Raw genomic sequence first — 57,671 nt, 5'->3', positions numbered from 1 at the left:
GTGCCGGTCCACATCGCGCCACTGTTCGAAGCCGATACCGAGCTTGATGGTGGCCTGCGTTGCGGCCATGAAGGCTGCCTCGTCGATCTCCAGCAGACGGTGGAAGGTGACCAGGCTGGGGATGGTGGCTTCGCCCACGCCCACCGTGCCGATCTCGTCCGATTCCACCAGGGTGATCTGCAGTTGCCGGCCCAGCACCTTGGACAACGCCGCAGCAGCCATCCAACCGGCGGTGCCGCCACCGGCGATGACGACGCGGCGCACCGGGCGTTGTTGCGGATCGGAAGATGGGGTGTCGGGCATGGCGAGTGGTCCTCAGCGATTCAGGCGTTGCAGCAACCGTGCGCGCAGGCTGCGGGCACGGGTCTCGTCCATCGGCGCCAGCACGCCACGCGCCGCCTCGGGCACATGCGCGGCGGTGTGCGCGTCGGCATCGAACACGTAATGGTCGAAGACGTCCTGCCAGATGGCGCGTTGCTCCGCTGGCAGATCGCGGATGGTGAGCAGCGCCAGCATCAGTGCATTCATCGGCGAATCCATGTAGGCCGGGCTTTGCCGCCACCAGAAGTTCACCAGCACGTTGAAGGCGTCCAGCGCTTGGATGTGATGCCACCACATGCTGGGAATGAAAAGCGCATCGCCCGGTGCCAGCTCGGCCACCCGCGCGTGTTGCAGCGCTTGCGCATAGCGTGGAAAACGCTGCAGATCCGGCGCGGTGATATCGACCAGGCTGACCGGCTGCCCGGCCGGGGTGAGATCGATCGGGCCGATGTAGAGATTGGCCAATTGCGTGGGCGGAAACAGGGTGAAGCGGCGGCGCCCGGCGACCACGCAGGCCAGGTTGTCCGGCAGGTCCTGATGCGCGGCGATGCGGGTGCGGTTGCCAATCCAGATGCTGGCCAGCGGCTCAGCTTGCGGCAGCGCGATCGGGTTGTGTGCGCGCAGGCCGGGCAGGTAGGTGTCCAGCGTGGTGGAGCCGACATAGATTGCCGGCGGCTGTGGGTTATGCAGATCGCGCAGCAAGGTGTCCAGCACCACGCTCAGCGGCACGCGCTCGGGGCGGAAATTGAAGCCGCTCATGTCGGCGTTGTAGAAAAAGCGCCCACCGATCTCCGGCGGGCCGACCTGTGCCACCACCGCCTGGCCGCGATCGAAACCGCGCAGGTACGCGGCCGCTGCCTGGGCAGAGGTCGCGCCGGCCTGCGCCAGCGGCCAGTCGCGCACCAGCCCGCGCAACACCAGTGGCGTGGTGGAGCGCAGCACGGCCGGGTCCAGCTGCTGCGGGTCCAGCCCGTGCCGTTCTTCGATGGCGCGCGGCTCAGCCTGCATGGCGTCGCTGCATGCGGTCGAGCAGATGGCGCGGAACTGCGCGATCGAGGCCACCGCCATGTACAGCGGCTCCAGATCGCCAATGCCGGTGCAACTTGAGCAGCGCGGCATCGTCGAGTGCGCGCAGGCGCTCTTCGTGCACGGCGTATAGCCCGGTCAGACGGCAGTCCAGGCGGTTTTCCAGCGTGGCATCGAACACGAACGGTTCGAGCAGATCGTAATTGAGCAAGCGTCCGACGAAGGCTGCGCTCGCCGCCAGCCCATCGTGCAAGGTGCGCAACACCTGGCTGATGTGGTCGAGAAACTCGGTGGTGCCGCCGTGTTCGCGAAACAGCAACTCGCCGTCGGTGCTGCTGACGCGCGGGCTGTCCAGATCCAGATGTACCATCGGCCCGTCCGCTTGCTCGCCGATCAGAAACGGTTGGCGTTGAATCGCCAGCGGCACATACGGGGCATCCCAGCGCGCGCCATCCAGAAACAGGTTTTCGCCCAGGCGTAAGCCCAGCAACGCCAGCGGCTGAAAACTGCGCTCGCCGCTGCGATGGAACACGATCGGGTATTGCGCCTGGACTTGGCGAAATTCCTGCGGAAACGTCACAGCCGACATCACGTCGTCGCCGAAGGCGGCGCCATGGGCGGTGATCACACGCAGATCGCGGTGATCGAGATTGTTTAACAACACGGCATTGGTCATGGGGGAGTGGCACATCACGCGGGGCGCGTGGCCCATGCTTGGATAGTTGGCTTGGCGTGGCAAGTCCCGGATCCACTCCATCCGGAAAAGCGACAGGGCGGGGCCGTGCGAGCGGCCCCGGCAGATGGACTGCCTGGGCCGCTCAATCGATCAGCGCTGCCTCACCAGAACTTGTAGCGCACGCCCAACATGTAGCGCGGGCCGGTCTGGGTGGCGTAGACGATCTGGTTCGGGTGACGGCCGTGCTGACGCTGTGCCTCGTCGGTGAGGTTGATCGCCTCCAGGCTCAGCGACAGGTTCTCGGTCCATTGATAACCGATGCTAAGATCCAGCTGACCATAGGCTTCGGTATAGACCGGGTTGGGCTGGCCGCTGCCATCAAAACGTGCGGCCAGGAACTCGTCTCGCCAGTTGTAGGCCGCACGCACCTGCCACTTGTCGCGATCGTAAAAGCCGACCACGTTGGCCGAATCGCTCAAGCCTTCCAGCGCGAATTGCTCGCCGATCACGTCGTTGTCGTAGGTCAACCCGGAGTCGACCATGGTGTAGTTGGCCGACACACCGAAGCCGCTCTGCCCGAACATGTGCTGCAGATTGAATTCCCAGCCGTCCAGCGAGGCCGAGCGCTGATTGGCCGGCGCAGTGATGGCGAAGTTGGCCACCGGATCGCCCGGTTGCCCGCTGATCACGCCGGTGGCGTTGCCATTGGCATCGTCGGCCCCGCGCACCACGCCCGGCGCACCGCCGCGATTGCGGAAGATGTAGTTGCGGATGCAGGTCAGATCGGCCGAGGCGCAACCGTTGCCCAGCGCTTGGTTCCAGTACGCACCGCCCACTGGCGTGTTCAAGCCCAGCGAAGCATCGTCGCGCGTGGTCACGCCGATGTAGTTGTCGATGTTCTTGCGGAAGAAGCCCATCGAGGCGTAGCTGGCATCGCTGTAGTACCACTCCAGCGACAGGTCGAAGTTATGCGACAGCAGCGGCTTGAGGCCGGGGTTGCCTTCCTGGCCGGTGCCGCCTTCCAGGCGCGCGATCTGGTTGAGCGTCTGCCCGCCCTGGATATCGCCCCAGCCGGGGCGGCCGATGGTTTCGCCGTAGCTGCCGCGCAGCACCAGATTCTCGGTGAGCTTGAAGCTCAGATCCAGGCTGGGCAGCCAGTATTCGTATGTGCCGCTACCACTGGCGAACGCCGAGTCTGCCAGGCGGATCGGCAACTCGTTGTTGGCGACCCAGTCGATGCCCACCGCAACCGGCACCAGCGCCTGCGCGTCCACCTTGGTTTCTTCGTAACGCACGCCGGCGGCCAGGCTGATCGGCACGCGCAGATCGTCCCAGCTGTTGTTCCACTGCAGATAGGCGTTCTTGGACTTTTCGGTCACGCGGCGGTCGGTATTGAAGACCGGCGAGGTGCGGTACAGCGCATCATCGCCAGCCACCTGCGCGGCGGCCTGGCGTGCACGCTCGAAGTCGAACAGCAACAGCTGATTGAACTGCGCCGGGTTGCCGCTGCCATCGATCGCATCGAAGTACTGCGCAAACGCGCTGGGAATCCACAGATCATCCGGATAATCGGCTGCGGTGCCGTTGCCGCCCCAGGTGTCGCGCTGCACGTTGGAGAACGCCGAGCGGTTCTTGACCTCGGTGCTGCCGATACCGAACTTCAACTGCGAATAATTTTCGAAGGTGAAGTCGCCGTTGACCTGCGCCTGATTGATTTCCGACTTCATGTAGCTGTTGCGAAACGCCGAGCCGGTGACCAAGGTGCGCGACGGATCCAGCCCGGTCAGGCCGAAGCCCAACTGCTGCTGCAACACCGGAAAATCCTTGCTGAAATCCACCACCGAGGTGCCGCGATAAAAGCCCGACACACCCAGCGAATTGCTCGAGCCGTACGGGCTGTCCGCACCGGCTTCGGCGGTGGAGCGGTGGATGTCGACGTTGAGCTTGAACTGGTCGTTCACCGCCCAGTCCACGTTGAAGCCCAGCGACTTGTTCTGGTTGCGCGTGGCCGCATTGGAGCCGGCGGTGGCCAGATCGCTGGTGGCCGGATTGACGATTTCCGAATAGGTCACCGGCCCCGCCACCGGACCGTTGGTCCAGGCGCTGGCCGACGGGCCGTAGTTGAACCACACCGACATCTCGTTGCGCTGCTGCTGGATCTTGTTTTCGGAGTACGTGTAATCCAGCGTCGTGGTGATGTTGTCCAGCGGCCTGTACTGCAGCGTCAACTGACCATTGGTGCGTTGGCGCTCCACGCCGACCACGCGGTAATTGAGGTTCTGCGGGACCGAATAGATATCGTTCGGGCCGGGGCGGTTGACGATGTTTTCCGAGCCCGGCGTACCCGGCTGCGGGATGGTGCCGTAAGCAGTGGAATCGCCACGGAACGAACGCCAGCCGTTGGGCACACCGACCTGGCTATAGCCGAAGTCGCGTTCCTGGTAACTGCCGCTCAGCGACACGCCAAAGCGCCCGTCGGCCGAGGTATTGCTGAAGATGCCGGAGATTTCCGGGGTCAGCGCATCGCCCTGCAAACGCCCGGGCAGGTTCTCGTTGGACGCATCGTGCACGCCCTTGAGGCCGACATTGGCATGCAGGCCCGGGTTGTCCAGCGGCCGGCTGGTCTTGATGTTGATCGTCGCACCGATGCCGCCGGTAGGCGTGCTGGCGCGGCTGGTCTTGAACACCTCGATGCCGGAGATCGACTCGGACGCCAGATTGGCGAAGTCGAACGCACGCGAGTTGGAGGCATTGGATTCTTCGATGCTGGCACCCGGCATCTGCCGGCCGTTCAACAGCACCAGGTTGAAGTCCGGGCCGACGCCGCGCACGGTCACGCGCGAGCCTTCGCCCAGCGAGCGGTCGATCGACACGCCGCTGATGCGTTGCAGCGATTCGGCCAGATTGGTATCGGGGAACTTGCCGATGTCCTCGGCCACGATGCCGTCGGCGATGCCTTGCGCATCGCGTTTGACGTTCATCGACGAAGTGAGGCTGCCACGGATACCGGTGACCTGGACGGCATCGAGCGTGGCGGGATCGGCCTGGCTGGCGCTGGGGACGGTGGATGCCGACTGCGGCGCCGGCGCGGTTTGCGCAGCCAGCGGCGTCGACAATGCGAACAGCAAGGCAGACGTCAAGGGCCGCGTGCGCGGCGGGGTGCGTGGCTCTTTCACGATGATTCCTTACCCCCAAGCGAAAAAAGCCAGCCCCATGTGGGACGGGCAAAGGTCGATGAAACAAACGCTCATTTGTTAGCGCGGCCTTAACGAAGTCAACTTGCACTGCAGCATCGGCTGCGAGCAGACGCATCACACATTGTTCCAATCAGCGAGCTGTCGACGGTAAGCGCAGGCATTGGCTTGCCCGTACTATCGATCCTCGATGGCAAGCCGCCGCATGCCGCCCTTTACGCACTGGAGCACCCCATGATCGACCTGTACTACTGGCCCACCCCCAACGGCCACAAGGTCACCTTGTTTCTGGAAGAGGCCGGGCTGGACTACACGCTCAAGCCGGTCAACATCGGCAAAGGCGCGCAGTTCGAGCCGGCCTTTTTGCAGATTTCGCCTAATAACAAGATGCCGGCGATCGTTGATCACGCACCTGCCGATGGCGGCGCCCCGCAGAGCGTGTTCGAATCCGGCGCGATCCTGTTGTACCTATCAGAGAAGACCAGCCGCTTCCTGCCGCGCGATGCGCGCGGCCGCATCGCCGCGTTGGAATGGTTGTTCTGGCAGATGGGCGGGCTGGGGCCGATGAGCGGCCAGATGGGCCACTTCAACGTCTACGCGCCGGAAAAGATTCTCTACGCGATCGACCGCTACAACACCGAGGTACGCCGCCTGCATGGCGTCCTCGACAAGCGCCTGGCCGAGCCGCCTTTCTCGCCGGCGACGCGTACGGCATCGCCGACATGGCCAGCTACCCATGGATCGAGGTGTACGCCGACATCCGCCCCGATTACGCCGATTTCCCGCACCTCAAGCGCTGGCATGACACCATCGCCGCCCGCCCGGCCACGCAGCGTGCTTATGCGCTCAAGGACCAGCTCACCCCCAATGCCGGCAAGCCGCTGAGTGAGGAAGAGCGCAAGCATTTGTTCGGCAAGCGCTGACAACGCAGTGCGGCCGGGGGGCTGAGCGCTCCAAGGTCTGCAGTGCATGTGGGCGTTCTGCATTGCATTGCTTTACGCAGTAACGATGTCGAGCAACGCACGACTCAGCCACTCCAATCGCAAGGCTAGGCGTCGCCCGATCCTTGATCCGGCGCTACGCGCCACCTTCTCCCGGCGGGAGAAGGGCTAATCGGCGCACGCCCCATTGCGTCTTGGTGCGGCGACAGCGCTGGTGCGGCGGCACGGTTATCGGCGCGGGACTCTCACCATATTCACGCAAACAAAGTGCGGAATCAGCGGCGCTTTCGGCCTGGGCCGAGTTTGCGGGTGACGGTGTTGCGGCCCAGGCCCAAGCGTGCAGCGGCTTCGGCGCGGCGACCTTGGGTGAGTTGCAGGGCAGCTTCGAGCAGGGTCTTGTCGAGGCGTTCGCGGGCTTCGGCGTGCAGGCCCTGGGCGCCTTCGCTCAGACGCTGCGCGGCCCAGCTGGACAGCATCTCGTCCCATTGCCCATCGCTGCGACCGGTGCGTTGGCGGCGGCCGCCACGTGCCAGTGCGGCTTCCACGTCGACCACGTCGATGATGTCGGCGGTGGCCAATGCGGCCAGGCGCCAGCACACGTTCTCCAGCTCGCGCACGTTGCCGGGCCAGTCGTAATGACGCAGGCCTTCCAACGCCGCCGACGACAGCCGTTTGGGCAGCATGTCGAGTTTGCGGCCGGCCATGGCCAGGAAGTTTTCGGCCAGTTGCGCGATGTCGCCGCCGCGTTCGCGCAGCGGTGGTAATTGCAGACGCACCACGTCCAGGCGATGCAACAGATCGGCACGGAAACGTCCTTGTTCGACCAACGCTTCCAGGTCTTGATGCGTGGCGGCGATCACGCGTACATCGACGCGGATGAGTTCGCGCCCACCCACGCGGAAGAATTCGTTCTCTGCCAACACGCGTAGCAAACGGGTCTGCAAGGGCAGCGGCATATCGCCGATTTCGTCCAGAAACAGCGTGCCGCCATCGGCTTGCTCGAAGCGGCCGATATGCCGTTTGGTGGCGCCGGTGAAGGCGCCGGCTTCATGGCCAAACAACTCGCTTTCCAGCAGTTCCGCAGGGATGGCGGCGGTGTTGAGGGCGACGAAGGATTTGCGCGCGCGCGGCGATTCGTTGTGCAGCGCGCGTGCGACCAGTTCCTTGCCGGTGCCGGTTTCGCCGTTGATAAGCACCGACAGCGGCGCCTGCGCGAGTCGGCCAATCGCGCGGAACAACGCCTGCATCGCCGGGGTGTCGCCGATCAGTGCGGCCGGGCCTTGCGCCACCGGCACGCCGACCAATGCGTCGACACCGGCATCGGCATCCGGCAGCGCGCGCGCGGCCAAGGCCACCGCATCGTCCAGATCGAACGGTTTGGACAGAAACTCGTGCGCGCCGCCGCGAAACGCGCCGGCAGTGCTGGCCACATCGGTATAGGCCGACATCACAATAACCGGCAATTGCGGGTGCTTGGACTTGAGCTTGTCGAGCAGGGTCAGGCCGTCTTCGCCGGGCATGCGCACGTCGGTGAACAGCAGATCCGGCGTGGGCCGCATGGCCAGCGCTTGCAGCGCGGCGGCGGCGCTGTCGAAGCCATCCACCGCGTAGCCGGCATCGCGCAAAGCGGTGGACAGCACGAAGCGGACCGAACGGTCGTCGTCGACCACCCAGATATGGTGGGATGCGGCGGCGGCCTCAGCCATGCAGATGCGCCTTGTCGTGATCGCCGACCAACTCCGGCAACAGCAGGGTGAAAACGGTATGGCCCGCACGCGAGCGGTAGCTCAGCGTGCCGTGGTGTTCGCGCGAGACCTGCTGGGCCAGCGCCAGACCCAGACCGCTGCCTTCGGCGCGCCCACTGACCAGCGGCAGGAACAGATGCTCGGCCAGTTCTTCGGGCACGCCGCCGCCGTCGTCGACGATCTCCAGACGCAGCGACATCGCATGCACGCGGTCACGGATGCGCTGACCATGTTCAACGCGAGTGCGCAACGTCACCCGGGTGGCGCCGGCCTGAAACGCATTGCGCACCAGATTCCAGACCGCCTGGGTGAGGCGATCGACATCGCCCAGAATGTCGGGAATGCTGGGGTCGTAATCGCGTTGCACCTGCACCGACCAGCCACCCTCGGCTTCGGCCAGGCGCAGCACGCGCTCCAGCACGACGTGGATATTGAGGCGGTCGTGCGGGCGCGCCGATGTGGGCGAGAGCAGGCGTTCGAGCAAGGTGTTGAGGCGTTCGATTTCGGTGCCGATCAACTCGATCAGCTCGCGCTCGTCCTCGTCGCGCCCAGCCGAGCGGCGCGCCAGCAGCTGCGCGGCGCCCTTCAATCCGGCCAGCGGATTACGCAGTTCATGTGCCAGGCCCTTGAGCGCAGCACTCAGGGCATTGGGCAGCGCGTGGGTGGGATCGAGCGCGGGGAATTCGTCGACCGGGTGGGTTTCCAGTAGCCAACCGCCGTCGTCCAGCCGCGACAGCCAGCCTTCGGCAAAGCGCGGTGCGTCGTTGGTCAGGCCCAGGGCCAGCCGATGCAGGCGCAGCACATCGCGTTCGTCGTTGAGCAGGAAGCGGGCGAGCGCATCGCCCTGCACTTCCAGCGCGGCCAGCGGTTGATCGACCAGGCGCCGTGCACTGACCCCAAGCCAGCGCGCGAAGGCCGGGTTGACGCCCAACACGCGGCCTTCGCGGTCGGCCCAGGCCACCGGGGTGCCCAGGCTGTCCAGCGATGGCATCGAAGAGGAACTCACCATTGCACCAATTTAGTGCAAGCAGCATCGGCGTGCGCGCATGTCGCGCCAGACGAAGCGTGCAGTGAAAAATTAGGGGCCGGATCGCGGTGGCGCGCACCGATCCAGCGCACATCCGCGCCGACTGTGACAGGCGTGGGGCTGGTCATGCAGACACCTCGGCAGTTAACCAGCGCCAGCCAGCGCTGCGGGGGAAAAACGGACCCGGCAGGCAGTCCCGGCCGGGTCGTAGTGCCACCCGCAGCGGCATGGCTGCGGGTGTTCATGCTCAAGACTCGTAAGCGGCTTCGCCGTGCGAGGTGATGTCCAACCCCTCACGCTCTGCTTCTTCGGTGACGCGCAGGCCGAACACCAGCTTGGCGACCAGAAAGCCCACCACCGACACCACGCCGATCCACACCAGGGTGATGCCCACGCCCAGGGCCTGAATGCCGACCTGATGCGCGATGTCGTAGTCGCCACCCTTCTGGCCGCCCAGCGAGGCCGCCGAGAACACGCCGGTCAGGATCGCGCCGATGATGCCGCCCAGGCCATGCACGCCGAACACGTCCAGGCTGTCGTCGGCGCCCAGCAGGCGCTTGAGACCGGTGACGCCCCACACGCACAGCACGCCGGCGGCAAGACCAATCACGATCGCGCCGAACGGGCCCACCGTGCCGCAGGCCGGGGTGATGCCGACCAGACCGGCCACCATGCCCGAGGCCACACCCAGGGCGGACGACTTGCCCTTGATGATCTTCTCGGTCAACGACCAGCCCAGCACAGCCGCAGCAGTAGCCAGCAAGGTGTTGAGGAAAGCCAGCGCCGCGCCGGCATTGGCTTCCAGGTTGGAGCCGGCATTGAAGCCGAACCAGCCCACCCACAGCAGCGAGGCACCGACGAAGGTCAGGGTCACGTTGTGCGGCTTGATCGCCTCACGCCCGAGCCCGGCACGCTTGCCGACGAAGTAGGCGCCCACCAGACCGGCGACGCCAGCGTTGATGTGCACCACGGTGCCGCCGGCAAAATCCAGCGCGCCCAGCCCGAACAGATAGCCACCGGTGGCCCAGACCATGTGCGCCAGCGGCAGATAGCCGAAAGTGAACCAGATCACCGAGAACAGCAGCACCGCGGCGAACTTGGCGCGTTCGGCGAAGGCTCCGACGATCAGCGCGCCGGTGATGCCGGCAAAGGTCGCCTGGAATGCCACGAACACGTATTCCGGCAGGCTGACGCCCTTGGTGAAGGTGGCCGACAGCGTCTCGATGGTCACGCCCTTGAGCAGCGCCTTGTCCAGATTGCCGATCCACGGACCTTCACCGGAGAACGCCAGGCTATAGCCGTAGAGCACCCACAGCACCGTCAGCAACGAGAACACCACCGCCACCTGGATCAGCACCGACAGCACGTTCTTGGAGCGCACCATGCCGCCGTAGAACAGCGCCAGACCAGGCACCACCATCAGCAACACCAACAAGGTGGAGGTCAGCATCCAGGCGACGTCGCCCTTCTCGACCAAGGCTGCGGCTTGGGCAGCGGCCACAGGTGCGGCTTCCGGCTGCGCGGACGGTAGCGGTTCGGTGGTGACCGGCTCGGTCGGCAACGGGGTGACCTGCGGGGTGGACTGCGCATGCGCGCTGCCCATCCCGCCCACCACCAGCGCACTGAACAGCATCAGCATGCAGACGCTGTAGAACCAAGCTTTCCACCCGGCAAAAAGACCTGTCTTCATAAGGATTCCTGGGGAGGGGGATTCAGAGCGCATCGGCGCCGATCTCGCCGGTGCGGATGCGCACGACTTGCTCGATGGCGGTCACGAAGATCTTGCCGTCGCCGATCTTGCCGGTGCCAGCGGCGTTCTGGATCGCTTCGACCACTGCATCCAGCCGGTCGTCGGTCACCACCGTTTCGATCTTGATCTTGGGCAGGAAGTCGACGACGTACTCGGCGCCGCGGTACAGCTCGGTGTGACCTTTCTGGCGTCCGAAACCCTTGACCTCGGTCACGGTGATGCCCGACACGCCCGCTGCGGACAAGGCCTCACGGACCTCGTCGAGCTTGAACGGCCGGATGATGGCGGTGATCAATTTCATGCGCATACCCCGAATGGTGGAAAAAACCGGCCGGCATTGCGCCGCCCGGCGGTGTCATTCACCTGGATGCCAACCCAGGCATCCGCGCGTTCGCGATTACGCAGACCTCGGCCGATGCCATGCATCCGCCTCGTGGGAGAGGTCAGGCCCGCGCGTCGCGAACTGTGTGCTCTCTCAATACCCCTTCGATCCACGGACGATGCCGTGAACCGATCGAACATGGGCGGCGATGGCGGAGGTGGGAGGGGGGGCCTCCGCCATCACCGCGGTGGAACTCAGTTGCCGTAGTACAGCTGGTACTCCAGCGGATGCGTTGCCGCACGGAACTTGGTGACTTCCTGCATCTTCAGCGCGATGTAGCCGTCGATGAAGTCGTCGCTCATCACGCCGCCGGCCTTGAGGAACTCGCGGTCCTTGTCCAGCGCTTCCAGCGCCTGGTCCAGGCTGGAGCAGACCTGCGGAATCAGCTTCTCTTCTTCCGGCGGCAGGTCGTACAGATCCTTGTCGCTCGGTGCGCCCGGGTCGATCTGGTTCTTGATGCCGTCCAGGCCGGCCATCATCAGCGCGGTGAAGGTCAGGTAGCCGGACTGCAACGGATCGGGGAAGCGCATTTCGATACGGCGCGCCTTCGGGTTGGTGACCCACGGAATGCGGCATGAGGCCGAACGGTTGCGGGCCGAATAGGCCAGCATCACCGGCGCTTCGTAACCCGGGACCAGACGCTTGTAGCTGTTGGTGCCGGAGTTGGAGAAGGCGTTGATCGCACGGGCGTGCTTGAAGATGCCGCCGATGTACCACAGCGCCATCTGCGAAAGGCCGCCGTAGCCGTCGCCGGAGAACAGGTTGACCCCGCCCTTGGTCAGCGACTGGTGCACATGCATGCCCGAGCCGTTGTCGCCCACGATGGGCTTGGGCATGAAGGTCGCCGTCTTGCCGTTGCGGTAGGCGACGTTCTTGATGATGTACTTCATGGTCAGCAGTTCGTCGGCTTTTTGCACCAGCGAGCTGAATTTGGTGCCGATCTCGCACTGGCCGGCGGTGGCCACTTCGTGGTGATGCACTTCGGTCTCGATGCCGACCTGTTCCAGCGTCTTGATCATTTCCGCACGCAGATCGTGCAGCGTGTCGGTCGGCGGAACCGGGAAGTAGCCGCCCTTCACGCCGGGACGGTAGCCGCTGTTGCCGCCGTCGTACTTGGCGCCGGTGTTCCAGGCAGCCTCTTCCGAACCGACCTGGAAGAAGGTGTGGCCCATGTCGTTGGCGAAGCGGACCGAATCGAAGATGAAAAATTCCGGCTCCGGGCCGAAGAACGCTTGGTCGGCGGTGCCCGACGACTTCAGGTAGGCCTCTGCCCGCTTGGCGATGCCGCGCGGATCGCGCTCGTAGCTCTGCATGGTGGCCGGGTCGAGGATGTCGCAGGTCAGCACGATGGTCGGATCGGCGAAGAACGGATCCAGATACGCGGTTCCTGCGTCCGGGAGCAGCACCATGTCCGACTCGTTGATGCCCTTCCAACCCGCGATGGAGCTGCCATCGAACATCTTGCCTTCTTCGAACAGCGCCGGCTCGATGATATTGGCCGGAAAGGTGATGTGCTGCTGTACACCACGCATATCGACGAAGCGCAGGTCGACGAACTCGACCTTGTTGTCCTTGATCAGCTTTTCAACATTTTCCACGGACATCGGAAGAAACCTCAGGGGAAGTTAAGTGGCTCGTGGGCGGTACTACAGCAGGGACCGTGCCAAGCGTCGGACTTTCACAAGTCGTTGATTTTGCTTGCCTCGCTTGAGGTCGCTCAGCCTTCGATAGCACTATAATGGTGCCAAATAATCGCATTACGCACCGATATGGTGCATGCCGCAATGCACTATCCTGACGCCTCCCCCGCCCACCTCCTCAGTCCGATGTCCGATCTGATTTCCGCCCTGCTGTTGGGCATTCTCGAAGGCCTTACCGAATTCCTGCCGATCTCCAGCACCGGCCACCTGCTGATCGCCGAAGAGACCCTCGGGCTCGGACGCCGTTCTGACTTCTTCAATATCGTCATCCAGGCCGGCGCCATCCTGGCGATCTGCCTGGCGCTGCGGCAGAAGCTGTGGAGCCTGGCCACCGGCCTGGGCCAACGCGACAATCGCGACTACGTGCTCAAGATCGGCGTGGCCTTCATGGTCACCGCGGTAGTCGGCCTGATCGTGCGCAAGGCAGGCTGGCAGTTGCCGGAAACCGTGCAGCCGGTGGCCTGGGCATTGCTGATCGGCGGTGTGTGGATGCTGGTGGCCGAGCACTTTGCCGGCAAACTGCCCGAGCGCGACGTGGTCACCTGGAAAGTGGCCATCGCGGTCGGTCTGGCGCAGGTGGTGGCGGGCGTGTTTCCCGGCACCTCGCGCTCGGCCTCAGCGATCTTCCTGGCCATGCTGCTGGGCCTGAGCAAGCGCTCTGCAGCGGCGGATTTCGTGTTCATGGTGGGCATTCCGACCATGTTCGCGGCCAGCGGTTACGCGCTGCTGGAGATGTACAAGGAAGGCGGCGTCGGCAGCGAGAACTGGGCCGATGTGGCGGTGGCCTTCGTGGCGGCGACCATCACCGGTTTTGTGGTGGTGAAGTGGCTGCTGGGCTACATCAAGAAGCATCGCTTCACGGTGTTTGCGGTCTATCGCATCGTGCTTGGCGCCGCCTTGCTGCTATGGCTGCCGGCTGCGGCCTGAGCACGCAACGGCAGGCGCGTTTCAAGCCCTTTGAGGCGAGAGCGACATGCACGGCACGCGCCCAGGCAGTGACGTCCGTCATTGCCCTGACCGCGCGCTGGCGGTATCACTGACGCTTCGATCACCGGGAGCCGCCCATGCGTGCCGTGTTCTTCGCCCCTGCACTGCTGGCGGCGGGCGTAACGGCCTGCGGGTCGAGCGCGCCACCGGAGTCGCCCGGATCGAGTGCCGACGCTGCCGCTGAGTCGGCGGCGATCACCGCGCCTGCTGCCGACAACGCGCCACTGCGGGCAGCCTTGCAGGCACAGCACTGGCAGTTGCAGCAGGCCAGCGATGCGCGCGGCACCGCATTGCGCAGCCTGTTCGTCGACGGCACCGCGCCACTGCAACTGGATTTCAGCGATGAGCGCATCCAAATCAGCAAGACCTGCAATGCGCTGGGCGCCAACTACAGCGTGGCCGATGCGCAGTTGCAGATCGGCCGCGTGGTATCGAGCAAACGCCTGTGTGCCGAATCACGACGGATGGCGCAGGAACACGCCGCCAGCGACCTGCTGTCCGGCAGTTTCGCAGTGGCGCTGAACACCGCGCAAACCACGCCGCGGCTGACCCTGACCCGCAGCGATGGCACCCGCCTGGTCTTCAGCGGCGCCCCCACAGCAGACACCCGCTACGGCGGCCCCGGCCAGACATTGTTGATCGAAGTGGCCGCCGAGACGGTGCCGTGCGCCTCGGACCCTTCGCGCCAATGCCTGCAGCTACGCGAGCAGGATGCGGCGGGGCAGCCGGTCACCCAGACCTGGCAAACCTTCGAGGGCAAGATTGACGGCTTCGAGCACCAGACCGGCATCCGCACTTTGCTGCGGGTAACGCGTTATCCCGCCGCTGCTGCAAGCGCAGACGGCGCGCCGCTGTATGTGCTCGATCAGATGATCGAAGCCAACGGTTGACGTGTGTCATGCGTTTGGAGATGTGCGGCAAAGGCGCGCTGCACCGCGCGCGCGCGTCCTGCCATTCCGGCTACCACGCGCGCTTGCGTCGAGGCCGATCTCAGCGCAGCGACGGATTCAACGTGTAAGTGCCATGCAACGCGGCTTCAGCCAGGACATGGCCTTGAATCGCCGACAACACATCGGCCGCGGTGAAGATCTCCGGCAGCCTGAGGTTTGCCACATCCAGCGCGAACACGCGGAAGAAATAGCGGTGCATGCGCAAATCGTTGAACGGCGGGTAAGGGCCGTCGTAGCCCAGATAGTTGCCGGCCATGTCGGCATTGCCGGCGAACCATTGGGTGTACGAATTCAGGCCCTGACGCGCACCGGCCGGGCCAGTCGGCTGCGATTTGCCCTTGGGCACGAAGCCGTCGCTGCAGCTGCCCGCCGCGATCTCATGCACGTCGGCGGGGATGTCGGCCATGGCCCAATGCACAAAATCGGTGCGTGGCTGATCGACCGGAATCTGCACGTCGTCTCGGCCCACGGTCTGCGGCACGGTCGGTACATCGGGGTCCAGGCACAGCAGCGCGAACGAACGCGTGCCTTCGGGCACCTCGCTCCAGCCCAGATGCGGATTGCGGTTGGGCGCAAAGCCCTCCGGCGTGCCGGCGGCAAATTCCACCGCGATGGGCTTGCCGTTCTCGATGCTGTTGCTGGTCAGGCGCATGCGGTGTCTCCGTGGGAATCGATGCAGATCAGGGTGCCCGCATCCGCGCTGCAGAGGAAGCCATCGCCATGGAACCCTATGGTGCGCGCGGTCTGGTTTACTGCTGCCGGTTCAACGCGGACGACAAGGTTGCGGAGGCGAGAGTGTGCGCCAGCGACGCACGCGCCACTGTGGACGCATGCCGCTTCGCGCACCGGCCGCGCCCACCTGACGGTGAGCGCAGTCGTCTTGATTGCCGCTCAGTCCTGCCGATACCCGAAGCGCACCGAGATCAGCGTGAGCAGATCGAATTGCGCGCCCAGCACGCCGCGGTCGTTGCGCCAGCGGCCCGCTGCCAGGCGTGCGGGGCCGCGCGGTTTCGATCAGCGGGAAGCTAGGACCGAAGGCGCTGTTCCAGCGCGGTGGAAATACCTTGCGGGTCGCGCTCGATGCCGTCCAGACGGATGATCCGGTGCGAATACAGAGCGCGCTCGTGCAGCACGGCGAGCTGTTCCAGCGCAGCCAGCAGCCAGTGGGTGGCCTGCTGCGGCGATTGCACCGCCAACGGCGCGGGCGGACCGGCCGACAAGCAGTCCAGCAGAATGTCGCGTGGGTCGCGCAGCGCGATCGCCAGCCGGCTTCGGGCAGGTGCGGGCGCACTGCATTGAGCAAGGTGGTGTCCCACCACAGCAGCCGGTCGATGACGTTACCCTCGTCGATACCGCGCTGCGGCAGCTGCGCCTTCCAGCCTTCCACCAGCGCCATCGGCGCCAGCTCGCCGGAGGCAAGCTGCTCGACTGTGCGATAGGGCTGCAACGCGTCGGACGGCGGCGTGGTCCCATAGCGGTCGTCGCGCACCAGCGGCGTTGCCGCGCCCATCACTGCGATCAGGCGTTCGACCTGCGAGCCGGGCGTGCCCCGGATGAGCAGTGACCGCGTCGGGAATGGTGCCCAAGGCTGGCCACTGCATCGGCTGCTTGGTAGCCTGCGGCAGCAATGGCAGCCGGTGCCGGGCCTGCTCGCGCTGGAACTGCATCCAGTTGCCAACGCGGCATCGGGCTGGCCGGCGCGGTCCTGCACATCGCCCAGCCACGGCTGCAGCACGGTCTGCTGATTCTCGGGCCGCGAGTCGCTCAAGGATTGGACGCAGGCGATCGCCGCCGGCGGGTCGGGCTCCAACAAGGCTTCGACGATGCGCTGCTCGCCGCTGATGCGGCCCGGTTCACCGCCACGATCTGCCGCGCCACCATTTCGGCCTGTTCGGCCTGGCCCTGCATGTCGTGCACGCGCATCAGCGCTTCCAACGCCGGCAGATGCTGGGGCATGCCCAGCAGCCAGCGCTCAATCACCGCCTGTGCCTGCGGCCCACCGGCCGGCTCCACCGCCAGACGCGCACGCCACAGGTCGTGCGCATTGACCGAGGTGGCCAGCGCCGCATCCAGAGTGTCGCGCGCGTCGTCCACTGCGCCCAATCGCTGCCACGCGCTCAGCAACGCGTGCAGCGTGCGCCGGTCGGCAGGCAAATGTGCCAGCGCCAAGCGCAGATGCGCCACAGCCTGGTCGGGGCGACCGGCCTGCAATTCCATTTCGCCCGCGAGACGGCGCATGGTTGGGATGTTGCCGCCCGGCTGGGCGAACGCACCCTGCATCGCGGCCAGCGCATCGTCCAGGCATCTTTGCCGCTGGGCGAGCTGGGCGCTGAAGGCGCGCAACGCGGTGCCCGGCGGATTGAAGCTCGACCACGCGCTCGAAAGCGCGCTCGGCGAACGCGACGTGTTATTTCTGCAGATAGGCAAAGCCCAGAGCGAACAGCACGCGCGCAGCGTCCGGCAACTGCTCGGCGGCGCGCGTGAGCAGCGACAACGCGCGCGCGCTGGCCGCGGCGCAGTTGCACCACACCATCGACAGCCAGCAATTGCGGATGCTCCGGCGCCAGTCACGCAGCCGTGCGGCTGAGCCGCTGCGCATCGTCCAGATCGCCGCGCGCCACCGCCAGATGCGCCTGCATCACGTAGGCGTTGAACTGATTCGGGTCGAGTGCGGTGGTACGCGACAGTGCGGCAACGGCAGCGGACAGATCGCGTGTGGCCAGCAACACCCCGGCGCGCAGCAGATGCAGATCGGCATCTTCCGGCGTCAGCGTCAGCGCGGTTTCGATACTGGCCAGCGCCAGCGTTGCTTGACCCTGCTGCTGCAAGGCCAGCCCGAGCCAACGATGCGCAGCGGCGTTATCCGGCGCGCCGATCACCCACTCGCGGGCCAGCGCCACCGCATCGTCGGCCGCATTGCGACGCAAGGCTTGAAGAATGGCGTCTTGCATGGCGGCGGATTGTCCAGCACAAATTACCAGTGTAACGATGCGCGGTGCGGTGCCGACTGGGAGCGGCTGTCACACTCCCTGCGCTCACTGCCAGGCGGGCGCCGCCTGTGCTCGGTCCTCGTACATCGCGGTTTTCCCGCGCCGCCCGCACCTGCCTCGCGACTGCTCGCGACGTTTTTTAGCCACTCTTACGCCTGCGCCGTGAGCCGCTCGGCCACCCAGCGTTCGGCAAACCCATCGCCACGGGCGTTTTCCAGAAAGCCGCAGTGGCCGCCCCAGCGCGCGATTTCCAGCTGTGCGTGGGCGGGCAACTGCCAGCCGGCGAAATCGGCGAACGGAATCACCGGGTCGTCTTGGGCCATCAGGATATGAACCGGCACCTGCAAGCCGGCCAGGCGCTCGCCGGCAATCGAATAGCTGTCGAAATACGCCTGCAGCGAGCCGTGCCCGGTGTGCTGCTCGGCCAACCAGGCCATCAGGCCGCGCATATCCAGCGCCAGGGTGGCATCGTCGTAGCCATGCTGGTCGGGGAACAGCTTGCGTTTGCGCAGCAGCGATTCGCGCCAGCGCCGGCGGAAATACCAGTCGTAGAACTGCGGGCCTTTTTCCAGCTGCAGCATGGTCGCTGCCGGATCCAGCAACGGGCACACCGCCGCCACCCGCACCACCGGCAGGCCGGCCGCCGGCGCGCGCAAGGCGAGCCGCAGGGCGAAATTGCCACCCAGCGAGTAACCGGCCACCAGCAACTGCGGCGCTGGAAAGCGCCGCCACAGATCGCCTGCGGCGTTGACCACTTCATCGATGCGATCGGAGTGGAACAGATCCACGTTGAGGTGATGGGTGCCGCCGTGGTCGCGGAAATTCAGCCGAAACACCTGATAGCCCAGGCCAACCAGGCACACAGCGGTGAGCCGCATGTAATTGGAATCGGCGCTGCCTTCCCAGCCGTGCAGCAACAGCACCGTGCCGCGCAACGGTGCATCGCCGGGCGGGATGCTCATCCAGCCCTGCAGGCGCACGCCGTCACCGCCGTCGAGAATATGTTCGCTGGTCACCGCACCGCTGGCGGCCAGCAACTGGCGGCTGCGGATGCGGCGCAATGCACTGCTGCCCAGCAGCGATTGCACATGCGGATTGCGCAACCAGCGTGGCGGCGAATAGTCGGAGGCGTTCATGCGCTCATCGGGCCAGAAACGTCGCTGGCCGCAGAAGTGATGAGCATACGCATCGCGGGCTAGGACGCCATCGCCGCGATGATGCGTTCACGCGAGGTGTCTGCCAGACGGCGACGTCCTTCGATATCCAGCGCGCGGATCGGCTCAAGAAAATGCACTTCGGCCAGCCGCGACGGCTCGCCGAGCAGACGCACGATATTGTCGAAAAAATTCTCGCGCTCGCCAAACGCCACCACGGCCTGCGCATTGCCGCGCTCGCCATAACGCAGCGCCACCGGTTGCACCGGCACGCCGGCCTCCACCGCAGCCTGGAAGATGCGCGCATGGAACGGGCCGACTTCGGTGCCACTGCGGGTGCGCCCTTCCGGAAACACGCCCACCGGCTTGCCGCTTTGCAGGCGCATCCGCATTTCCTGCAGCACCCCGCCCAGCGATTCGGTATTGCCGCGCTGATGGAAGATGGTCTGGCCCTTGGCCGCCAGCCAGCCCACCAGCGGCCAGCCGGCGATTTCGCGCTTGGCCACAAAGCCCATCACGCGCTGACTGTGCAGCATCGAGATGTCGATCCAGCTGACGTGATTGGCCACGAACAGGGCCGCGCCCGGCAGCGGGGTACCGAAGTGACGCAAACGAAACCCGAAGATGCGCATCAGATTGCTCTGCCACCAGCGGATCATCCACTCGTCCAGGGTGTCGTGGCGACCGGTACGGATGCGTGCCAGCGGCGGTGCCACCACGCACAGCATGGTGATCGGCAGGCACATGCTCAGGTGCACCAGCAGCAGCGGCGCTCGATACAGGTACCGCAACCAACGCAACACGCCGCCAGCATCGCGCGTGGCGTCCAGGGATGACTCGCTCATTCGACGAACAGGACCGGTAACAGGGGAAGGAGGCAGCACTATTGTGACAGCAGCTTGGTGGCCGCGCAGCGCCAGCAACGGGCGGCGCTGCTCCAGCCATGTGCTTGCACGCCGGGCTCAGCCATTACTGCGCGCAACCACGGCCAACGTCAGCCGCGAAACGCACACGCGCTTGCCGGCCGGGTTTTCGATGGTGATGTCCCACACCTGCGTGCTGCGCCCGACATGCGCGGCGCGCGCGGTGCCAGTGACAAGATCCTGATACGCAGCACGCAGATGGTTGGCGTTGATCTCCAGCCCGACGCACATCTGGGTGGTCATATCCACGCACAGGTTGCCGGCGCTGCTGCCCAGTGTTTCGGCCAGCACCACCGAGGCACCGCCGTGCAACAGGCCATACGGCTGCTTGGTGCGCGCATCCACCGGCATGGTGGCGCGCAACCAATCGTCGCCGGCGTCGGTGAACACGATGCCCAAGTGCTCGATCAAGGTATCGCGGCTGGAGGCGTTGAGGGCAGCTAGATCGACGGGGACACAGAAGGTCATAGGCTGGGGATTGGGGATTGGGGATCGCAGCAGCATCTTGGATGCCCGGGCTGCGCTTCAACTGTGCGGTGGCGTAACGGCTCAGCCGATCACAGAATCGGCACCAAGCCGGCGCCGAAGGCGGTCAGCATGCGTACCAGTAGCCACTTCGCGCCGACATTGACCTCGGGGAAGTCGCCGACCGCTACATAGCACTTCCGAAACTGCGGGTCCTGCCGCTTGAGCGGGAACGGGCAACCGGGGCCAGGCTGGAATTCGTAATTGGTGGCGTAGCGCCAGGGCCAGAAATCCAGCACCGGCAACGCTTCGGACACCTTGCCCACGCTGTAGTTCAAGCCACTGAACACCGGCGGTTTTTCACGCGAGGCCACGGCCCAGGCGTTTTCCGGGGCGATATCGCGCTCGATGCTGGCGGCCAGCGCCCGTGCAAAGCGCGCATCGTCGATCACCACCGCAGCTTCGGTGTTGTAGTTCTCGCTGCGCGGGTCGAAGTTGTGCGTGCCGATCACGCCGATGCGCCGGTCCACCACCAACGACTTGGCATGCAAGCCCATGCGCGCGCCGGCGCGGGTCACCGGCAGCGGCTTGTTGACCGCACGCGTGCCCAGGAACGAGGGCCGCGTTTCGGTACGCAGCACACGCCGATCGACCTCGCTGCCACCAGGTGAACGACCCGCGCCACCGCCGCTGCCGCGAATGGCACTACCGGGTGTTCCGCCGCCACCGCTGCCACGCACCGCGTTACCGGCCGCGCTGCCGCTGATCACGCGATTGACGCGGCTGTCGCCCTCGACCGGCTCGGCTGCCTCAGGGTTGAGCGGGTCGGGCACCAGAGTGGCGTAGTCCACCGGTGCATCCAGCGGAAATGGCTTGAATTCGTAGATGTTGAAGCCCAACTCGCGCAGGTTGCGGCGTTTGAACTTGTACGACAGCGCGTACACGATCGGGTTGTCGGTGGCGGCCAGGCTATTGCTCGACACCACGATGCGCGGCGGTTGCGGACGCTTGCGCAGGTCGCGAAAGATCGCCTGCGCCTCATCGGACAACACCAGATACGGCGTCTGCAGCAGCACTTCCTGCTGCGCGCCAGCGATCAGACTGTCCAGCTCCGGCGCGGTGGACACCGCCTTGGCGGCATGTGCCTTGCGGTGTTTCTGCGGCAGATCGGCCACATACAGCACGTGCTGCACGGGCATGGCCGGGGTCACGAACGCATCGCGTATGAATTGCGGGTCGCGCGCCTCACAATCAACGCGTGCCACCCGCTCCGGGCGGCGTACCTCGGCCGGCGGCATTTTGGGCGCGCCCTGCTCCAGCAGCAGACGGCCGACATCGTTCAGGCGCTCGGCCGGCAAGCTGCGCTGTGCGCGCCAGAACGCATCGAAATTAGCTGCCATCGCGCGCACTTCCGGGCCGGCCAGAATCACGTCGCGGTCGCGGAAGTTGTATTCGCTGTCCCAGTCGAAATAGTCATCCTGATAGTTACGCCCACCGACGACGCCGAGCACATCGTCCACCACCAGCAGCTTGTTGTGCATGCGTTGGTTGAAGCGACGGAAACAGCACGCCACGCTACCGGCATAGTCGAAGTAATTGAGTTTGACCTTGCCAAAGGTGGGGTTGTAGATGCGCAGCTGCAGGTTTTCGTGGGTGCTGGAGAGCGCGCCGAGAATCTGCAGATCGGCGATCGCCGAGAGCTGATCGATCAGGATGCGCACCTTGACCCCGCGCTGCGCTGCATCGATCAGTGCATCCAGCACCATGCGCGCGCTGTCGTCCTTGTCGAAAATATAGGTCTGCAGATCAACGCTGCGAGTGGCGCTGCGGATCAGATTCAGCCGCGCGACCAACGACTCCTCGCCGCGATCGACGATGGTGGCGTAATGCCGTGGCGCAGCCGGCGTAGAGGTGCTAATCGCCTCGCCGCCCAGCGCGCGCAGCGGCGAAGACAGCGCACAGCGATTGGCCTGGGTGCAGCTCACCAGCGTGCTGCGCGCAGCAGAAGCCACGCCTGCGGCACGGTTGCGCTCGATTTGCGACAGGCCGGCGCATCCAGTGCCAAGCAACAGCGTTGCCAGCACCAGGACCCTCAACAGGAAACTCACGGGCGCTGCGCCTCCTGCAGCCGCCCACGCAGAATGAACGTCACCCTGTCGCCCAGGGCCATCTGCCACGCATTCATTCCGTAACGTCCACGCAGGACCGTCCCTCGACTGATCACATCGCAATCATAGCCCGGCCGCGCGCATTCAGCTGGCGCCACATGCAGGGTCTCCATGTGTGTGATTCCGCGAATGGTCAGGTTGCCGCTGATGTCGCCCCCCTTCTTCGCGACCGCTTCGGTGTAGGGAAGCGACTCGAATTCCACCACCGGGTATTGCGCGACATCGAAAAAATCCTCGCCGCGCATCCACGCGGTATAGCGGTCCTTGCCGGGGATTTCCACCTGCGTGGCGTCCAGCCGGAAACGCACCTGTTGTCGTTTGTCTGGCAACTCCACCAGCTCACCACGAAACTGCGGGAAGAACCCCTCGATCTTCATGCCGAAGCGCGTTCTGATCTCGAACCCGAAGCGCGATTGCACCGGGTCGATGGAATGCACCTTCTGCTGCGCCATACAGGGCAAAGCGACCCAGAGCGCGAGCCAGACGTACCAGCGCAGTGACGATGACACGGATCAAGGCCACCAGAAGGCGGTCAGGCGGGCGATGCCCGGTTCGATAGCGGCCTCCAGCGGCAGCGCCAGCAAGGCGATCGCGGCGGTGGGCATGCCCCGGTAGTCGCCGGTCTGGCCGCTGTGCATCAGCGCTGCCAACCGCTCCAGCCCCGGGTTGTGGCCCACCAGCAGCAAGCGCTCGGCGTCGCGGTGCTCGTCCACCAGGCTGGCCAGGGTGCCGGGGGTCGCTTCGTAAATGCGCTCGTCCAGGCGTTGTTCGATGTAGCCGGTGAGCTCCAGCACCGCTTCCAGCGTCTCGCGGGCGCGCCGGGCGGGCGAGCACAGCACGCGGTCGGGCACCAGGCGCTGCTCGCGCAGCCAGCGGCCGGCCGATTCGGCCTCGGCGATGCCGTGCGGGGATAGCGGGCGGTCCATATCGGCCTGGCCGGTATCGGCCGGCTCGGCGTGGGCGTGTCGCAACAAGATCAATTCGCGCATGTAAACTATCCGGTTTAGGCCTTCTTGAGCCACTTGAACAGCGGCTCCCAGTCCTGTTGATGGTCGCGCACCTGCGCCGAGCGGTAATCGAACAGGCTGCGTCCCAGCCCGGCCATGACTACATAAGCCTGGGTGTCGCGCAGCTGGGTCACCAGCGGATACGGCCAGGTGCCGATCATTTTCGCAGCCTGTTGCGAGGTCTGGGTCCACGGGCGGGCGCGATTGAGCACCAGCCCCACCGGCAATTTGCGCTGGTGCACGCGCGGCACCTTGGCCAGCGTGTTGAGAAAGCCGACCACCGCTTCAATATCCAGTGCCGAGGACAGCACCGGCACCACGATGGCATCGACGTGGTCAAGGAATCCGCTCAGATCGTCGGCCATCGCACCGGCCGGGGCATCGATAATCAGCTGATCAGTGCCGTGGGGCACTGCGGCCTGCCAGTTGCGTCGCCGGGTGGCGTCGATCGGCAGCACTGCACTTTCCAGACTGGCGCGACGCTGCGCCCAACGCGTGGACGAGCCTTGCGGATCGGCATCTGCCAGCACGGTGCGCTGGCCCTGCAGCGCCGCATGTGTGGCCAGATTGGTGGCGATCGTGGTCTTGCCTACGCCGCCTTTGGAGCCGGCCACTAGGACTGTCTTCATGCACGCCTCGCTTCCGGGAGCAAGCCGGCAGCGTACACCGCGACACGGTGAGGAAGTAGTCGAAAGACGTGAAACGTCCTACAGCGGCAGGTGTCGCAATGCAGCATCGCCCGCCGGCTCGTGGCCGACACACCATGCGCCGGCCAAGCGGATTATTGGGCTTGCTGGATCGGTGCGCTCGGCTGCCCATCCGTAGGCGGTCGCGTTGCAAGGCCTTGACGCTGCACCAGTGCACGCAACGCCGACACTTCGCCCTGCGTCACGATGACGTTCAGATCGATGGCTTGGCCAGTGGCCGTGGGCACGCGGCGTTGCTGTTGCTGCTGCGGCCACTCCAGCGCTCGCATCCGCGCCTGCTGGCGCGTGGCATCGGCACCGCGGCTCAATGCGGCCATGCGCTTGGCACCGACCATGGCAGTCACCATGGTGGACTCGTCCTTGGCCACGCTGTTCAGCACTGCCATGCATTCGTCGCGTAACGCCGGCTTAGCGACAGGGGAGCTGCAGCGCCGCAGCAAATCGCCTAGCGCGGGGAGTGCCTGTGCAGACCAGGCACCGATAACGAACATCGCCACCATGGCCGCGCCCGTGGAAGGCAGGCCTTGCGCGTGCAGTTGCGCGCGCAAGCTGACCGAGGCCAGCGATGGCCATCGCACGCCGTCGTAAGTGGCATGCAGGGCCTTGCCAAGTTCAAGTGCACCGCTGTCGAAATGATCCGCCTGCGCAGCCGCCTGCCAGGCGCCTTCGGCGCCCGCGTGGTCGCCGCGGCGCTGCGCAGCCGCGTAGGCATGCAGATGCACAGCGGCATTACCGGCATCGGCCTGCTCCAGGAAGGCCAGCGCAGCGCTTGGATCGCAGCGCAAGGCAGGTACGCAACCGGATGCTTCCATCCGCGCCACCAACAGATCCCGCGGGCGCGCGTCCAGGGCACGCTGCAGCCAGACGCGTTGGATGGGCGCATAGCCTGCGTTTGCAGCCGACGCCTTTAGACGCGAGGGCGGCGCCATCGCGGCATGTGCCACGCAGACGCTGCCAAGCCACAGCAGCGCGGTGCTGATCACACGATATCCGTGCATGTGTTGCTCTTGTCCATGTGATGGTACGCGTTGTTGCGAATCAGCAGTTCATACGGGTTGCCCCGCATCAAGCCACCAGACGTGCCAGCAACCAAGCCCACGCAGGCAAGGTCAGCAGCGACAGCAGAATGCTGTAGCCGACCATGGCTGCGGCCAGGCGCGGTGCCAGCCGGTGCGAGATGGCCAGCGCAGCGGCGGTGATCATGGTGGGCATGGCCGATTCAAGCACGTTGGTCTGCAGCATCGCGCCGTGCAGGCCAAGCGCCCAGGACAGCGGCAGCGCCAGGATCGGCATCAACGCAAGTTTGAAGACCAAGCCGACGGCCAAGGGTTTGAGCTCGTCTGCGGGCAGGCGCAACTGCAGCGAAAAGCCTACCGCCAGCATCACCAGCGGCAGCATCGCATCGGCCAGGCTTTTCAGCCCCGAGCCGATCCAGGTCGGCGGGTGTTCCGGCATCAACGTCAGTGCGAACAGCAACGCCCATAGCGGCGGAAAACGCAGCACACGCAGCAGGATCGTGCGCGCAGTGGGTGGGGTGTCGCCGCTGTAGCGGGCCAGCACGTACAGCCCGAAGGTGGACAGCAGCACGAAGGTGCCGAACTGGTCGTAGACCACCGCATACGGCAGTGCGTGATCGCCGATCAACGCGCGCACCATCGGAAAGCCGACGAAGCTGGAGTTGGTGAACACCACGCACATCAGCAACGCGGCGTATTCCCCGCGCTTGAACCGGAACAGGCGGCTGCAGCCCCACAGCAGCGGCACGATGATCGCGGTCAGCACCCACGGCGTGGCGCTCATTCCAACCAGCGATGCATCCAGGCGGAGGCGTGGCACATAGGTCAGCACCGAGGCCGGCAGGCAGATGTACAACACGATGCGATTGAGCACGTCGGCGCTGTTGTCCGGCAGCACCCGCAAGCGAGCGAACAGCAGGCCGAGCCCCAACATCACCAGAATCAACGCAAATGCATCCACCGCCATGGCGTGGTCAGGTCCGTAGGAAATCGATGCCCAGGATCGCATAGTGGGCGCGGCGCGCCAGGATCGGCGGCGCGCCAGTCTGTCGAGCACGCCTACGTGTGTCGCGGTGCGATGCGGTTGCCTGCAGCCGGTCTTCGATTCTTCGCGTTGTTTGGCTGCTCTCAAGCCCTGGTCGGTCGAGGGCACGGTGCCCTCGCCGCTCGCGAGAAACGCCGTGACTCCATCCATGCGGGATCCTGTGGCGGCATTCATGCCGCCACAGGATCCCGCAAGCGGAGAGGACACCGCACCAGGGCGGTGGTTGGATGGGAAAAGCCTGCCTGCCTCACAGATTCGGCTGATGCACGGCAGCGCGCTGCGGCGGTTCCCTGCAGCGCAATGACGAGACTTACGGAAACGCCGGCGGGTTTGCCTGCCAGGCGGCGAAGACCTCGGCCAGGCTGGCACGCTCTGCTTCGCGCCAGCCCGGCAGCAGGATGGCGTAGTTTGCGGTGCTACTCCAACGATCCGGCCAGGTGCGCACGGCGGCGGCGTACCACTCCACCGCTTCCCGTTTGCGCCCGGCGCGCCACAGCGCCAGCGCCGCGGTAGTGGGCAACCATTGCGGTGTGGCCGGACGGCCGTTGGCCAGGTTTGCCCACAGCTGCAAGGCCTTGTCGGCCTGGTCGGCGCGCAACAGATCCCAGCCGTAGTTCCAGGTGATGGTGCGATATTGCTGACTACCATTGGGAACCAGGCCCAAGGCCCCCTGGTAGAGCTCGTCGCCCAACTGGGTGCGCCCACCGGCATACGCTAGCGAGGCCAGTTGCGCCCGTGGCTCGGCGGCGCGTGCGTCACGCTGCACCATCGCGGCCAAGCGCTCGACCACCGCATCACCCTGCCCCTGCACGGCGACCACGGCTTTCGTGGTGCCGCGGTCTTCGTCGAAATAAAACTCCTTTGGCTTGGGCAGGCTCTGCGCTTGCGCCAACGACCACACGCTCCCGAGCAGGGCCAACGCAATGGCCCATGCGCACTTCGTTCTCACTGGTGTTTCCCCTTGCGACACACGACAAACCCCCAACACGGCCCAATCCTAACCTCGATGTCGCTGCGATGCACACTCGGTGCCCCAGACATGTGAATAGCGGCTGCTACAATTATTAGGCCGTTTTGGAGCCCTGGGTTCCAGCCACCCTTTCCGGGCAAGCCATGACCAGTACTGTTGCACTCTCTTCCCCCGACTCTGCCAACACGCCGGAGCTCGGCCAAGTGGATGCGGACTACACGCTGGAGCACAAGTACACACGTGCCGATGGGCGCATCTACTTGTCCGGGGTGCAGGCGCTGGTGCGGCTGCCGCTGATGCAACGCCTGCGCGATAGCGCTGCTGGGCTGGACACCGCCGGCTTCGTCAGCGGCTACCGCGGCAGCCCGCTGGGCGGACTGGATCTGGAACTGTGGCGCGCGCGCACGCATCTGGACGCGGCCAAGGTGACCTTCACTCCCGGCCTCAACGAAGACTTAGCCGCCACCATGGTCTGGGGCACCCAGCAGACCAACCTGTTCCCCGGTGCCAAGGTGCAGGGCGTCTACGGCATGTGGTACGGCAAGGGCCCGGGCGTGGACCGCAGCGGCGACGTGTTCAAGCATGCCAATGCCGCCGGCACCTCGCCCTATGGCGGCGTGCTGGCGCTGGCCGCCGACGACCATGCCTGCCGCAGCTCGACCCTGCCGCACGGCTCGGAAGACGAATTCGTCAGCGCGATGATGCCGATCCTCAACCCGGCCGGGGTGCAGGACATCCTGGACATGGGGCTGCTCGGCTGGGCGATGAGCCGCTATACCGGGCGCTGGATCGGCTTCAAGACCATTGCCGAGACGGTGGAATCGTCCGCGTCGGTGGATGTGGATCCGTTCGCACGCACGATCGTGTTGCCGGAGGACTTTGCGCTGCCGCCGGGCGGCTTGAGCATCCGCTGGCCCGATCCGCCGGTGGATCAGGAAATGCGGCTGCATCGTTATGCGATCGCCGCCGCGCAGGCATTTGCACGCGCCAACCAGATCGACAAAGTGGTGCTGGATTCGCCGCACGCACGGTTGGGCATCGTGACGACCGGCAAGAGCTATCTGGACGTGCTGCAGGCGCTGGAATACCTGGGTCTGGATGCGCAGGCCTGCGCGCAGATCGGTATTCGCGTTTACAAAGTCGGCATGACCTGGCCGCTGGAGCCGGTGGGCATCAGCGCGTTTGCGCAGGGGCTCGAAGACATTCTGGTGGTGGAGGAGAAGAAGGCTTTCATCGAGCGCCAGATGAAAGAGCTGTTCTACAACTGGCCAGCCAGCGCCGGTGCGCGGCCGAGCATCGTCGGCAAGTACGACGAGCACGGTGCGTGGATCCTGCCCTCCACCGGCGAGCTGACGCCGGCCACGATCGCGGCGGTGATCGGTAAACGCATTCAGCGCTTTGCGCTTCCATCAAGCGCAATGACCGAATCGATCGAACAGCGGCTGCGCTGGATGGACGCCAAGGAAGCGGAAATGGCCTTGCCGCGCGCGCTGTTTCCCCGCGTGCCGCATTACTGCTCCGGCTGCCCGCATAACACCTCCACGGCGGTGCCGGAAGGCTCGCGTGCGCTGGGCGGCATCGGTTGCCATTACATGGTGACCTGGATGAACCGCTCCACCGACACCTTCACCCATATGGGCGGCGAAGGCGTGACCTGGTCGGGGCAGGCGCCGTTTACCGACACCCCGCATGTGTTCCAGAACCTGGGCGATGGCACCTATTTCCACAGTGGCTCGCTGGCGATCCGCCAGTCGGTCGCCACCGGCGTCAACATCACCTACAAGATCCTCTACAACGATGCGGTGGCGATGACCGGCGGCCAGCCGGTGGACGGCACGCTCACCGTGCCGGACATCGCGCATCAGCTGCGCGCGGAAGGCATCCACGACATCGTGGTGGTCAGCGACGAGATCGGCAAATGGACGCGGCGACGCGAGCGTTTTCCCAACGATGTGACGTTTCACGATCGTAGCGAACTGGATGCGGTGCAGCAGCATTTGCGCACGCTCAAGGGCGTGTCGATCCTGATCTTTGATCAGACCTGCGCCACCGAAAAACGCCGCCGTCGCAAGCGCGGCAAGCTGGTCGACCCACCCAAACGCGTGATGATCAATTCGCTGGTCTGCGAAGGTTGCGGCGATTGCGGCGAAAAAAGTTTCTGCGTGTCGGTGCTGCCCAAGGAGACCGAATTCGGACGCAAGCGGCAGATCGATCAGTCCAATTGCAACAAGGATTATTCCTGCGTGTCGGGCTTTTGCCCGAGCTTTGTCACCGTGCATGGCGGTGCGCTGCGCAAGGGCAAAAAGCGAGATGCCAGCGCATTACTGGACAAGCTGCCCGCACCGCCGCAACGCACGACGCTGGAACAGCCCTGGAACATTTTGATCACCGGCGTCGGCGGCACCGGCGTGGTGACCATCGGCGCATTGCTTGGCATGGCCGGACATCTGGAAGGCAAGGGCGCCACGGTGCTGGATCAGACCGGCTTGGCGCAGAAGGGTGGCGCAGTGACCACGCATATCCGCATCGCACGCCAACCCGGCGATATCCACGCGGTGCGCATCGCTGCCGGCGAAGCAGATCTGGTGCTGGGCTGCGACATGGTGGTGGTCAACGATTACTGGGCGTTGTCCAAAGTGCGCGATGGCCGCACCCAGGTGGTGCTCAACACCTATGAGGCGATGCCGGGCAACTTCACCACCCAACCGGATCTGCAATTCCCCGCTGCCGAGATCATTGCCGGCGTGCGCACTGCATTGGGCGGCCAGGAGCCTTTTTTGCTGGATGCCACGCAACTGGCCACCGCACTGCTGGGCGATGCGATCGCCAGCAACCTCTTCGTGCTCGGCTATGCCTGGCAACATGGGTTGGTGCCGTTGTCGCATGCGGCGCTGATGCGCGCAATCGAGCTCAATGGCGCGGCTGTGACCATGAACCAGCAGGCGTTTGCGTGGGGGCGATTGACGGCTGTGGATCTGCCGGCGGTGCGGCGTGCAGCAGGTTTGTCGGCGCAGGGCGAATGGGCCGTTGCGCATGGCGGTACGTCCCAAGAACGCGCGCCCGGCAGTTGGGAAGAGCACGATCTCAGCGGGCAAAGCGCGCCGCGTGCGTTGGCGCAAAACACGGGCAACACGCTGCATGGTGATGTGGATGCGCCGGTGTATCCGCTCGACGACGAACAGCTGGCGCAGTCGCTGGATGAAGCCATCGCGCGTCGCGTCGGCTTCCTGACCGATTACCAGGATGCCGCCTACGCACAGCGTTATCGTGCCCTGGTCGAGCGCGTACGCGCGCACGAGGCGCAACGTGCGCCCGGCAGCAGCGCATTGAGCAAAGCGGTCGCGCGTTATGCCTTCAAGCTGATGGCCTACAAGGACGAGTACGAAGTGGCACGGCTATATACGCGTGGCGACTTCCAGCGTCGGCTGCAGCAGCAGTTCGAAGGCGATTACACGCTGCGTTTCCACCTGGCGCCGCCGTTGCTGGGCAAGAAAGATGCGCACGGCCACCTGATCAAGCGCGAGTACGGCCCGTGGATGTTCACCGCGTTCAAGCTGCTGGCGCGGTTGAAGTTCCTGCGCGGCGGCAAGCTCGATGTGTTCGGCTATAGCGCCGAACGGCGCAGCGAGCGCCAGCTAATTGCCGATTACGTGGCGACGGTAGGGACGCTGCTGGAGCGCCTGGATGCCGACAATGTGGGTCTGGCCGCGCAGATCGCCTGCATTCCCGAACACATCCGCGGCTATGGCCACATCAAAGAGGCGCATCTGCACGAAGCCAAGGCAAGCGAGGCTGCGCTGCTGCTGCAGTGGCGCAATCCAAAAGCGTTGCATGTGGTGCAGGCGGCTTGATGTCGGCGAACGGTTACATTATTAAAATGTAGCCGAACTAACTCATTCCGGTCCACTGTGCGGCTTGAGTTCCTCACCACCATAAAGAACCAACGGTGGATGTAGGCGATCGGTGACATTGAATATATGTCACCGATCGCTTACATTCGAACGATGGACACCGTGCGCACCCCTGCCGACATCGGTAATCTCATCCGTGCCACCCGCAAGCGGCGGGGCTGGGATCAGGCGCGTCTGGCCACTGAAATTGGTGCGAGTCGGCAGTGGATCGTCGATATCGAGAAAGGCAAGCCACGCGCCGAACTGCAACTGATCCTACGGGCGCTGCATGCGCTGGGCCTTGAGATGATGCTTGCCCCCGGCGCCGCCGATGCTCGAAACCGTCTTCCGCCCGATCGCGCAGCCATGCCATTGATCAACATGGATGACATCGTCGAACGCAATTGTACGCAGGGTCCGCTGACCGCGCTTTACGCGTTGAAGAACGTGAGCAAGCCAAGCGCATTCCATGGTCTCGACCCTTCGCAAGCCACCCAGCTGACGCATCCTTCTGCCGCGCGCGCGACGCGCGCGAAAGTGCATCCAGTGCGCGATGCCGTTTCGCGTAAATCGCGGCAGCAGTTCGCGGGTGCAGCAGAAACTGACGCGGCGAATCCACAAAACGCTCGCGCACCAGAGACCGGTGGCAAGACCAAATCTGTCACACCAAAAGCACGATCAATCAGCAAGAAGAAAGCCACGTGAGGCTGATTGCACTGATGGGCAGCCAGTTGGTTGGCCAGTTGGACGCCGACGCCAATGGCCGTGCGCGATTCGCTTACGACCCTTCCTGGCGAGCGTCGACGAATGCGATACCGCTTTCGTTGAACATTCCGCTCAGCCGGGAGCATCACCCAACCGATGCGGTCAACGCTGTGCTATGGGGCTTGTTGCCCGACAATGAAACCACCTTGCAACGCTGGGCATCCAGATTTCAGGTCTCGCCCCGCAACCCGCTGGCTCTGTTGTCGCATGTTGGCGAGGACTGTGCCGGTGCGGTGCAATTCGTCACTCCGGCCCGGCTTGAGGATGTCATGTCTGGCGCCAACGACAGCATCGAGCCGCTCACCGAGGGCGAGTTGGAAATGCGTTTGCGCAGGCTGCGCCAGGATGTCGGTGCAGCGCGCCAGATCGACGACGTCGGTCAATTCAGTCTGGCCGGCGCGCAGGCCAAGATAGCCTTGCTGCATGACGGGCAGCAGTGGGCCATCCCGGCCGGACGCATTCCCACCACGCATATCCTCAAACCGCCCAGCGGCGAATACGACGGCTTCGTCGAAAAAGAACTGTTTTGTCTGCGCCTGGCGCGCAAGATCGGCCTGTCGACTGCAGCGGGCCAGGCGCTGCGGTTTGGCGATGAAACCGCTATCTGCGTCGCACGCTATGACCGCATCGCAAGCCAAGGCGCGCTGCTGCGCATCCATCAAGAAGACTTTTGCCAGGCATTAGGAGTGATGACGCAGATCAAGTATCAACACCAGGGTGGCCCGGGGCCAACCGAGATCTCGCAGCTGCTATGGACACATTCGTCGCAAGCGCGCAAGGACGTCGAAACCCATGTTTCATGCCCTGGTCTTCAATTATTTGATCGGCGGCACCGATGCGCATGCGAAGAACTATTCGTTGTTGCTTGGCCAGGCGGGACAAGTGCGACTGGCGCCGCTGTACGACATCTCCAGTGCCCTGCCTTATCCCCATCTGCAACAGCGCAAGATCAAACTGGCGATGAAAATCGGTAGCCATTATCGCTGGTGGGATGTCCGTTCAAGCGATTGGCAACAGCTTGCGCTGCAGATGCGCCTGGAGGCATCGGCTTGCCTGGCTTGGATAAGCTTGGCTGCCAATCAGCTGCCGGATCGAGCGCGGGATCTTGCTGGCGAACTTCGACAGGAAGGCGTTGAGCATCCGATTCTGGATGCGTTGGTGGACGCGATCTCTGCCGCATGTCAGCGGGCACTCAAATTGCTGCAATCGGTTTGACACACCAATGCGACAACCATGCTGCCAAGCATCGGTAAGGTTCGAAACAAGCAGCCGGTTACATCGGGCGCAACAAGCGCAAACCGAACCAGTCCTTCGCATCATTCCAACCGTGTGTGACTTTCAGACCGGCTGCAGCAGCAAGTTCGGCGAAGTGGGCGTCGGTGTATTTATAGCTGTATTCGACTTGCATCGCCTCGCCTTCGGCAAGGTCAAACTCCTGGCCGCCCACGTGCACACGCTGCGCGCGCTGGCTGATCAAAAAGGTCTCGATGCGACCGCGTTCGCGCGCATACACCGCGTGGTGACGGAAACCATCGGTGTCGAAATCGCTGCCGATCTCGCGGTTGAGGCGTGCCAGCAGGTTCAAGGTGAATTCGGCAGTGACGCCGGCCGCATCGTTGTAGGCGGCCTGGATCAGACCGGTGTCCTTGTCTAGATCGATGCCGATCAAGGCGCAACCATCGCCGCCCATGGTCTGACGCATCGCATCCATCAACTCGATGGCAGCAGCGTCGGTGAAATTGCCCAGCGTGGCACCGGGGAAGAACACCAGATGCCGGCGCGCCGGGCGCTGCGCATCAGGCAAGCGCAGTGGCTTGGTGAAGTCGGTGCAGACCGGCAGCATCTGGATCTGCGGAAATTGCTGTGCCAGCCGCGCAGTGCTGTCGAGCAAGGCAGTGCGCGAAATTTCCAGAGGCGTGTAAGACATCACATCACGCAGGCCCTGCAGCAGCAACTCAGTCTTGCGACCGCTGCCGCTGCCGTATTCGACCACATGCACGCCAGGCCCGATCGCCTGCGCAATCGCCGGCATGCTGGATTCCAGCAAACTCAACTCAGTACCGGTGAGGTAATACTCCGGCTGCTGGGTGATGGCTTCGAACAACTGCGAACCGCGCGCATCGTAGAAATACTTGGACGGCAAGGTCTTGGGCGTCTGCGACAAACCGGCCAGCGCATCGGCGGTGATGTCATCCGGTTGCGGGTGCAGATCGGTCAGCGCGCAGTGAGCGCGTTGGGTGGCATGGGCGGCGGCGTTCAAGGCAGATCCTTGGCAAGGCGCACGCCGGAAAACTGCCAACGCGCATCGGATGGAAAAAAGTTGCGGTAACTGGCGCGGATGTGGCTGGCCGGTGTGGCGCAACTGCCACCCCGCAGCACCCATTGCGCATTCATGAATTTGCCGTTGTATTCGCCCAGCGATCCGGGCCACGGCGCAAAGCCGGGATACGGCAGGTACGCGCTGCAGGTCCATTCCCAGACATCGCCGAACAACTGCTGCAGGCCGGTATCCACCGCTTCGGCGCCGCGCGGATACAGCGCGTCGCTATCGACGAAATTGCCTTGCACCGCTACACCGGTGGCGGCCTGCTCCCACTCGGCTTCGGTGGGCAGGCGTGCACCGGCCCAGCGGGCGAAGGCATTGGCTTCGAACAGGCTCAGATGGCATACCGGTGCATGTGCATCGCGCGTGCGCCAGCCGCCTAGCGTGAACTCGCGTCCGTCGGCATCCCAATACAACGGATGCTGCCAGCCTTGCGCCTGCACCATCGCCCAGCCATCGCTGAGCCAGGCGCTGGCGCTGCGGTAACCACCGGCGTCGATGAACTCCTGGAATTCGGCGTTGGTGACCACGCGATGCGCCAACGCATGCGTGCCGACCAACACACGATGACGCGGCGATTCGTTGTCGTAGGCGAACGTGTCGACCTGCGGCCATGCAGCCGCGCCCATTTCCACAATCTGTTCGTCGCGCGCATGCCAGCGCAGCGTGCTGGCGATGGCAGCGGGCGGCGCGGGTGCATCGCGATACGCCGGCTGCAGCGGATTGCTCCACAGCGCATGCTTGATGTCGGTGAGCAACAATTCCTGATGCTGCTGCTCGTGCTGGATGCCGAGTTGCACGATGGTGCAGGCCTGCGCGTCCAGCTGGCCGTCGCGCAAGCGCTGTTGCATCTGTGCATCGACCGCAGCGCGGTAATCGTGCACCTGCTGCAACGAGGGCCGCGACAGCACACAACGGCGCGCACGTGCATGCATCGGGCCCACGCTCTGGTAGTAGCTGTTGAACAGAAAATCCCAGGCCGGGTCGAAGACGCGGTAGGCCGGATCGGCCTGCAGCACGAAGCGTTCGAAAAACCAGGTGGTATGCGCCAGATGCCACTTGCTGGGGCTGGCGTCGGGCATGCTCTGCACCATCGCGTCTTCGGCGTTCAAGGGTGCAGCGAGGCGATTGCTCAGCGCGCGGGTCTGCGCGAAGCGTTCCAGCAGGGTCAACTGCTGTTGCTGGTGCTCGACCAGCACGGAGGAGAGTGCAGACATGCGGATATGCTTGAGGAGCGCCCGTGAACGCGCCGTGTCGGCAGCTTGGCAGCCAGCGGTAAGCTATGGTCATGTCCTCTTTTTCTCTGTCCAGCCTGCTCCCGGCGCCGATCGATTGGGCACAGCGGCAGCAGGCATTCGCGTTGCCTCTCGATGTGACCTATTTGGATGCCGCCTCGCGCGGGCCGCTGTTGCGCGCGGTGCAAACGGTTGCGCATCAGGCCATCGACGCAATGGCCACGCCCTGGCAGCTGCCGTTCGATGCGTGGCTGCACGATATCGAACGTTTACGCGCGCTTGCCGCTGACTTGTTCGACAACGACACCGACGGTGTGGCGATGCTGCCCTCGGCCGCACATGGGCTGGCCACCGCCGCACGCAACCTGCCGCTGCAACGCGGCGAGGCGGTGTTGCTGCTGGAAGGACAATTTCCATCCAACCTGCTGATCTGGCAACGGCGCTGTGCCGAGGTGGGTGCTCATATCGTGGCGGTGTCCGCTGCTGGTGGCGATGGGTTGACCGAGGCGGTGCTGCAGGCTATCGCCGCCACGCCTGCGCTGCGCGTCGCGACGCTGCCGCATGCGTACTGGCTGGATGGGCGGCAGCTCGATCTGGACCGCATCAGCGCAGTGGTGCACGCACGCGGAGCGGCATTGGTGCTGGACCTGAGCCAGAGCCTGGGCGTGCTGCCGACCGATCTGCCGCGCTGGCAACCGGATTTTGTGGTCAGCGTCGGCCACAAATGGTTGCTCGGGCCGATGGGATTGGCCTGGCTGTGGGTGGCACCGCACTGGCGTGCGCACGGTGTACCGATCGAAGAACACTGGATCGGCCGCGATGCCGGCAGCAGCTGGGAATTTCCGATCGCCAAAGCGCCGTCATATCGCAGCGGTGCGCGACGGTTCGATGCCGGCGGTGTTGCAGATCCCTTGCGTATCGCGATGGCGACGGTGGCATTGCAGCAGGTCGCTGCATGGCAACCGGCGCGTATTGGGCAGGCACTTGGTAGGCTCACCGCGCAGTGGGATGCTGCCTTGCAGGCCTGCGGTCTGGGCAATTGGTGCACGCCCGGTCACGCGCCGCACCTGACCGCCTTGCAGCCGCGCGCAGAGCAGTTGGATGCAGTGGCGGCGACGTTCGGCAACCGTGGTGCGATCTGCACACGGCGGCACGGACGTTTGCGTATCGCGCCGCATCTGAATATCACCGAGGACGCACTCTTACGCCTGGTTGCGGCGCTATCGGGTGGATGAGGTGTTGGGGACATCGAACGCCATCGCTTAGTCGCGACGTTGGCACGGCTGTTGGTAGCAGCGGGCTTGCCCGCGACTGGCCTTTCCCGGCGATACCACATCGCGCGCCAGCACGCTCCTACGGTTTACGGTGGCATGGATCTAGAAACCGCGCGCACCGTTAAAGCGCGCACTCACCAACGATCTAGGGCAGAAACCTACCCACGCTGGCTGATCCGTAACCCACGCGGGGTAACCCAGCGCTCCAGGCCCTCGAACACCGCCTGCACCAACAGCGCAAGCACCGCCGCAGAAATCGCGCCTTCCAGAATCAACCCGATATCATCCAGACGAATGCCGGTGAGGATCGGCTGGCCATAGCCACCCGCGCCGATCAACGCGCCCAGCGTGGCGGTACCCACATTGATCACTGCTGCGGTCTGGATGCCGGCGACGATCGTGCGACGCGCCAACGGCAACTCCACGCGCCACAAGCGCGTCCACGCCGGCAGCCCGATCGCCTGGGCGGTCTGGCGCAACTCGCGCGGGATCGAGGTGAGCCCGGCATGCGTGTTGCGCACGATCGGCAGCAGGCTATAGAGAAATAACGCGGCAATCGCTGGCTTGGCACCGATGCCGAACAGCGGAATCATGAAGACGAACACCGCCAGCGACGGCAAGGTCTGCAGCACCCCGGTCAACGACAGCACCACCTGCCCGAGCCGGGGTCGCCGCGCCGCCAGCACGCCCAGCGGTAATGCGATCAACAACGCAAACCCCAACGAGATGCCGACCAGGGCCAGATGCTCGCGCGTGTATCGCAGCAAGCGGGTGATACGCGAATCGGCTTCCGATGCGGGCCTGACGCCCAACCATTGGGCAGCCACAGCCGCTTCGGACTGACGCTGCAGCTTCACCTGTGCGTTGAGCCGCTGCATGGTCGCCTCGTCGATGCGTCCCTGCAGCCCCTGCAATTTCTTCAGCATCGCCGGTGCGCGTTGCGCCAGGTCCTTGCGATACAGAAACACCGCCTGATAGTCAGGAAAATAGTGGCGGTCGTCGCGCAATACCTGCAACTGGTAATACGGAATTTCCGCATCGGTGCTGTAGAGATCGGTGACTTCGATCGCCCCGCTCTGCAGCGCGCGATAAGCCAGATCGTGATCCAGTCCGGCCGCGGTCTGCGGCAATGCATACGCGGCGCGTACGCCGGGCCAGCCATCGGCGCGCTGCATGAACTCGTTGCTCAGCCCGATGGTGAGCGTTGGCTGCCGGGCCAGATCCGACATCGTCGCGATGCCAAGCGCCTGCGCACGTTCGGCGCGCATGCCGAAGGCATAGGTGTTCTGGAAACCCAGCGAGTCGGTCATCGCCAGGCCGCGTGCATCGAGTGCGACACGCAGTTCGGCCGGGCTGGCCTTGGGCATCTGCAGCAGTTCCTGCGCCAGCGTGCCGGTGTATTCGGCGTACGCATCGATCTGCCCGGTTTCCAGCGCACGCCACAGGATGCGCGTGCCACCGAGCTGCGCGCGATGCTGCACGTCCACGCCGTCGCGCTGGCCGGCAGCGGTGGCGATCTCGCCCAGCAGGACTGCTTCAGTGAAGTTCTTCGAGCCGATCGTCACCTGCGCGGCATGCGCACCGAGGCTGCAGATCAGCAGTGCAACTGCGAGCAGTGCGCGCGCGCTCATGCGGCGTCGCCAATGCTGCGCTGCGCGGTGAGAAAGCGCTGCACGAATGGATCGGCTGGCTGTTCCAGCAAACTGCGTGCACTGCCCTGCTGCAGCACGCGGCCGGCGCGCATTAGGACCAAGGTGTCGGCCAGGTACGCCGCTTCGGCAACGTCGTGCGTCACCAGCACCACGGTCTTGCCGAGTTGAGCGAACAGCTCGCGCATCTGCGCTTGCAGGTCGTAGCGCACGATGGGGTCGAGTGCACCGAGCGGTTCGTCCAGCAGCAAGGCCGGTGGATCCAGCATCAAGGCGCGGATCAACCCCACGCGCTGGCGCTGCCCGCCCGATAGCTCGGCCGGATAGCGCGCCAGCAACTCCGGCGGCAACTGGCACAGCGCACACAAGGCCTCCAGGCGCTTATCGATGCGTTGCCGCGTCCAGCCCAGCGTCTGTGCCAGCAACACCACATTGCTGCGCGCATCCAGCTGCGGAAACAGCCCACCTTCCTGGATCACATAACCGATACGTTGCCGCTGCGCCTGCAGGCTGGCGCGTTGCAGCGGCGTGCCATCGAAGGCAACCGTGCCGCTGTCCGGCCATTCCAGCCCGACCAACATCCGCAGCACGGTGGACTTGCCGGCGCCGCTGGGGCCGATCAGGGCAGTGGTCGCACCACTGGCAAACGTCAGCGTGACCGCATCGAGGGCGATGGCCTGGCCGTAGCGACGGCTGACCTGATCGAGAGTGAACATACGCGCGAGCTTGCCGAAGGTGGCGTCAGATGAGCGCGAAGGCAGGCGTGCCAGCGCACATCACCGCGGCGGCGCCAACAACTCGCGCGCGCTCAGAGAGCCGTCGCCGTTGGCATCCTGCCGCGCGAAACGCTCGATCAGCGTGGCGTGGTGCGCCGCGCGGGTGATTGGCTTGCTGCGACGGCCCGGTAGCTCCTCGCCCTGCAGCACGCCGTCGTGGTCCAGGTCGCGCTGATCGAAGGCGTAGCGCATCCAGACCAGATATTCATCGCGACTGACCCGGCCATCGCCATCGGTATCCATGCGTTGCAGATATTGCTGGCTGTCCTGCACCTGGGCCTGCGCGACAACCGCTGGAGCGCACACACCACCCGCCATCAGCATGCCGCGCACGACCAAACCATGCGATCTGCGCGCACGCACAACAGCATGCGTGCCGCCGCGCTTAGGACCCACTCAGTGCATAACCCGTGAGCCGCGCCGCATATGCCTGCAAGGCGGCATTGCCACTGGCTCCGGCCTCGTGGCACCACTGCTGCAAGTGCTTGAGGCGTTCGGACGCATCATGACTGCGCGCTTCCAGCACGGCGGCCGAGCGCGCGCGGTACGCGACCAGCGTGCGCATGCGCGGACGTTCGACCACCCAACGCTGCAACTGTTCGCGCGCGTCGGGCGTGAGCCAACGCCCATCATCGACCAGGCCCTTGCGCAAGCGCCGCGGCAGCAACTGCCGCAGCTTGGCGCAGGTGGCGGCGGCATCTTCGCGCAGTGCCGGCTTGAACACGTTGCGCTGGCAGTCGGTCATGGCCTGGAAGCGATGCGACAGCAATGCCTTGAGCGTATCGGCATCGGGTACGGCGATGTTCGGGCGGATATCCAGCGACGGCACCGCGCGCAGCAGCTTGGCCAGACCCAAGGCCTGCAAACCGCGAATCGCGACCCAGCCGATATCCAGCTCCCAGCGCCGCATCAAAAACCGCGCCGAGCTCGGGAACGCATGATGGTTGTTGTGCAGTTCTTCGCCACCGATCCACAACGCCCACGGGGTCAGATTGGCGGAGGTGTCGCCCGATTCGAAAGTGCGATAGCCCCACCAGTGGCCAGGGCGATTGACCGCACCGGCGACCCAGAAGTGCGCCACCACCGGATGGAAGTCCACACCGCGATGGGCCTGGCTTCCATTCAGGTACAAGGTCACTGCAAAGAGAGTGAGCTGGGTAAATACCAGCAGCACCGCCAGCATGCTCCATACACCCAGCCCGGCCACGCCGGAGATAAGGAAGTCGATGATCGGATCGGACAACGTCGGCATCTCCACAGCGGCGCCATCGTTTGGGTTGATACAGACATGATGGGGGCGATAGCGGCAAACTTCACCCTTCGGATGCGTAGGGTGCTACCTGCATTCCTAAGCGGTTCGCACGTTTCCTTTCCCAACCCACTTGATGTCATCCGTATGACTGTTGCTGCCGGTTTTTCTGCGACTCCCGCTGCTGTTGACAATGCCGTCCCGTTGATCGAACTCGACCAGGCCAGCGTGATGCGCGGGCAGGTGCGCGTGCTGCATGCCCTCAGTTTGCGCATCGCGCTCGGGCAGCACACCGCCCTCTTGGGGCCCAACGGCTGCGGCAAATCCTCCTTCATCAAACTGATCACGCGCGAGCTGTACCCGCTGGTGCGTGCCGACGGCCAACCGCCGGTGAGAGTGCTGGGCCAGACGCGCTGGCAGGTGGATCGGTTGCGTTCGCAGCTGGGCATCGTCACCAGTGATCTGAGTGTCAACCTGGCCGACGTGCCGGGGCTGGATGTGGAAAGTGCGGTGCTGTCCGGCTTCTTCGCCAGCTACGTGGTGCCGCCGCATCGTGACATCAGCGGGGACATGCGCGCGCGGGCACGTGAGGCATTGGCACTGGCGCGCGCCTTGCCGCTGCTGGATCGGCAATTTGCCGAACTGTCGGCCGGCGAAACCCGCCGCGTGCTGATCGCGCGCGCATTGGTCAACCGGCCGCAGGCGCTGTTGCTGGACGAGCCGTCCACCGGTCTGGATCTGGTCGCGCGGCAGCATCTGCTCGACAGCATGCGTCACCTCGCCAAACAAGGCATCACGCTGGTGCTGGTCACCCACCACATCGAAGAGATCGTGCCAGAGATCGCGCGGGTGATCCTGCTGCGTGCCGGCAGCGTTGTGGCCGATGGCACACGTGAAGCCCTGCTCACTGACGCCAGCCTGTCGGCGGTATTCGACGGCCCGGTGCGGGTGCAACGCGACGGCGAGCGGTATTGGGCCACGGCTGGGGAACGCTGAGCTACCTGCAGGCATGGGCTTTGACAGGGGACGTTCATCGGGCAGCTGCGGTTGAAATGGGTTGTTTGATCGGCGGCCGTTGACAAACGAACGTAACCGAAACATATCTATTGCCGCACCTGCTAAGTCAACGCGTTGAACTGGTCAAGATGTAATAGCTTTCGGAATGATCTACGCAATAACAGGCACCGTCAGCAGATCACCCCTCTCCTGCGGGAGAGCAACGGTGTTGTTGGAGGGGGCTCTAACCGTTCCGGAAGCGGGGCAGGGCAGTGCCGGCCGCTGGTCGGCAGCCATCGGACTGTTCCAGAGCATGCACACTCACCTCGTAACGGCTTGAGCCTCTCGCGCTCGGGCGTTGAGGATGACGCTCATCTTTCGCATCGCCGCCACGACAGCGACCTTGCCGGGCTTTCCGCGTGCTCGCAGCGACCGGGAGAACTCCCGGATCCGCGGCTTGTGCTGGATCGCAGACAGGCACGCCATGGACAGGTTGTCGCGCACGCACGCGCGCAGCTTTCGCTGCCAGGGTTCCATCGGTTGAGAGGGACCTAGCTCCAGCGTGCCAGCCATGCAGGCGAGATTGGCGGCGTCCAGACGATCTGTGTTTGCCGGCAGGCCGATGGCAGCGGCGAATGCATGGCAGCGGCGCGCACCGGACCACCACGTGACCGGCGTCGAACAGGGCATCCAGCACTGCCTGTTCGTATCCGCCACAGGCCTCCAGGACACGCTGGCCGACCTCATGGTGTGCCAGCCAGGACAACAACTTGCGGTGGCCCGCGGGTGTGTTGTGAAACTGCGCGAAAGGGCCGCGGNCCGTCTCCGTTAGGCTTGAAGGCGCGAGAGCTCCCCTGCCTGCCCTGCCTTACCGCTACGCGCGGCAACTCTGGCAACTGTTCGGGCGCAACAGGGCAGAAACCGGCGTGGGCACCCGGCTACACGACGATCGGTAACGATCCAGGCTCTCACACTGGCCCACGTCGGCTCTCGACACCCAGCCCTGGCAGACTCCGAACAGAGCAGGCGCCTATGCGGCATCCATGCCGCAGAAGGTCCCGCGGCGGTGGGCAAGGACCAGTTGAGAGTGTCGGTGTGCATGGCTTTCAACAAAACAACCAGCAAACTCTCTGGTGCGGGCATCGCGCCCTCTACTATTGCTTTAGGTTATCCATCCGCACACAACAAACTCGGCAGGCGCGGTGTCCTCACCGGTTGCGGGACCCTGTGGCAGCATGGATGCCGCCACGGAGCCTCCATGAATGGATTTACGGCATGTCCCGGAACCGGTGGAGGGCATCGCGCCCTCGACGCGCAGCCGCGCTGTTGACGCTGTCCAAGCCAACAGCCCACGCAGACCTCAGCGAATGATTACACCTCGCGCGATGGAGCAAATTCAGCGCGAACGCCAGGCGTACACAACCGCCATGCCAGCGCTGCGTGGATACAGCCGAGTGCCAATACGCCTATCGCTGTCAGCAGAAACGCAGCCTGGCGCGTTGCCTGCAGGCGGGCTTGCAACTCCGGCCACGCCGGGCCGTGCAGCACATCGGCAGGTAGCATCGCCTGCGCGCCCTCGAACAACGGCCCGATCAGCGCCAGCGCGCCGAAATTGAGCAGACCAGTCACCAACAACACCGCCACGAACCCGACCCGCGCCCACTCGCGTCGCTGCAACAATGCCCAGCTGAGCCACGCAAACGCCGCCGATAGCACCGCACCTGCGACCGACAACGACAGCGCATGATCGATCAGCCACTGCCACGACGCGGGCAGCGTGATGCCTTCGGGCAACCCCATCGACGTCGCGCCGGGCATCATCGCGATCATCATGATCTGCAGCAGATGGCCCATCGCGCTGACCAGCCCGAGCAGCAACGCCACCCATGCCAGCGGCGTGACAAAGCCGCCGCGCGAACGCGAAGACGGTGGCAGCGGTGCGTTCATTGCAGCGATGCGATATGTGAGGCCACCGCAGCCTGGCCATCAGGATCCAGCGACGGCTGCAGTTGCGCGTACCAACCCGGCAGCGCATCGTCCGGCAGACACGCGCGCAACAACGGCGTGCTGCGCTCCAGGAAGGCTTCCAAAAACGGCAGCCCGCGCACGTACAGAAAATGACTGTCGGTGATCGACATCCCCGCATACGCCTCGCGCAACCACTCCAGATGCGGCAATGCATGCGCACCGTAGCCGGCGCGGGTGAGCGCGGTGAGGAAGCTGGTGCGTGCGGTTGCCGGCGAGGTCGAGCGCTCTTGCGCGTTAAAATCGTCGAAGGTCAGCAACCACTGCTCGCCACGATCGATCTCGTTGCACATCACCGAGGTGGTCGCCAGCTGAAGCGCGTTGTGCGCGGTAGGCTCCAACTCGTACAGCGCCAGCCAATGCGGATACGCCTCGCGATAACGGTCCAGCGCGCTCAATGCCAATGCACATAAGCGTTGTGCATCGGCACCCAGATGCAGCTGCGCTTGCGCGGCGTTGTAGGCGCCCACCTGATCGCCGCGCTGGAACAAGCTCAGCGCGGGCAGCAATGCGGGGTCGATCTCGGCTTGCGTTTCCGTGTCATCGGCGACGGCGGCAGGCGCTGCTGTCGGTTCGGCTCGCGGCGTCTTCGCCGCCGGGGTCTTGCGTCCAAACAATCGGTCCCACAGGCCCATCGCGATTACCTTCTGCGCGCCGGTCAGTGAATGGAAAGCCGCTGCGGTGCCGGCGGCGCTCCGGTCGGGCGGCAGACCGATGCAGAGCGGAGCGCGATGCGCCAGCGATCTGCCGATCCTGCGTCAAGCTTAGAGCCAGTTGCGTACGTGAAGGTGAGTGCCAGGTAAGTTGTTGCGTTGCGCGGCACGACGCGGCGCGACACCACGTGTGCAATGTGGGCGAGCTGCTGCTTGCCGCAAGATCTGGACGCTGCCAACGCATGGCATGGTCTGAGCCGGGCGACGCATCACGCATCGCCCGCCTACAGCGGCATGCCTTACGGCTTCACCTGCTCGTTGAACAGCTTGAGGATGCGCTTGTATTCGTCCAGCCACGAATCGGCACGCGTGAAGCCGTGGCGCTCCAGCGGATACGGTGCCACCTGCCAGTTGTCCTTGTGCAGCTCCATCAGCTTCTGGGTCATGTCGACCGAGTCCTTGAAGAACACGTTGTCGTCGATCATGCCGTGCGCGATCAGCAGATGGTCGCGCAACCCTTCGGCGTAGGTGATCGGCGAAGACATCTTGTACGCCTGCGGATCGAGCTCGGGGGTGTTGAGGATGTTGGAGGTGTACTCGTGGTTGTACTGCATCCAGTCGCCGACCGGACGCAACGCCGCGCCGGCCTTGAACGTACCCGGGCTGCGGAACAGCGCCATATAAGTCATGAAACCGCCGTACGAACCGCCATAAATACCAGCGCGTGTGGCGTCGCCCTGCTTCTGCGTCACCAGCCAGTCCAGACCGTCCAGATAGTCTTCCAGCTCCGGGTGGCCCATGTTGCGGTAGATCGCGGTGCGCCAATCGCGGCCGTAACCTGCCGATGCGCGGTAGTCCAGATCCAGCACGATGTAGCCCTGCTGCACCAGCAGGTTATGGAACATCTGCTCGTGGAAATACGGCGTGTAGCGCTGCGAGACGTTTTGCAGATAGCCCGCGCCGTGCACGAACATCACAACCGGATACTGCTTGCCTGGCTCAGGCTTCTGCGGCCCGTAGTACTTGCCCCAGACCGTGCCGGCTCCGTGCTTGGACGGCACCTGCACGTACTGCGGTGCGATCCACGGCTGCGCCTTGAAGGCGGCTGTGCGCGTATCGGTCAGCACCGTGGCCTGGCCGCCGGTTGCCGGCACCACCGCCAGTTGCGGCGGCAGATAACTGTCGGAGTAACGCACCAGCAACTGCTGCCCGTTCGGCGACAGACTGAAGTCTTCCACGCCGTTCAATGCAGTGACTTCGCTGAGCCGATCGTTACGCAGATCGAGCTTGCACACTTCGTAATCGCCAGGCAATTTTTGATTGCACAGCAAGAACATGCCGCTGCCATCGGCGCTGGGTACCGGCATCGACACTTCCCACTTGCCGCGTGTGCGCTGGCGCGGCTTGCCGTTGCCTTCCACCGTGTACAGCTGCGAATAACCGGATTCTTCGGACAGCAGCCACAGCGTGCGGTTGTCGGGCAGCCAGCCGAAGTCGTTGAAGTCCCAGTTGATCCACGCGCCATCGCTCAGGCGATGACGCGGTTGCAGCGTGGCCTTGGCCAGATCCACGCTGGCAATCCAGCGGTCCTTGTTGTCAACCGCGCGAATCTCCACTGCCACATTGCGGCCGTTATCGCTCCAATGTAAGGCCGGCCCGCTGCCGTCGCCGTCGCTTTCCACACGCACGCCGCGATTGCCCTTGAGCGCATCGCGCTTGGCGGCCTTGCGCAGCGCAGCCAGCGGATCGACGGCAATGCCCGGCAACGGGTCGAACGACAGCGACTTGGCAGTGCCCGCGGAGACATCCACCAACCACAACGCATGCGCCACCGGTGCATTGCGACCGATGCGGGTGCGCACTTCCTGGAATTCTTCGTAACCGGATTCGGTCACGTACTTGGGCATTTTGCCGGCCTGGCCTTCCTCGGCACTCTTGGCCTGGGTGACCACCAGCAGATGGCGGCCGTCCGGCGACAACGCGCTGTCGACGATCTCCACCTCATCGCCCAGATAGACCGGTGCAGTGGCACGCGTGGCATCGGCGCGGCGCCAGGTGTCTTCCTGCGTGCGCAATGCGTCGCGCTGCTCACGATCGCGACGCAACGTGGCGAGCGTGGCCAGTTGCTGCTCGCGCAAGACATCGGCCTTGGGCGCGGCGTTGGGATCGCGTTCTGCCTTGACCACCGCAACCTGTGCGGTGCCGCCATCGGCACGCCAGTGATACCAGGTGTTGCCCGCACGCCAGATCGCACCGCCATCGCTGGCAAATTGCGGACGCGATTCGACGTCGTTACTGCGGGTCAGCTGGGTCAGCGCGCCGGAGCGGAGATCGCGCAGGAAGATGTCGCCATTGCGTGCGAACAGCATGCGTTGACGCGTTGCGTCGTAGCTCGGGTTGGCCGCATCCAGGCCGGCGCGGGCGTTATCGGCCACACGTTCTGCCACTGCGCCGCCGGTGCCCTGGCGATAGGTGTCGCGCACCGGGCTGCCCTCGCGTTTGAGCAGGTATTGCACCTGTTTGCCATCCCACTGCCACCAGGCCTGATCCACCGGTGGCCCGATCCAGTCCGGGTCGGCCATCACCTGTTCGATGGTGAGCGGTGCGGCGAACTGCGCGTGGGCAGTGACCGCCAGCAACAACGAAGACAGCAGCAACAATCTGGGCATCGGCAACAAACTGGACGCAGCGAGGAGCGGGCAAGCCTAGCAGTTCGCTTCTACCGGGGGCTTGGGCCACAGGTCATGTGCGGATTGGGGGGTGCAGTGTGTCGTCGAAGCGGCTGGGTCTGCGCAAGTGGCGAACTCGACCATCTGCGCTCCGGCGGTGGATGCGCAGTCCACCCACGGCAGCAACGCGCGAGCTCGCCGATGTCACCGCATCACCTTGAAGGCATTGCACGTCGCGATGCGCACTTGCAGCACGTCAAGGGCGCTTCACGTACACAGACGGCCACGTTCCGAACATCCGGTGCTGCAGCGAAGCCAGAAACCTCCCGACTTGCCAGCAGCTCAGGTGCCGGCCAAGCTAGCGCGCTTTTGCGACTGTCGGTTCACATGTCCAGCCTGCCTGCTTGCGTTGTTTCCCACCCGATGGCCGTTGGCGCGCCCGGCCGGCCGCTGGCCTGGCGGGCGGGGCAGTCGGTGGATCTGGCGACGTTCATCGCGCACGTGCACGGTCTGGCGCAGCAGCTGCCGGATGGCCAGCACGCGGTGAACCTATGCGAAGACCGCTATCGCTTCATGGTCGCCTTCTATGCCTGCGCACTGCGCGGCCAGGTGTCGCTGCTGCCATCCTCGCGCGCACCGGCAGTGATTGGCGAAGTGCAGGCGCAGCATGCCGATGCGTATTGCCTGGGCGATCTTGCACTGGAGCTGGCGCCACCACGCTATTGGCAATTGCCGGCCGCGTTGCCGCAGGCCGATGGCCCGATGCCGCAACTGGCAGATGACGCTTTGGTTGCCATCGGCTTCACTTCCGGCAGCACCGGCATCCCGCAACCCAATCCAAAGACCTGGGGCAGTTTTCTGACCAGCACGCGCCAGGATCTGGTCGCGTTGCAAAGCCTGTGGGCGCACACCGACGCGGTACCGCATGTGGTGGCCACGGTGCCGCCACAGCATATGTATGGCATGGAATTGTCGGTGCTGTTGCCGATGGTGACCACGCTGGCGGTACATGCCGGGCGGCCGTTCTTCCCCGACGATGTGGCGCACGCGCTAGCCGAGATTCCTGAGCCGCGTCTGTTGGTGACCACACCGGTGCACCTGCGCGCGCTGGTCGAATCCGGCGCGCAGTTGCCGCCACTGGCCGGCATTGTGTCCGCCACCGCACCGTTGGCGCAGGACATCGCCGCTGCCGCCGAAGCACGCTTTGGCGGCGAAGTGCGCGAGATGTTCGGTTCCACCGAAACCTGCGTCTTCGCCGTGCGCCGCACGGCACTGGAAGCGGCGTGGACAGCGCTGCCCGGCGTGCGCCTGGAAATACAAGATGCCGGCACGCTGGTGCATGCACCGCATCTGGCAACGCCGGTGCTGCTGGCCGACATGATGGACGTGGCCGAAGACGGCCGCTTCCAGGTGCGCGGCCGTCAGGCCGATCTGCTGGACATCGCCGGCAAACGCGCATCCCTGGCCGACCTCACCCGCCGCCTGCTCGCCATCCCCGGCGTGATCGACGGCACCATCGTGCAGCTCACACCGGAATCCGGGCAGGCCGTCGGCCGCATCGCCGCACTGGTGGTCGCGCCGACCCTGGACCAAGCGCAGATCCTCGCCGCCCTGCGCGTCTGCATCGACCCGGTGTTCCTGCCGCGCCGCCTTCGCAACCTCCCCGCACTGCCCCGCAACGAAACCGGCAAGCTGCCACGCGATGTGGTGCTGGGCTTGCTCAATGGCTGAGCGATACTTGCCGGACACCAAGCAGGAGTGGCCGCATGCGCAACGGATCTGCAAACAGGACATTGGTGATCGGTGCGGTGGTCGCACTTGCGATCGTGGCGAGGTGTGTGGCGTGGCTGCGATGGCATCGCCCCGACCGGGCAGTTGAGGCAGATCCCGTGCATGCACCCGACGCTGTCATGCCTGCCAGACAAGCCAAGCCTGTCGTCGCGTCGGCGCCGCTACCGCCCGCCGACGCCTTTACGCCAAGTCTTCGACGATCTCAGTCGTCGCGCCGAGCAAGGTGATCCCGCTGCCACATGCCGCCTGGCCATCGCGCGTGATCGCTGCGATGTGATCGAGCAGCAACTCGCCACTTACGACGAGCTGATGTGGCGCGCGCAGCGTGCCCGTGAGCGAAAGGTCGTCGCCACCAAGGAGGGCCCCAACCTCGCTGGTCTTGGCGGCCGCCCCTGCGCCACGCCGCGATACCGGTGAACGCTTCTTCCTGGCGCAGGTAGTTAAGAGCGGCTAACAAAACTACTGCGCAGCCGCCAGGCGGGCGCGGCCGGTGCTCGGAATTGGCATGTACCACTCGTACACTCCGGTTCTGAGCGCGCCGTCCGCACCCACCTGACGACTGCTCGCTACGTTTTGTTAGCCGCTCTAAACCGGATCTTGCGAGATCCTTGGCGTTGTATCGACGCGGCAGCCAGCAGTTGCAGGCAACTGCCAGCCCGCGATCACGCGTGGTGATCGACGACGACATCGCCTGGTTGCAACAGCACGCGACAGCCAGTGATCTTGCAAGGGCCAATGTGCTGGGCGACGAGTGGGCAGGCAAGTGGTCTGCCGCGCCAAATGGTTGAATCAGCCAAGCTGATGGCAAATGACAACGGCGCTATCACCGACATCGATCCAGCGCAGTGCGCCCACTAAGATCGGCTAACAAAACTTTTCGACCGCTGCATCGATGACAGCAACATTGCGTGTATGGAAACTCGCTAACAAATGTCGTCGCGGTGCGGAAGCGCATCGAAGGTCGAGGGCGCGATACCCTCACCGCCCGCGTGACACGCCGTGCATCCATCCATGGAGCAACTGTGTTGATCAGGGCCTTGATCCGCGACCTACGATCGGTTTCCTCCGGGCCCGTCCATGCGCATTGGCGCGCGCCACCGCCAGTGCGGCGTGATGCAAGTCATCCAGCGCTGCCAGCTCGTAGCCCACTGTCGCCTCCAGCACTACCTGCCGCGCCGACAGCGTACTCAGCCAATCGACAAGTTGCTGGTGACCGCCTGAGGTGGTGGTGAACTGACCGGCCTCGCCTTGAAAAACCGCGACGTCCAGGGATTTTTTGCACACATCGATCCCGATTCCGCTCATAGGACATCTCCGCCAGGCTGGACATGTCCAGAGCTCCCTCGCTTGCCCCAGTCTTCTCGTTTCGCGGGTCACCTTGTGCAACTGTCCGGCCGGATCAAGGGAGCATCCGGCGTGGGCACCAAGCCCCAAGGCGATCGTTCAGATCCAGGCTCCAACGGTGGCCCACGCCGGCTCTCGCCACCCAAACAGCCAGATTCCAAACACATAAGGCGCCGTGGCGGCATCCATGCCGCCATGGGGTCCCGGCACCGAGGGGGGACGTCACGTCTGCTAAGTTGGTGGTGTGCTATCGAAACTGCAAGGCAGGATGATTTGAACTTGGCAGCGCAGTGACGTCGGTCTGATCGAAAGGAGCTGATCAGATGCTGCATCATCGGCGTCCGCGCGGGCCGCATTGCTTGCAACCGTGCATGCCGACCATCCCGACTGGTCCTTGCCCGCCCACCGCCGCGGGACCTTCTGCGGCATGGATGCCGGCAAAGCGCCTGCGCTGTTCGGAGTCTGCCAGGCTGGGTGCCGAGGAGCCGACGTGGGCCACCGCGAGAGCCTGGATCGTTACCGATGGTCGTGTAGCCGGGTGCCCACGCCGGTCTCTGCCCTGTTGCGCTCGAACAGTTGCCAGAGTTGCCGCGCGTAGCGGTAAGGCTGGGCAGGCGGGGGGGAGCTCGCGCGCCTTCAAGCCTAACGGAGCATGTTGGATATGTCCGTCCACTGCGGCCCTTTCGCGCAGTTTCACAACACACCTGCGGGTCACAAAGCTGTTGTCCTGGCTGGCCCACCGTGAGGTTGGCCAGCGTGTCCTGGAGGCCTGTGGCGGATACGAACAGACAGTGTTGGATGCCCTGTTCGACGCCGGTCACGTGGTGGTCCGGTGCGCGCCGCTGCCATGCGTTCGCCGCTGCTATCGGCCTGCCGGCAAACACAGATCGTCTGGACGCCGCCAATCTCGCCTGCATGGCTGGCACGCTGGAGCTAGGTCCCTCTCAACCGATGGAACCCTGGCAGCGAAAGCTGCGCGCGTGCGTGCGCGACAACCTGTCCATGGCGTGCCTGTCTGCGATCCAGCACAAGCCGCGGATCCGGGAGTTCTACCGGTCGCTGCGAGCACGCGGAAAGCCCGGCAAGGTCGCTGTCGTGGCGGCGATGCGAAAGATGCGCGTCATCCTCAACGCCCGAGCGCGAGAGGCCCAAGCCGTTACGAGGTGAGTGCGCATGCTCTGAAACAGCCCGATGGCTGCCGTCCAGCGGCCGGCACTGCCCTGCCCCGCTTCCGGAACGGTTAGAGCCCCCTCCAAAAACACCGTTGCTACAAGACGTCCTTGCGGCGTGTCCCGCCATGGTGGGCGGGCAAGGGCCCTGGCGGCGAATTGGCAGCCCTATCGCCCTGCAACTGACGCGTCCACATCGTTCAATCAGCTCATTGCGACACAGATATGGAGTCTTGCCGTTGCTTGGATGCAGCCAAAAGCTAGTCAGTCGAGGGCACGGTGCTCGCGCCGCTCGCTGCCGACGCCAAGCATTGCGTCGGCCTGCGAAAAACTGGCGCGTTCGCCCCCAATGCAAGAAGCGCCATGCACCGCTTAGAATCGTGTCATGAACGAATTCGACCGTGTACGCGATTATTTGACCGGCTTGCAGGACCGGACCTGCGCTGCCGTGGAAGCCATCGATGGCAACGCGCGTTTTGCCGAAGATTTGTGGCAGCGTGAGGAAGGCGGTGGCGGACGCACCCGCATCCTGCGCGATGGGGCGGTGTTCGAGCAGGCGGGCATCGGGTTTTCAGATGTGTCCGGCTCGCGCTTACCGCCTTCGGCCAGTGCACATCGGCCTGAGCTGGCGGGGGCGACGTGGCGCGCCTGCGGCGTGTCGCTGGTGTTCCATCCGCACAATCCGCACATCCCCACCACCCACGCCAACGTGCGCTACTTCCGCGCCGAACGCGATGGGCAGGTGGTGGCGGCCTGGTTTGGTGGCGGCTTCGATTTGACCCCGTTCTATCCGGTCGACGAAGACGTGCTGCATTGGCACCGCACCGCACAGGCGTTGTGCGCGCCGTTTGGCGAGGAACGCTATGCGGCGCACAAGCGCTGGTGCGACGAGTACTTCTTCCTGCGTCATCGCAACGAGACGCGTGGCGTGGGCGGGTTGTTCTTCGACGACCTGGATAAGGACTTCGAGCGCGACTTTGCCTATCAGCGCGCGGTCGGCGACGGACTTCTGGATGCCTACCTGCCGATCGTCGAGCGCCGCAAAGACACGCCTTACGGTAAGCGTGAACGCGAGTTCCAGCTCTACCGTCGCGGCCGCTATGTGGAGTTCAACCTGGTCTACGACCGCGGCACCCTGTTCGGGCTGCAAAGCGGCGGGCGCGCCGAGAGCATCCTGATGAGCCTGCCGCCGCGGGTGCGTTGGGAATACGGATTCACACCGGAACCGGGCAGCGCCGAGGCGCTTCTGATGGACTATCTGGTACCGCGCGATTGGCTGGGCTGAACATGCCGATTAAACATGACATTGGATGAAATGCCGTTTGATTGAATTAATTAGGCCCATTTAAATTTGTAATGCTGAGGTAACCAATGCAGTTGCACAGCGCAATGAACCGGTTATGTTGCGAAGCAGGAAAGATGTATCGCCTGGAAATAAAAAGCCCCGCAGACCAGGGGGAGGTCAGCGGGGCCGGGGAACGGAAACTTGGGGAGTAGTTTCCGCTCCGAGATCTACTCCAGGGGATGGGAGAGACCTGCCGACAGGCGTTGCGCCCGTCTAGAGATATAACACCATTTTCTACATTGATGGATCGTGAAGATAGCTGTTAAAACCATGTAGAATTTAGCGGTTATTCATTCCATCGGCGCAGGCTGGATTTGCATTATATCTTGTATGCCTATAAAACATATCAGCATCATTTGCTGCATCAGTGCGCCTGATCCCAATCATCACCAACGCCGGAATCGACCACGAGCGGGACGCGCAATTGCGCGGCGGCCGACATGCGCGTGGTGACTTCACCCAGCAAGGTGTCGACGAAATCGGCATCGGCTTCGAACACCAGTTCATCGTGCACCTGCAGGATCATCAGCGCTCGCGCGGCGTGGTCGGCGATCCAGGCATCCACGCTGACCATGGCGCGCTTGATGATGTCGGCGGCGGTGCCCTGCATCGGCGCGTTGATGGCCGCGCGCTCGGCGCCAGCGCGCTGGCCCTGGCTGCCGGCATTGATGAAGTCCAGGTATAGCCGGCGGCCGAACACCGTCTCGACAAAGCCCTTGTCGCGCGCCTGCTGGCGAGTGGTTTCCATGAAGTCGCGCACGCCCGGGTAGCGGCTGAAGTACAGCGCGATGTAGTCCTGCGCCTCGCCGCGGTCGATGCCCAGCTGACGGGCCAAGCCAAAGGCGCTCATGCCGTACATCAGGCCGAAGTTGATCGCCTTGGCGGCGCGGCGCTCGTCACCGCTGACGGTGTCGATGGTGCGACCGAACACGTCGGCCGCGGTGGCGCGGTGCACGTCGGCACCGGATTCGAACGCCCCCACCAGGCCGGGGTCGCCGGACAGGTGCGCCATGATGCGCAGTTCGATCTGCGAGTAGTCGCAGGCGATCAGTTTGCGTCCGGGCGGGGCGACGAAGGCGCGGCGGATGCGGCGGCCGTCTTCAGTGCGGATCGGGATGTTCTGCAGGTTGGGATCGGACGAAGACAGCCGCCCGGTGGCGGCGCCAGCCTGGTGGTAGCTGGTGTGCACGCGCCCGGACCGCGGGTGGATCATCTCCGGCAGCTTGTCGGTGTAGGTGCTGCGCAGCTTGGTCAGGCCGCGGTATTCCAGGATCACTTTGGGCAGCTCGTGCTGGTCGGCAATGGCTTCCAGCGCCTCTTCGTTGGTCGAGGGCTGGCCCTTGGGCGTCTTGACCACGGCGGGCAGCTTGAGCTCGTCGAACAGCAGCGCCTGCAATTGCTTGGGCGAATCCAGGTTGAAGGTGCGGCCGGCCAGCTCGGTGGCTTTTTGCTGGGCGGCGAGCATGCGCTTGGACAGGTCCGCGCTTTGGCGGCGCAGTTCGGCGGCGTCCACGCACACGCCGTTGGCTTCAATGCGCGCCAGCACTTCCACCAGCGGCATCTCGATCTCGCGGTAGACGCGCTCCAGGCCGGGTTCAGCGGCCAGCTTGGGGCCGAGTACGTGGTGCAGGCGCAGGGTGATGTCGGCATCTTCGGCGGCGTAGCGGGTGGCGTCTTCCAGGCTGATCTGGGCGAACGGGATCTGCTTGGTGCCCTTGCCGCAGACGTCTTCGTACTTGACCGTGTCGTAGCCGAGGTAGCGCTTGGCCAGGCTGTCCATGTCGTGGCGGGCGCTGCCGGAATTGAGCACGAAGCTCTCCAGCAAGGTGTCGTCGCTGTAGCCGGCCGGGGCGATGCCGTGGCGGCGCATCACGTGCAGGTCGTACTTGCCGTGCTGGCCGAGCTTGCGCACCGCAGGGTCGGTGAGCAGCGGTGCCAGCTGCGCCAGCGCCTGGCTGCGGTCGAGCTGGGCCGGAGCGCCGGGGAAGTTGTGGCCGAATGGCAGATACGCCGCCTGGCCGGGCTCGGCGGCCACGCTCAGGCCGATCAAATCGGCCTGCAGCGGGTCCAGGCTGTCGGTTTCGGTATCGAAAGCGAACTGGCCGGCCGCTCGCAGGCGCGCGATCCAGCTGTCGAGCTGTTCCTGGGTGAGGATGGTCTCGTACTGGCCGGGTGCGGACAGTGCCGGGTCCACTTCCAACGGGGCGCTGACCGGGCCGGACACGAAGCCGGTGCCGCGCGCGCGGCCGGGTTCGGTGCGGGCGCTGGCTGCGGCGGCGCCGAGCGCCATCGGCTCAGTCAGCAGGCCGGCCTGGGCAGCGGCGCCGCCGAGTTCGCGCAATGCCTGGGTGAAGCCGTAGCGCGCATACAGCACCGCCAGCGTTTCGGCGTTGGGCTCGCGCAGGTCGAGCGCGCGCGGGCCGCTGGCCAGGGTCACGTCGGTCTTGATGGTGACCAGCGCGCGGTTGAGCGTCAGGCGTGGCAATGCGGCGCGCAGGTTGTCGCCGACTTTGCCCTTGATCTTGTCGGCATTGGCGATCACGCCGTCGAGCGAGTCGTAGTCGGCCAGCCATTTGGCGGCGGTCTTGGGGCCGCACTTGTCCACGCCGGGCACGTTGTCGACGGTGTCGCCCATCAGCGCCAGCAGGTCGACGATCTGATTCGGGCGCACGCCGAACTTGGCGATCACCGCCTCGTCCGAATCCATGCGGCTGCCGCTCATGGTGTTAACCAGTTCGATGCCCGGGCGCACCAGTTGCGCAAAGTCCTTGTCGCCGGTGGAAATGGTGACGCTCAGGCCGTCGGCCGCCGCCTGCAGGGCCAGCGTGCCGATCACATCGTCGGCTTCCACGCCATCGATGCGCAGGATGTCGACGCCGAGCGCATGCACGATGTCGCACATCGGCTGCACCTGGGCGCGCAGGTCGTCGGGCATCGACGGGCGATTGGCTTTGTAATCGGCATACACGTCATCACGGAAGGTCTTACCCGGCGCATCCACCACGAACGCGACATAGGCCGGGCGCTCCTTCAAGGTGGCGCGCAGCATGTTGACCACGCCGAACAAAGCGCCGGTGGGCTCGCCCTGGGCATTGGTCAGCGGCGGAAGCGCGTGGAACGCGCGATACAGGTAACTGGACCCGTCGATCAGGACTAATCTGCTCATGCCCCAATTCTACGCTGCACGCCCACGCCGCACCGCGCCAGCGCATACTGACAGGCGACTTCAACGGATGACCACGATGATGAGAGTAAGTCTTTTGCTGCTGCCGTTACTGCTGGTCGGCGGTTGCGCCACCAGTGGTGCCGGTGGCCGTGTGCCGGCCGGTGCGGATGTCACCAGCAAGACCATGGGTAACGGCGACAAGGTCGACGAGTACCGCGTCAACGGCCAGCTGGAAATGGTGCGCGTGACGCCCGCAAGCGGTGCGCCTTACTTCCTGTACGACCGCGATCACGACGGCCATACCGATGCGGAAAGGGACAAGTTCAACAAGGTGTATTGGAAACTGTATAGCTGGTGATTCAGAGTTCGGGAGTCGGACACCGAAGAGCATGAGCACAGCGGCTCTTCAACCGCTCGTCCCGGTAACGTCGGCCTTGTGTGGCGAGCAGCGTGTGATCCATCTGTGACACGCGCGCGTGCCTGCGCCGCCCGCTCGTGAATGGGCCGGCTGTCATATGCCGATGCGCATCCACCTGTCGCCAGTGCCGCAAGGATCACTCGGCGGCAGCGCAGCGCAGCGCGTTGCTCACCCACCGGCGCCACCGCACCAGAGACCGTCGGGCAGACATGCAGCTCGGCCAGGCGCGCGGCCTGTTGCAGGAGCACGGCCCCGGCGCTGTCAGTTGGAGCGACTATCCGGCAGCGGCCCGCCGTCAACCCGGCAATTCGTCTCAGCGTTGGGCAATCGCGGCGGCGGTCTGCGTGCCAGTGCTGTCGCTGGCTGGCAGCGTCCTGATCGGCGTGACCAGGGCCAAGTCTGGCCCGCGGCGCGCAAGGGCTCTTCTGCGTTGCCAAAGATGCCGGTCAGAATCTGCAGCGCCTGCTCGGCGTGATCGCGCGACGCGACGCTTTGGCCAAGCCTTCGCTCGGCTTCGGACATGCCGCGCAGGATCTCGGCGGTCTGTGGGTGCGCGCGGCCCAACACACGCAAGGACGAGGCCAGCGCAGCGCGCTGTTCGGCCAGCGAGGCATCCACCTGGCGCTCATCCAGTAACCAGAAGGCATAGTTGCTGCGGTAGGTGATCGTGGCCCGCGCATCGTCGCCAAACGCGGCGCGCGCGCTCCATCGCAGCGCGACAATGCGGGCCGGCGTCGGCCAGCTTGCCCTGCTGACGCAACGTGCCGGCCAAGTTGCTCTCAACCATCAAGGTATCTGCGGCGTTATCGCCGTAAAGCTTGCGGGTGACGCGCAGTAGCGAGGCAAGCTCGGTTTCGGCAGCGGCAAAATCGCGCTGCATCAGCAAAAATACGGCCAGGCTGTTGCGCATCGACAGCACCAGGAAATGTTCTGGTCTACGTTCGGCAATCCGCCAGGCTGCGCTGCAACGCTATCGCTGGGGCCAGCTGCCCAACGTCGGCCAGAATGTCGGTCAGCGCGAAGGCCTTGGCCGTGCGCTCGTCCACGCGCGCCAGCTTGTCGAAGGCATCGGCCACCATCAGCAATGCCTCCGGTCGCGGCGCGCCATCGGACAGACTGATCGTCAAGGTCACCGCCTGCCCAAGCCGCTTGGCGCTGGCCTGCTGCCGCGCCAGATCCACCAGCAGATGGCGCATCTGCTGCGCGGCAACCGAGTAGAAATGCGCGCGCGACTGAAACCCCTGCTGGCCCTGCTCCAGCCGCATCCACGCCTCATGCACCAGCTCGGTTGCCTGCAGCCCGCCGCGCGCATTGCGCCGCAGCGCCCGCAACGCGGTCTCGCGCAGCACCATGTACACCTGCCGCGCCAATGCATCGGCCGCGCCGGGTCCGTCACGCTGCCAAGCCTGCAACAACTCGGTGATCCGCAGTTCGGACATCGGGCCCACCTCGCCTGCGTGGGAACGCACTATCCCGCATTGGCGATCTGGTGGGCGTTTCAAAACCAAACGGTTTAGAGCGGCTAACAAAACGACTGCGCTCACCGCCAGGCGGGCGCGGCCGGTGCTCGGAATCGGCATGTACCACTCGTACACTCCGGTTCTGAGCGCGCCGTCCGCACCCACCTGACGACTGCTCGCTACGTTTTGTTAGCCGCTCTTAGCTTGCTTGCGCCGTCGCTGGCAAACGCGCGTCGGGCCGGCCGGGTCAGACACTGAGGTATCCCCACGTTTTTCAGCCCATGACCATCTGGTTGTAGACGTGTTCGGGCAGTGTGCGTAATCGCTCCA

At 64.7% G+C, this 57,671-nt stretch carries 43 protein-coding genes, 2 other RNA genes and 7 pseudogenes (1 of these 52 running past the window's edge); 16 read left to right on the top strand and 36 right to left on the bottom strand.

Annotation, left to right across the window (positions count from 1 at the left end; translation table 11 throughout):
• From XpopCFBP1817_RS01430 to XpopCFBP1817_RS01415, 4 genes and pseudogenes are all read right to left on the bottom strand, one after another.
• A pseudogene (locus XpopCFBP1817_RS01430) lies at positions 1 to 303 on the bottom strand (tryptophan halogenase family protein) (it extends 1,263 nt beyond the left edge of the window).
• Positions 304 to 315: 12 nt separating this feature from the next.
• Positions 316 to 1,329: a cupin-like domain-containing protein gene (locus XpopCFBP1817_RS01425; protein ID WP_128415668.1), complete on the bottom strand. Its 1,014-nt coding sequence runs from the start codon at positions 1,327 to 1,329 to the stop codon at positions 316 to 318.
• Positions 1,319 to 2,023 (bottom strand): annotated as a pseudogene (locus XpopCFBP1817_RS01420) (SapC family protein). The gene XpopCFBP1817_RS01425 and the pseudogene XpopCFBP1817_RS01420 overlap by 11 nt, the downstream one beginning before the upstream one ends.
• A 161-nt stretch (positions 2,024 to 2,184) precedes the next feature.
• A complete protein-coding gene (locus tag XpopCFBP1817_RS01415) occupies positions 2,185 to 5,199 on the bottom strand; it encodes a TonB-dependent receptor (protein ID WP_128415667.1) in 3,015 nt (1,004 codons plus the stop codon).
• Between the two features lie 252 nt (positions 5,200 to 5,451).
• Between XpopCFBP1817_RS01415 and XpopCFBP1817_RS01410 the strand changes: the two are divergent.
• Positions 5,452 to 6,140: pseudogene (locus tag XpopCFBP1817_RS01410) on the top strand (glutathione binding-like protein).
• Between the two features lie 293 nt (positions 6,141 to 6,433).
• On the opposite strand, the gene ntrC reads toward XpopCFBP1817_RS01410, so the two are convergent.
• From ntrC to glnA, 5 genes are all read right to left on the bottom strand, one after another.
• Positions 6,434 to 7,864 (bottom strand): nitrogen regulation protein NR(I), encoded by a 1,431-nt coding sequence (ntrC, locus tag XpopCFBP1817_RS01405; protein ID WP_128415666.1) that lies wholly within the window; start codon positions 7,862 to 7,864, stop codon positions 6,434 to 6,436.
• Positions 7,857 to 8,912, bottom strand: a complete 1,056-nt coding sequence (locus XpopCFBP1817_RS01400; protein ID WP_128415665.1) for a two-component system sensor histidine kinase NtrB — start codon at positions 8,910 to 8,912, stop codon at positions 7,857 to 7,859. Before XpopCFBP1817_RS01400 ends, ntrC begins: the two co-directional genes overlap by 8 nt.
• Positions 8,913 to 9,177: 265 nt before the next feature.
• Positions 9,178 to 10,620: an ammonium transporter gene (locus XpopCFBP1817_RS01395; protein ID WP_167393779.1), complete on the bottom strand. Its 1,443-nt coding sequence runs from the start codon at positions 10,618 to 10,620 to the stop codon at positions 9,178 to 9,180.
• Positions 10,621 to 10,642: 22 nt separating this feature from the next.
• On the bottom strand, positions 10,643 to 10,981 hold the full coding sequence (locus tag XpopCFBP1817_RS01390) for a P-II family nitrogen regulator (RefSeq protein ID WP_002808480.1): 339 nt from the start codon (positions 10,979 to 10,981) through the stop codon (positions 10,643 to 10,645).
• Between the two features lie 275 nt (positions 10,982 to 11,256).
• The gene (glnA, locus tag XpopCFBP1817_RS01385; protein ID WP_006449210.1) at positions 11,257 to 12,666 is read right to left on the bottom strand and encodes a type I glutamate--ammonia ligase; all 1,410 of its coding nucleotides are present in this window, start codon (positions 12,664 to 12,666) and stop codon (positions 11,257 to 11,259) included.
• A 222-nt stretch (positions 12,667 to 12,888) separates the two neighbouring features.
• Here glnA and XpopCFBP1817_RS01380 point away from each other — a divergent pair, with 222 nt between their 5' ends.
• On the top strand, positions 12,889 to 13,689 hold the full coding sequence (locus XpopCFBP1817_RS01380; RefSeq protein ID WP_128415663.1) for an undecaprenyl-diphosphate phosphatase: 801 nt from the start codon (positions 12,889 to 12,891) through the stop codon (positions 13,687 to 13,689).
• A gap of 137 nt (positions 13,690 to 13,826) precedes the next feature.
• Complete coding sequence (locus XpopCFBP1817_RS01375) at positions 13,827 to 14,639, top strand: META and DUF4377 domain-containing protein (RefSeq protein ID WP_128415662.1); 813 nt, start codon at positions 13,827 to 13,829, stop codon at positions 14,637 to 14,639.
• 100 nt (positions 14,640 to 14,739) lie between these two features.
• On the opposite strand, the gene XpopCFBP1817_RS01370 is transcribed toward XpopCFBP1817_RS01375, so the two are convergent.
• The 12 genes and pseudogenes from XpopCFBP1817_RS01370 to XpopCFBP1817_RS01315 all read right to left on the bottom strand — a co-directional run bounded on the left by XpopCFBP1817_RS01370 (position 14,740) and on the right by XpopCFBP1817_RS01315 (position 27,123).
• Positions 14,740 to 15,351 (bottom strand): YbhB/YbcL family Raf kinase inhibitor-like protein, encoded by a 612-nt coding sequence (locus XpopCFBP1817_RS01370; RefSeq protein ID WP_128415661.1) that lies wholly within the window; start codon positions 15,349 to 15,351, stop codon positions 14,740 to 14,742.
• Positions 15,352 to 15,590: 239 nt separating this feature from the next.
• Positions 15,591 to 17,650 (bottom strand): annotated as a pseudogene (locus XpopCFBP1817_RS01365) (tetratricopeptide repeat protein).
• A 188-nt stretch (positions 17,651 to 17,838) separates the two neighbouring features.
• Complete coding sequence (locus XpopCFBP1817_RS01360; RefSeq protein ID WP_128415660.1) at positions 17,839 to 18,825, bottom strand: YheT family hydrolase; 987 nt, start codon at positions 18,823 to 18,825, stop codon at positions 17,839 to 17,841.
• Between the two features lie 59 nt (positions 18,826 to 18,884).
• Entirely contained in the window at positions 18,885 to 19,784 is a 900-nt protein-coding gene (locus XpopCFBP1817_RS01355) for a lysophospholipid acyltransferase family protein (protein WP_208619526.1), read from the bottom strand.
• 21 nt (positions 19,785 to 19,805) lie between these two features.
• Positions 19,806 to 20,234, bottom strand: a complete 429-nt coding sequence (locus XpopCFBP1817_RS01350; RefSeq protein WP_128415658.1) for a hotdog fold thioesterase — start codon at positions 20,232 to 20,234, stop codon at positions 19,806 to 19,808.
• 89 nt (positions 20,235 to 20,323) lie between these two features.
• Positions 20,324 to 22,339, bottom strand: coding sequence for a phospholipase D family protein (locus XpopCFBP1817_RS01345; protein ID WP_128415657.1), 2,016 nt, complete (start codon positions 22,337 to 22,339; stop codon positions 20,324 to 20,326).
• Positions 22,336 to 22,908, bottom strand: coding sequence for a YceI family protein (locus tag XpopCFBP1817_RS01340; RefSeq protein WP_128415656.1), 573 nt, complete (start codon positions 22,906 to 22,908; stop codon positions 22,336 to 22,338). Before XpopCFBP1817_RS01340 ends, XpopCFBP1817_RS01345 begins: the two co-directional genes overlap by 4 nt.
• 3 nt (positions 22,909 to 22,911) lie before the next feature.
• Complete coding sequence (locus XpopCFBP1817_RS01335) at positions 22,912 to 23,388, bottom strand: SixA phosphatase family protein (RefSeq protein WP_128415655.1); 477 nt, start codon at positions 23,386 to 23,388, stop codon at positions 22,912 to 22,914.
• 14 nt (positions 23,389 to 23,402) lie between these two features.
• Entirely contained in the window at positions 23,403 to 24,035 is a 633-nt protein-coding gene (locus tag XpopCFBP1817_RS01330; RefSeq protein ID WP_128415654.1) for a ParA family protein, read from the bottom strand.
• Between the two features lie 152 nt (positions 24,036 to 24,187).
• Positions 24,188 to 25,111 (bottom strand): hypothetical protein, encoded by a 924-nt coding sequence (locus XpopCFBP1817_RS01325; RefSeq protein ID WP_128415653.1) that lies wholly within the window; start codon positions 25,109 to 25,111, stop codon positions 24,188 to 24,190.
• Positions 25,112 to 25,178: 67 nt separating this feature from the next.
• The gene (locus tag XpopCFBP1817_RS01320) at positions 25,179 to 26,096 is read right to left on the bottom strand and encodes an AEC family transporter (RefSeq protein ID WP_128415676.1); all 918 of its coding nucleotides are present in this window, start codon (positions 26,094 to 26,096) and stop codon (positions 25,179 to 25,181) included.
• Between the two features lie 388 nt (positions 26,097 to 26,484).
• Entirely contained in the window at positions 26,485 to 27,123 is a 639-nt protein-coding gene (locus tag XpopCFBP1817_RS01315; RefSeq protein ID WP_128415652.1) for a tetratricopeptide repeat protein, read from the bottom strand.
• Between the two features lie 164 nt (positions 27,124 to 27,287).
• Here XpopCFBP1817_RS01315 and XpopCFBP1817_RS01310 point away from each other — a divergent pair, with 164 nt between their 5' ends.
• The 4 genes and pseudogenes from XpopCFBP1817_RS01310 to XpopCFBP1817_RS22490 all read left to right on the top strand — a co-directional run bounded on the left by XpopCFBP1817_RS01310 (position 27,288) and on the right by XpopCFBP1817_RS22490 (position 33,014).
• Positions 27,288 to 30,995, top strand: a complete 3,708-nt coding sequence (locus XpopCFBP1817_RS01310; RefSeq protein ID WP_128415651.1) for an indolepyruvate ferredoxin oxidoreductase family protein — start codon at positions 27,288 to 27,290, stop codon at positions 30,993 to 30,995.
• A 153-nt stretch (positions 30,996 to 31,148) separates the two neighbouring features.
• A complete protein-coding gene (locus XpopCFBP1817_RS01305; RefSeq protein ID WP_128415650.1) occupies positions 31,149 to 31,739 on the top strand; it encodes a helix-turn-helix transcriptional regulator in 591 nt (196 codons plus the stop codon).
• Between the two features lie 14 nt (positions 31,740 to 31,753).
• A pseudogene (locus tag XpopCFBP1817_RS22495) lies at positions 31,754 to 32,530 on the top strand (HipA N-terminal domain-containing protein); the annotation flags it as partial.
• 61 nt (positions 32,531 to 32,591) lie between these two features.
• Complete coding sequence (locus tag XpopCFBP1817_RS22490; protein ID WP_244171037.1) at positions 32,592 to 33,014, top strand: HipA domain-containing protein; 423 nt, start codon at positions 32,592 to 32,594, stop codon at positions 33,012 to 33,014.
• A gap of 58 nt (positions 33,015 to 33,072) precedes the next feature.
• On the opposite strand, the gene egtD is transcribed toward XpopCFBP1817_RS22490, so the two are convergent.
• A complete protein-coding gene (gene egtD, locus XpopCFBP1817_RS01295; RefSeq protein ID WP_128415649.1) occupies positions 33,073 to 34,059 on the bottom strand; it encodes an L-histidine N(alpha)-methyltransferase in 987 nt (328 codons plus the stop codon).
• Positions 34,056 to 35,345, bottom strand: coding sequence for an ergothioneine biosynthesis protein EgtB (egtB, locus tag XpopCFBP1817_RS01290; RefSeq protein ID WP_167393782.1), 1,290 nt, complete (start codon positions 35,343 to 35,345; stop codon positions 34,056 to 34,058). Before egtB ends, egtD begins: the two co-directional genes overlap by 4 nt.
• A gap of 65 nt (positions 35,346 to 35,410) precedes the next feature.
• Between egtB and XpopCFBP1817_RS01285 the strand changes: the two genes are divergently transcribed.
• Complete coding sequence (locus tag XpopCFBP1817_RS01285; RefSeq protein ID WP_128415647.1) at positions 35,411 to 36,592, top strand: aminotransferase class V-fold PLP-dependent enzyme; 1,182 nt, start codon at positions 35,411 to 35,413, stop codon at positions 36,590 to 36,592.
• A gap of 197 nt (positions 36,593 to 36,789) precedes the next feature.
• Here XpopCFBP1817_RS01285 and XpopCFBP1817_RS01280 read toward each other — a convergent pair whose 3' ends face one another.
• The 4 genes from XpopCFBP1817_RS01280 to XpopCFBP1817_RS01265 all read right to left on the bottom strand — a co-directional run bounded on the left by XpopCFBP1817_RS01280 (position 36,790) and on the right by XpopCFBP1817_RS01265 (position 40,308).
• Positions 36,790 to 38,262, bottom strand: coding sequence for an ABC transporter permease/substrate-binding protein (locus XpopCFBP1817_RS01280; RefSeq protein WP_128415646.1), 1,473 nt, complete (start codon positions 38,260 to 38,262; stop codon positions 36,790 to 36,792).
• A complete protein-coding gene (locus XpopCFBP1817_RS01275) occupies positions 38,259 to 38,996 on the bottom strand; it encodes an ATP-binding cassette domain-containing protein (RefSeq protein WP_128415645.1) in 738 nt (245 codons plus the stop codon). The genes XpopCFBP1817_RS01280 and XpopCFBP1817_RS01275 overlap by 4 nt, the downstream gene beginning before the upstream one ends.
• A gap of 60 nt (positions 38,997 to 39,056) precedes the next feature.
• On the bottom strand, positions 39,057 to 39,380 hold the full coding sequence (locus tag XpopCFBP1817_RS01270; RefSeq protein ID WP_128415675.1) for an EF-hand domain-containing protein: 324 nt from the start codon (positions 39,378 to 39,380) through the stop codon (positions 39,057 to 39,059).
• 61 nt (positions 39,381 to 39,441) lie between these two features.
• On the bottom strand, positions 39,442 to 40,308 hold the full coding sequence (locus XpopCFBP1817_RS01265) for a DesA/ISL3 alpha bundle tail domain-containing protein (RefSeq protein ID WP_128415644.1): 867 nt from the start codon (positions 40,306 to 40,308) through the stop codon (positions 39,442 to 39,444).
• Positions 40,309 to 40,452: 144 nt separating this feature from the next.
• Here XpopCFBP1817_RS01265 and XpopCFBP1817_RS01260 point away from each other — a divergent pair, with 144 nt between their 5' ends.
• Positions 40,453 to 41,301, top strand: coding sequence for an ABC transporter ATP-binding protein (locus XpopCFBP1817_RS01260; RefSeq protein ID WP_128415643.1), 849 nt, complete (start codon positions 40,453 to 40,455; stop codon positions 41,299 to 41,301).
• Between the two features lie 321 nt (positions 41,302 to 41,622).
• Here XpopCFBP1817_RS01260 and XpopCFBP1817_RS23855 read toward each other — a convergent pair.
• The 4 genes and pseudogenes from XpopCFBP1817_RS23855 to XpopCFBP1817_RS01240 all read right to left on the bottom strand — a co-directional run.
• Positions 41,623 to 42,119, bottom strand: a pseudogene (locus tag XpopCFBP1817_RS23855) (IS110 family transposase); the annotation flags it as partial.
• A gap of 553 nt (positions 42,120 to 42,672) precedes the next feature.
• Positions 42,673 to 43,248, bottom strand: a complete 576-nt coding sequence (locus XpopCFBP1817_RS01250) for a hypothetical protein (RefSeq protein WP_128415642.1) — start codon at positions 43,246 to 43,248, stop codon at positions 42,673 to 42,675.
• Positions 43,245 to 43,961, bottom strand: coding sequence for a hypothetical protein (locus tag XpopCFBP1817_RS01245; protein WP_128415641.1), 717 nt, complete (start codon positions 43,959 to 43,961; stop codon positions 43,245 to 43,247). The genes XpopCFBP1817_RS01250 and XpopCFBP1817_RS01245 overlap by 4 nt, the downstream gene beginning before the upstream one ends.
• Before the next feature lie 317 nt (positions 43,962 to 44,278).
• Positions 44,279 to 46,639: a S9 family peptidase gene (locus tag XpopCFBP1817_RS01240; protein ID WP_167393781.1), complete on the bottom strand. Its 2,361-nt coding sequence runs from the start codon at positions 46,637 to 46,639 to the stop codon at positions 44,279 to 44,281.
• A 396-nt stretch (positions 46,640 to 47,035) separates the two neighbouring features.
• Between XpopCFBP1817_RS01240 and XpopCFBP1817_RS01235 the strand changes: the two genes are divergently transcribed.
• The 3 genes from XpopCFBP1817_RS01235 (at position 47,036) to XpopCFBP1817_RS01225 (ending at position 49,021) form a co-directional block, all read left to right on the top strand.
• The gene (locus XpopCFBP1817_RS01235) at positions 47,036 to 48,379 is read left to right on the top strand and encodes an AMP-binding protein (protein WP_128415639.1); all 1,344 of its coding nucleotides are present in this window, start codon (positions 47,036 to 47,038) and stop codon (positions 48,377 to 48,379) included.
• 162 nt (positions 48,380 to 48,541) lie between these two features.
• Entirely contained in the window at positions 48,542 to 48,856 is a 315-nt protein-coding gene (locus XpopCFBP1817_RS01230; RefSeq protein WP_128415638.1) for a hypothetical protein, read from the top strand.
• Positions 48,857 to 48,944: 88 nt separating this feature from the next.
• Positions 48,945 to 49,021: non-coding RNA, sX9 sRNA (locus XpopCFBP1817_RS01225), on the top strand.
• A gap of 447 nt (positions 49,022 to 49,468) precedes the next feature.
• On the opposite strand, the gene XpopCFBP1817_RS01220 is transcribed toward XpopCFBP1817_RS01225, so the two are convergent.
• Positions 49,469 to 49,744: a hypothetical protein gene (locus XpopCFBP1817_RS01220; protein ID WP_128415637.1), complete on the bottom strand. Its 276-nt coding sequence runs from the start codon at positions 49,742 to 49,744 to the stop codon at positions 49,469 to 49,471.
• 1,014 nt (positions 49,745 to 50,758) lie between these two features.
• On the opposite strand from XpopCFBP1817_RS01220, the pseudogene XpopCFBP1817_RS23850 reads away from it, so the two are divergent.
• Both XpopCFBP1817_RS23850 and hemF read left to right on the top strand, forming a co-directional pair.
• Positions 50,759 to 50,950, top strand: a pseudogene (locus XpopCFBP1817_RS23850) (IS110 family transposase); the annotation flags it as partial.
• A gap of 387 nt (positions 50,951 to 51,337) precedes the next feature.
• Positions 51,338 to 52,237 carry an oxygen-dependent coproporphyrinogen oxidase gene (gene hemF, locus XpopCFBP1817_RS01210; protein WP_128415636.1) on the top strand — a complete coding sequence of 300 codons (900 nt, stop codon included), beginning with the start codon at positions 51,338 to 51,340 and terminating at the stop codon, positions 52,235 to 52,237.
• A 424-nt stretch (positions 52,238 to 52,661) separates the two neighbouring features.
• Here hemF and polA read toward each other — a convergent pair whose 3' ends face one another.
• The gene (polA, locus tag XpopCFBP1817_RS01205; protein WP_128415635.1) at positions 52,662 to 55,463 is read right to left on the bottom strand and encodes a DNA polymerase I; all 2,802 of its coding nucleotides are present in this window, start codon (positions 55,461 to 55,463) and stop codon (positions 52,662 to 52,664) included.
• A gap of 76 nt (positions 55,464 to 55,539) precedes the next feature.
• Between polA and XpopCFBP1817_RS01200 the strand changes: the two genes are divergently transcribed.
• Entirely contained in the window at positions 55,540 to 55,821 is a 282-nt protein-coding gene (locus XpopCFBP1817_RS01200) for a DUF2782 domain-containing protein (protein ID WP_128415634.1), read from the top strand.
• Between the two features lie 321 nt (positions 55,822 to 56,142).
• Here XpopCFBP1817_RS01200 and XpopCFBP1817_RS23680 read toward each other — a convergent pair whose 3' ends face one another.
• From XpopCFBP1817_RS23680 to XpopCFBP1817_RS01185, 3 genes are read right to left on the bottom strand one after another with little or no spacing between them, the layout of a single operon-like run.
• Positions 56,143 to 56,499, bottom strand: a complete 357-nt coding sequence (locus tag XpopCFBP1817_RS23680; protein ID WP_341865981.1) for a tetratricopeptide repeat protein — start codon at positions 56,497 to 56,499, stop codon at positions 56,143 to 56,145.
• Positions 56,500 to 56,506: 7 nt separating this feature from the next.
• A complete protein-coding gene (locus tag XpopCFBP1817_RS23675; protein ID WP_128415632.1) occupies positions 56,507 to 56,791 on the bottom strand; it encodes a tetratricopeptide repeat protein in 285 nt (94 codons plus the stop codon).
• Between the two features lie 25 nt (positions 56,792 to 56,816).
• On the bottom strand, positions 56,817 to 57,320 hold the full coding sequence (locus XpopCFBP1817_RS01185; RefSeq protein WP_128415631.1) for an ECF-type sigma factor: 504 nt from the start codon (positions 57,318 to 57,320) through the stop codon (positions 56,817 to 56,819).
• Between the two features lie 139 nt (positions 57,321 to 57,459).
• Here XpopCFBP1817_RS01185 and XpopCFBP1817_RS01175 point away from each other — a divergent pair.
• Positions 57,460 to 57,536, top strand: a non-coding RNA gene (locus XpopCFBP1817_RS01175) — sX9 sRNA.
• The last annotated feature ends 135 nt before the right edge of the window (positions 57,537 to 57,671 follow it).

Origin of the sequence: Xanthomonas populi, from assembly GCF_002940065.1 — a bacterium.
In the GTDB taxonomy this organism is placed as follows: Bacteria; Pseudomonadota; Gammaproteobacteria; order Xanthomonadales; family Xanthomonadaceae; genus Xanthomonas; species Xanthomonas populi.
This window is presented reverse-complemented; position numbering and strand designations above follow the sequence as displayed.

Bases quoted from the DNA above. Each gene is read 5' to 3' on its own strand.
- XpopCFBP1817_RS01305 (WP_128415650.1), top strand. From the start codon at position 31,149: ATGGACACCGTGCGCACCCCTGCCGACATCGGTAATCTCATCCGTGCC.
- XpopCFBP1817_RS23675 (WP_128415632.1), bottom strand. From the start codon at position 56,791: ATGCGCAACAGCCTGGCCGTATTTTTGCTGATGCAGCGCGATTTTGCC.
- XpopCFBP1817_RS01260 (WP_128415643.1), top strand. From the start codon at position 40,453: ATGACTGTTGCTGCCGGTTTTTCTGCGACTCCCGCTGCTGTTGACAAT.
- XpopCFBP1817_RS01380 (WP_128415663.1), top strand. From the start codon at position 12,889: ATGTCCGATCTGATTTCCGCCCTGCTGTTGGGCATTCTCGAAGGCCTT.
- XpopCFBP1817_RS01350 (WP_128415658.1), bottom strand. From the start codon at position 20,234: ATGACCTTCTGTGTCCCCGTCGATCTAGCTGCCCTCAACGCCTCCAGC.
- XpopCFBP1817_RS01390 (WP_002808480.1), bottom strand. From the start codon at position 10,981: ATGAAATTGATCACCGCCATCATCCGGCCGTTCAAGCTCGACGAGGTC.
- XpopCFBP1817_RS01425 (WP_128415668.1), bottom strand. From the start codon at position 1,329: ATGCAGGCTGAGCCGCGCGCCATCGAAGAACGGCACGGGCTGGACCCG.
- polA (WP_128415635.1), bottom strand. From the start codon at position 55,463: ATGAGCAGATTAGTCCTGATCGACGGGTCCAGTTACCTGTATCGCGCG.
- XpopCFBP1817_RS01265 (WP_128415644.1), bottom strand. From the start codon at position 40,308: ATGCCGACGTTGTCCGATCCGATCATCGACTTCCTTATCTCCGGCGTG.
- XpopCFBP1817_RS01285 (WP_128415647.1), top strand. From the start codon at position 35,411: ATGTCCTCTTTTTCTCTGTCCAGCCTGCTCCCGGCGCCGATCGATTGG.
- XpopCFBP1817_RS01230 (WP_128415638.1), top strand. From the start codon at position 48,542: ATGCACCCGACGCTGTCATGCCTGCCAGACAAGCCAAGCCTGTCGTCG.
- XpopCFBP1817_RS01235 (WP_128415639.1), top strand. From the start codon at position 47,036: ATGTCCAGCCTGCCTGCTTGCGTTGTTTCCCACCCGATGGCCGTTGGC.
- XpopCFBP1817_RS01185 (WP_128415631.1), bottom strand. From the start codon at position 57,320: ATGTCCGAACTGCGGATCACCGAGTTGTTGCAGGCTTGGCAGCGTGAC.
- XpopCFBP1817_RS01360 (WP_128415660.1), bottom strand. From the start codon at position 18,825: ATGAACGCCTCCGACTATTCGCCGCCACGCTGGTTGCGCAATCCGCAT.
- XpopCFBP1817_RS01245 (WP_128415641.1), bottom strand. From the start codon at position 43,961: ATGGGCCTGTGGGACCGATTGTTTGGACGCAAGACCCCGGCGGCGAAG.
- XpopCFBP1817_RS01320 (WP_128415676.1), bottom strand. From the start codon at position 26,096: ATGGCGGTGGATGCATTTGCGTTGATTCTGGTGATGTTGGGGCTCGGC.
- XpopCFBP1817_RS01325 (WP_128415653.1), bottom strand. From the start codon at position 25,111: ATGCACGGATATCGTGTGATCAGCACCGCGCTGCTGTGGCTTGGCAGC.
- XpopCFBP1817_RS01200 (WP_128415634.1), top strand. From the start codon at position 55,540: ATGATGAGAGTAAGTCTTTTGCTGCTGCCGTTACTGCTGGTCGGCGGT.
- XpopCFBP1817_RS01375 (WP_128415662.1), top strand. From the start codon at position 13,827: ATGCGTGCCGTGTTCTTCGCCCCTGCACTGCTGGCGGCGGGCGTAACG.
- XpopCFBP1817_RS01275 (WP_128415645.1), bottom strand. From the start codon at position 38,996: ATGTTCACTCTCGATCAGGTCAGCCGTCGCTACGGCCAGGCCATCGCC.
- XpopCFBP1817_RS01395 (WP_167393779.1), bottom strand. From the start codon at position 10,620: ATGAAGACAGGTCTTTTTGCCGGGTGGAAAGCTTGGTTCTACAGCGTC.
- XpopCFBP1817_RS01220 (WP_128415637.1), bottom strand. From the start codon at position 49,744: ATGAGCGGAATCGGGATCGATGTGTGCAAAAAATCCCTGGACGTCGCG.
- XpopCFBP1817_RS01270 (WP_128415675.1), bottom strand. From the start codon at position 39,380: ATGCTGATGGCGGGTGGTGTGTGCGCTCCAGCGGTTGTCGCGCAGGCC.
- XpopCFBP1817_RS01370 (WP_128415661.1), bottom strand. From the start codon at position 15,351: ATGCGCCTGACCAGCAACAGCATCGAGAACGGCAAGCCCATCGCGGTG.
- XpopCFBP1817_RS01400 (WP_128415665.1), bottom strand. From the start codon at position 8,912: ATGGTGAGTTCCTCTTCGATGCCATCGCTGGACAGCCTGGGCACCCCG.
- XpopCFBP1817_RS01310 (WP_128415651.1), top strand. From the start codon at position 27,288: ATGACCAGTACTGTTGCACTCTCTTCCCCCGACTCTGCCAACACGCCG.
- XpopCFBP1817_RS01250 (WP_128415642.1), bottom strand. From the start codon at position 43,248: ATGAACGCACCGCTGCCACCGTCTTCGCGTTCGCGCGGCGGCTTTGTC.
- glnA (WP_006449210.1), bottom strand. From the start codon at position 12,666: ATGTCCGTGGAAAATGTTGAAAAGCTGATCAAGGACAACAAGGTCGAG.
- ntrC (WP_128415666.1), bottom strand. From the start codon at position 7,864: ATGGCTGAGGCCGCCGCCGCATCCCACCATATCTGGGTGGTCGACGAC.
- XpopCFBP1817_RS22490 (WP_244171037.1), top strand. From the start codon at position 32,592: ATGTTTCATGCCCTGGTCTTCAATTATTTGATCGGCGGCACCGATGCG.
- hemF (WP_128415636.1), top strand. From the start codon at position 51,338: ATGAACGAATTCGACCGTGTACGCGATTATTTGACCGGCTTGCAGGAC.
- XpopCFBP1817_RS01280 (WP_128415646.1), bottom strand. From the start codon at position 38,262: ATGAGCGCGCGCGCACTGCTCGCAGTTGCACTGCTGATCTGCAGCCTC.
- XpopCFBP1817_RS01335 (WP_128415655.1), bottom strand. From the start codon at position 23,388: ATGCGCGAATTGATCTTGTTGCGACACGCCCACGCCGAGCCGGCCGAT.
- XpopCFBP1817_RS01330 (WP_128415654.1), bottom strand. From the start codon at position 24,035: ATGAAGACAGTCCTAGTGGCCGGCTCCAAAGGCGGCGTAGGCAAGACC.